Genomic DNA, 43,356 nt, shown 5'->3' with positions numbered 1-43,356 from the left:
TGGGTGGTCCAGGCGATGACGGTGCCGCGTCGGGGCAGCAGGGCTTGTTCGGTGTTGCCGCCGGAGCATTTGGGGCAGCGGGCCTGGGCGGGGAATGTGGTGGCCGTGCAGTCGGTGCAGCGGCTGCCGATCAGCTGGGGTTCGGCATCGGGCCAGGTCGAGATCTCGGGCGCCAGAGCCTTCTGAGTTGACACGTCGCTGACGATAACTGGAAATGCAATTCTCGTCTAGTGAGAACCGACTCTCGGTAGGCTCCTCGATGCAGTTGAGACGGCATGGACAGATGGAGGCGGCGTGAGCGAGGTTCTACCGGGAGAGGTCCGCCAGATCGGGTACGTGGTCACCGACCTGGACGATGCAATAGCGGGCTGGCTGAAGATGGGTGTCGGTCCGTGGTTCGTGATCCGCGACCTGCCGCAGCGGGTGACCTACCGGGGCGCGCCGTGCGAGGTGAAACTGTCCCTCGCGCTGTCCAACAGCGGTGACCTGCAGGTCGAGTTGATCCAACAACTCGATGACACGCCCAGCATCTTCACCGAGTTCCTCGGCGGCTCCGGCGCGGGAGGCTTTCACCAACTTGCCTACTGGGCAGACGATTTCGATGCGGCGATGGACAAGCTCGGCGAGGAGGGCTGGCCCCAGGTGTGGTCGGGCGGGGAAGGGGAGGGGGTGCGCTTCGCGTACTTCGAGCCGCCGACAGGTGCCTCGATCGTCGAGGTCATGGAGCTGACCGACGCCTCGGCCGGCATGGCCGCCTTCGTACGCGCGCAGGCCGCCGACTGGGACGGCAGCGATCCGGTTCGGGAGTTGGGCGGCTGACGTCGGCCGAGCGGCCAGTTGTGACACATTTTCTCGCAACGGCCGTGTCGGAACCGGCCATTCGACAGGCGGTCGCCAACGGCGCGCTTATTTGCCTTTGTTCATCACCTTGTCCGCGGCGGCCCAGTGCTCGTCCGAGCACCACAACCGGGCGAAGGCCGCGACCGCCTCGGTGGTCGACACCCCGTTGATCACCCGCTTGACCTCAGCGGCCTGATGTCGGGCCAGAAGCTGCGCCGTCGACCGCCAGGTCTCGGCGAACTCGGCCCGGGGGACGACCTGGTCGATCAGGCCGACTTGCTCGGCCTCGCGTGCGCCGAGGATGCGACCGGTTCCGGCCAGCAGCAGCGCCCGGCTGCGACCGACCAGGGTGGCGAGTCGTTCGGCCCCGCCCCAGGCGGGCATGATCGCCAGGGCCACCTGGTTGAAGCCGATCTTGATGTCATCGGCGGCGATTCGGATGTCTGCCGCGACGGCGACCTCGGCCCCACCGCCCAGGGCATGGCCGTTGAGCGCCGCGATTACCGGCCCGTCGAAACCGGCGATGCGGTCGCAGATCGTGCGCATCCGCCAGGCCATCTCGGAAGCCTCGAGTTCGGTGCGCAGTGCTGCCAGTTCCTTGAGGTCGCCCCCGGAGACGAAGGCGCGGTCGCCGCCGCCGGTGATCACCAGAGCGGACGCGCCGGCTGCCCCGTCGAGCGCCTTGTTCAGCGCATCCATGGTGTCCAGCGAGATGGCGTTGCGTGCCTGCGGTCGGTCGATTGTGATGACCGCCAGTTCGCCGTCGATTTCGAGGTCGACCATCAAACGTTCTCCAGTTCCGGGATTGGCATTCTCGTTTGATGAGAATAGCATCACCGTTGTGCGCGACATCCCCGTTGAGCTGACCAAACGGTACGTCGAAGAAGGCTGGTGGCGGCCGGAAACCCTGGGGCAGATGCTGGCCGACGGTTTGGCCGCCAGCCCTGACGCCGGGTTCTACGTGCACTCCGCGACTCGTCCGTACCGGGGCACCTTCGGCGAGGTCGAGCGCACCGCCCGGCGCCTGGCCGCCGGGCTTCGCGATCGCGGAGTCGGACCCGGTGACGTCGTGGCCCTGCAACTACCGAACTGGATGGAGGCCGCGGTCGCATTCTGGGCCTCGGCATTCCTCGGTGCGGTGACCGTGCCGATCGTGCACTTCTACGGACGCAAGGAACTCGGCCACATCATGGCCACGGCGAAACCGAAGGTGTTCATCACCACCGAGCAGTTCGGCCGGATGAAGTTCGAGCCCGATCTGTGTGCCGATGTCCCGATCGTCGGCCTGGTCGGCCTGTCCGACGAGCGCTCGCGCGAGCAGCATGTTCACGCGTACACCCACTTGCTGGCCGACGAGCCGATGAACGGCACCCTGACCGCGGATCCCGCGGCCCCGGCCCTGATCGCCTTCACCTCCGGAACCACCCGCGAGCCCAAAGGCGTTATCCACAGCCATCAGACGCTGGGCTTCGAAACCCGCCAGTTGCTGGAGAACTATCCACCGGACCGGGGTCGTCAGCTCACCGCCACGCCCGTCGGGCATTTCATCGGCATGCTCGGCGCGTTCCTGATCCCGGTGCTGGAGGGTGCCCCGATCGATCTGTGCGACGTCTGGGATCCGGGCAAGGTGCTGGAGTTGATCGAGCGGGACGGATTGTCGATCGGCGGCGGGCCACCGTATTTCGTCACCAGCCTGATGGACCATCCGCAGTTCAACGAACGCCATCTGGCCCGGTTCACCACTGTCGGCCTGGGCGGCTCGACGGTGCCCGCGGCCGTCACCCGGCGACTGGCCGATCTGGGCCTGTTCGTCTTCCGTTCCTATGGCAGCACCGAACATCCGTCGATAACCGGATCCGGCGCAGGGGCGCCGGAGGCCAAGCGCCTCTACACCGATGGCAATGTGCGTCCCGGTGTGGAGATCCGGCTCGGGTCGGACGGCGAAATCTTCAGCCGTGGACCGGATCTGTGCCTCGGCTATACCGACGATGCCCTCACTGCAAAGCATTTCGACGCCGACGGCTGGTATCGCACGGGTGACATCGGAGTGCTCGACGAGGACGGGTACCTGACCATCACCGACCGCACCACCGACCTCATCATCCGGGGCGGCGAGAACATCAGCGCGCTCGAGGTGGAGGAGGTGCTGCTGGGCCTGCCCGATGTGATCGAGGCGATCGTGGTGGCCGCACCGGACGCGCGGCTGGGCGAGAGGGTGGCCGCGGTCCTTCGGGTGCGCGACGGCGGCAGGATGCCCACCCTCGATCAGGTGCGGGCGCATTTCGAGTCCTGTGGGATGGCCCGGCAGAAATGGCCGGAAGAGCTACATCAGGCCGAGGATTTTCCCCGCACGGCCAGCGGCAAGGTTCAGAAGTTCGTCATCCGTCAGGAGATTGCTGCAATCGCCCGGTGAGCAGCCCTCGGGCCGAGCTGGGCATTGCGGCAGTTATCAAGTGAGAATATGATTCTCTCGAATTGCAAAGGAGTTTTCCATGGGACAACTGTCGCATAGGGTCGACATTCCGTTTCCGCTGTTCGACGCGGACAACCACCTCTACGAGCCGCCGGAGGCGATGACCAAGTACCTCCCCAAGGAGTACAAGGACATCGTCCAGTACGTCGAGGTCAACGGCCGCACCAAGATCGCTATTGACGGCCACATCAGCAACTACATCCCGAACCCCACGTTCTCGCATGTCGCCAAGCCGGGTGCCTGGGAGGAGTACTTCAAGTTCGGCAACCCGGACGGCAAGAGCAAGCGCGAGCTGTTCGGTGAGCCGATGCGGTCCATCCCGGCGTTCTTCGAGCCGGAGCCGCGTCTGGAGCTGATGAACGAACTCGGCGTCGACCGCAGCCTGATGTTCCCGACGCTGGCCAGCCTCATCGAGGAGCGCTTGCGCGACAATCCGGTCGCCATCCACGTCATCGTCCACTCGCTCAACCAGTGGCTGGACGAGGTCTGGGGCTTCAACTACCAGAACCGCATCTTCACCACCCCGGTCATCACCCTGCCGATCGTCGAGAAGGCGATCGAAGAGCTGGAGTGGGCGGTCAAGCGAGGCGCCCGCGCCATCCTGATCCGCCCGGCCCCGGTGCCCGGCTTCCGTGGCCCGCGTTCGTTCGCGCTGCCCGAGTTCGACCCCTTCTGGGAGCGCTGCGTCGAGTACGACGTGTTCGTCGGCATGCACTCCTCGGACAGCGGCTACTCGCGCTACACCTCGGAATGGGACGGCACGGTGCAGGAGATGCTGCCGTTCCAGACCAATGCCATGTCGATCCTCAACGAGTGGCGCCCGATCCAGGATGCGGTGGCCTCCTGGGTGATCCACGGTGCCCTGTTCCGCTTCCCGAAGCTCAAGGTGGGCATCGTCGAGGCCGGGTCGAAATGGATGTTCCCGCTGCTGGATTCGATGGCCGAGGTCTACAAGAAGGCCCCGGAGGCCTTCTTGGGCAACCCCATCGAGGAGATCAAGAACCGCATCTACGTCAGCCCGTTCTACGAAGAGGGCATCGACGACCTGATCAACCTGATCGGCGTGGACCAGGTGCTCTACGGCTCCGACTGGCCGCACCCGGAGGGCCTGGCCGAGCCGACCCACTACGTGACCGCGCTCGAGCACCTGGCCGTCGAGGATCAGGCCAAGATCATGGGCGGCAACTTGGGCCGCCTGGTCACGCTCTAAGGGGCCGACACATCAATCAGTGGCAGACCATCCCCGCGATGGTCTTGAGTGCAGCGGACCGTTTCGGCAACACGGACGCGGTCGTCGACTATGGCGACAATCCGGCCGGGGCCGACGGTCCGCTGCGTCTGTCCTTCACCGAACTGGTCGAGCGCATCCGGAAAGCCTCGGGTGCGTTCGTCGAGTTCGGCATCGCCAAGGGGGACCGGGTCGCGGTCTGGGCCCCCAACTCCGCCGAGTGGATCATCGCCGCGTTCGGGATCATGGTCGCCGGCGGCGTGCTGGTTCCGGTCAACACCCGGTTCAAAGCCGAAGAGGCCGCCGACGTGGTGGCGCGCAGCGGTGCCAAGGCGGTATTGGTCCAAAAGGGTTTCCTCGGACAGGATTTCACTTTCTCAGAGACTGATCTCGATGTTCCGACCATCGATCTGAAGTCCGACTTCCTGAGTAGTGGAAGCCCGTACACGCGCGATGTGGAGCCCACCGACATCGCCGATGTCATCTTCACCTCGGGCACCACCGGTAGGCCCAAGGGCGCGATGATGAACCATCGCCAGACGCTGCGGGCCTACGAGGAGTGGGCCACCCTGGCGGATCTGCGCGAGGGCGATCGCTATCTGATGATCAACCCGTACTTCCACACCTTCGGGTTGAAGGCCGGGTTGGTGGCGTCCTTCCTGCGCGGTGCGACGATGCTGCCGGTGGCGGTGTTCGACATCGACAACGTAGTGGAAATGATTGAGCGCGAACGCATCACGATGCTGCCGGGCCCGCCCACGCTCTACCACTCGCTGCTGGCCGTAGCGGACCGTGACCGGCTGGCGACGCTGCGGGCAGGGGTGACCGGTGCCGCTGACATCCCGGTGGAACTGGTGCGTCGTATCCGCGAAGAGCTGCCGTTCCAGACGTTGATGACCGGCTACGGCCTCACCGAGGCGGGCAACGTCACGCTGTCACGTCCGGGTGATTCGGCCGAGGATGTGGCCACCACCGCCGGGCTGCCCTGCGAGGGGATCGACGTGCGCATCGCTGACGACACCGAGGTGCTGGTGCGCGGCTACAACGTGATGCAGGGCTACCTGGACGATCCGGCGGCCACTGCCGAGGCGATCGATCCCGACGGCTGGCTGCACACCGGAGATCTCGGCGAGTTCACCGAGTCCGGACGGCTGCGGATCGTCGGCCGTAAGAAAGACATGTTCATCGTCGGAGGCTTCAACGCCTACCCGGCCGAGATCGAGGGATTTCTGCTCGAGCATCCGGCGATTGCCCAGGTTGCCGTCATCGGCGTCGCCGACGAGCGTATGGGGCAGGTCGGCAAGGCGTTCGTGGTGCTGCGGGACGAGCCCGGCGCGGCGATCGCTGCGGAGGAATTGATCGCCTGGAGCCGCGAGCGCATGGCTGGCTACAAGGTGCCCCGGTATGTCGAGTTTCTCGACGAACTACCACTCAATGCCACCGGCAAGGTGATGAAGAATGAGCTTGAGGCGCGGGTAACGGCGAGTCCGGGCTAAGTGAGCACACAGTGCGTAAACATCATTTCCGCAGGTAAATGCGCATTTATGCGCCTGCTGTCGATGATGTACTCTCGGGTCACTACCGCAAACTGATAACGTAATTCTCGTTAAGCAGGCTGCTGAACGGACAGGAGGTCGGCATGCCGTCCCGCAAGCCTTCGTCGCCGGTAATCGATACTAGCGAAGATGACGCGTCACCGAGCGACGCACTGAAACTGGCTGAACAGGCCGAAGCGGAGGCCGCAGAGGCCGAGGCCGTTGCGGCCGCCGCGCGGGCCAGGGCCCGCGCCATTCGGCTGCGTAACCAGGCCGACGCCGACAAGGACGCCGCGGACGCGACCGTGGCCGACGGTCCGGTTGACGAAGTGCCGACAACCGAGCCTTCCGACGTCCCCGATGCCGACGAGTCCGATACCCCTGAGATCACCGACACCGCCGGCGTCGACGCAGAGGCAGGGGCCGTTGAGGCCGAACCGCTTGAAAAGGCAGAGCCAGAGGCCGCCGAGGGCACGTCGGCCCGCCGACTCCCGCGCGTGCGGGTTTCGGGTCTGTTCTGGAAGGTGCTCGCGACCTGCCTGACGCTCATCGTCATCGCTGGACTGCTCGGATTCAGCGGCTGGATGATCTGGCACAACCGCCAGGCCGAGCATCGCCAGCAGTTGGCGGCCGAGTACACCGCTGCCGCCCGCCAGACCGTCGTCACCCTCATGTCGCTGGACTTCAACCACGCTCAAGATGCCGTCAAGAACATCCTCGACAACTCGACGGGCGAGTTCCGGGAGGACTTCGAGGCGCAGTCGAAGGACTTCGTCAAGCTGGCCCAGGACGCAAAGGTGGTGACCGAGGCGAACGTGACGGGCGCCGCGGTGGACACCATGAGCGACAACAACGCCGTTGTGCTGGTCGCAGTGAACACCAAGGTGACCAACACCACCGGGGCCAACAAGCAACCGCGGCCGTGGCGAGTGGCCGTCAACATGGTCCGCGAAGGTGACCAGATCAAGCTGTCGAAAGTCGAGTTCGTGCCGTGACCCTGGACCAGGACATCAAAGAGACCGAGAAAGCCGACACCGAGACGGCAGTCGAGATCGAAGAGGGCGCCGAGGAGCAGGCCGAGACCGATGCGGCCGACGACAGCGACACGGCTGCTTCTGAGCCACCGGGAGGTTGGCGGCAGCGGCTGAAGATGCTGTGGTTCCCGCTGGCACTTGTGGTGGCGCTGATCGCGTCGGCCGCCCTGGCCGGATGGCTGTACTTCGCGCAGTTCCGCGTTGACCAGCAGACCGGTCCGGCAGCGTCGGCGACTGTGCTCAAGGCGGCCAGCGAAGGCACGACGGCGCTCCTGACCTACGCGCCGGACAGTCTCGACCGCGATTTCACGGCCGCAAAGTCACATCTGACCGGAGATTTTCTCTCGTACTACACCCAGTTCACGCAGGAGATCGTCGCCCCCGCCGCCAAGCAGAAGTCGGTCAAGACCACTGCGGCGGTCGTGCGTTCGGCCGTCTCGGAGATCCACCCCGATTCAGCGGTGGTGCTGGTGTTCGTGAACCAGGCCACGACGAGCGCCGAGAACCCCAACGGGAGTTTCACGGCCAGCGCCGTCAAAGTCGGGATGAGCAAGATCAACGGCAACTGGTTGATCTCGTCGTTCGACCCGGTGTAACGGCGCTAACAGCGAGGGGGCGTCAGTCCTGAGCGTGACGCTCGTACGCCCATCGCTCCAGCCACGTCTGTAGTTCGTGCACCGCCAGCGCGGTGATCACTGCGCTGAAGACAGCGAGGCCCAGCAATAGCGCACTCATGGCCGGCACCCCGCGTTGCCGTTGTGTTGGCGGCTCACGTGCAACCCGGGACGGTGCGGTGAGCCTGGGACCACGTAGTGCGTTACCTGCCTCGGTGCGGCGCCGTCGGGCGTGTCCAGGACAGACCGCTTGATGGCCTGGTAACGATCGCGCTCAGCGGCACACCAGGAGTCGGGCCAACCTTCGAGCAGGTCGCGGCTTCGGACCAGCCGGTGCAGGGCGGGATGGGTGACCGAAGGTGCCGGTCGTCCGTCGATCACCGCCATTGCCTCGTGCAATGCGAGCGCTTCGTGCCAGTCAACCTTCACCTCGGGGGCCAGGCTGACGTACTGGTGCCGCACCACGAGCAGGGCGTCTGCGCCCAACGGTCGCAATCGCCACAGCGCGGATCGCAACGAGGACACCGCCTTGTGTGGCGGGCTGCCCGGCCACAGCAGGTCGCATACCCAGCTGCGGTGCAGCTCGCGGCGCTTCACAGCGGCCAACGCCACCAACCGGCGACAGGACGGCGGCAAGACCACCGGCTCCATGTCGCGGTAGACGGCGAACTCGCCGAGGACGTTCAGCGTGAATTGCTTGGACACAACATCATCCTCGAGCGTGGCCGCGGCTCTGACATCAGTAGTGCACTACTCGTATTTCGAGTTTTTTCGGCGAGTTTCTGCGACCACGCCGCCGCGAATCCTCGCTCCGGCGTCCAGATGCGATGGAATTGCGGTGACACGTGGCGAAGAAGGGGCATACCAGGGTGAACGAAGTCAGGCCTAGTCCGGTTCAAACCCACCGGCTGAGCCGGATGGCCGGACGCGATCCGCACGAGCAGCACCGGGTGGCGACTCCGCTGGAATTGCTGTTCGACCTGACATTTGTAATCGCCTTCGGGGTGGCCGCCGCACAATTCGCGCATCTGATGGCCGAGGGGCACGTGTCGGCCGGGTTGGCGGGTTTTGGGTTCGCCGCGTTCGCGATCTGGTGGGCGTGGATGAACTTCACCTGGTTCGCCTCCGCCTACGACACCGACGACTGGATCTACCGGGTGATGACGATGCTCCAGATGGTCGGCGTCATCATCCTGGCGCTGGGCATACCGCCGGTGTTCACCTCCATCGAACACGGCGGGCACGTCGACAACGTGGTGATGGTGGCGGGCTATGTGGTGATGCGAATCGCGATGGTGGGGCAGTGGTTACGGGCCGCTGCGCAGGATCCGCCACGCCGGTCCGCGTGCCTGACCTATGCGTGTGCGGTCGTCGTCGCGCAGATCGGGTGGGTGGTGCAGATCTTCGTACAGACCTCGCTGACGGTCTTCTTCGTCACCGCCCTGGTGCTGATGGTCGTCGAGATCAGCGGACCGATCCTGGCCGAGCGGTGGATGGGTGGCACCCCGTGGCACGCCCATCACGTCGCCGAGCGCTACGGGCTGCTCGCGATCATCGCGTTGGGTGAAGGAGTGGTCGGTACGGTGGCGTCCCTGACCGCGGCGGTGGGGGAGCACGGCTGGTCCACCGACGCCATCCTGCTCGTCGCTTCCGGAATCGGGCTGACCTTCGGGATGTGGTGGGTGTACTTCCTGGTTCCGGCCGGCGCATTGCTGCACGCCCAGCGCTCACTCTCGTTCTGGTACGGATATCTGCACCTGGCGGTGTACGCGGCGATCGTGGCCACCGGCGCCGGCTTGCACGTGGCGGCGTACTACGTCGACGGTCAATCGAAGCTGAGTTCGGTCGGTACCGTGCTGGCAGTGGCGATTCCGGTTGGCGTCTACCTGGCGGCGATGTTCGTCATCTACTCACTTCTTGTGGGGGATTTCGACCTGCTGCACGCGCTGTTGCTGGCGCTGGCCGCAGGGGTGCTCGTGGCCGCGGTGGCGCTGGCCGCAAACGGGACGTCGATGGCGGCGTGTCTGTTGGTCGTTACCGCGGCACCGCTGGTGGTGGTCGTCGGGTTCGAGGCGGTCGGGCACCGGCACGCCGCCGAGATCGTCGGTCGGCGCCTGGACGCTCACCGGCCAGGGTGAGTCTCGAAGCTTTCCAACAACATTCGTTCCTGCTCGGCCGCCAGCAGGCGGCGCGTCTTGTGGCGGGTGATCAGGATTCCGATCGTGGCCAGAATCCAGACCGCGTACTGCACTGACCAGGCCAGCCGGAACGATGCGAAAGAGTAGCTGTCGGCGCCGGACAGGATCAGGCCCATCGCCTGCATCACCAGCAGTGCCGCCAGGAAGCCACCCATGTTCACCATGCCCTGGGCGGTCCCGAGCGTGTGGCTCGGATTGAAGGTGCGGGCGAAGTCGAATCCGACCATCGAACCGGGACCGCCCACCGAGATGACGACGATGAGCACCACCAACAACCACACCGGCGCCGGGCCGGGCAAGGCCAGCACCACGGTCCACACCAGGGCGTTACTGGCGATGATCCAGAGCACCAGACGTGATCTGCGGTGCGGATGCCGGCCCGTGAATACGCCGATCATGATCCCGGCCGAGATCGCGGCCACCACTGAGACAGTCAGCAGCGAGCCTGCTGCGGTCTCCGAAAGTCCCTGCGCCACCGTCAGGTAGGGCACTCCCCACATCAGCGCGAATACCGTGACCGAGAACTGGGTGCCCATATGGGTGAAGAATCCGAGCCTGGTGCCGGGTCGCAGCCAGACGGTCTTGATACGGGACAGGCTGGCGTGCAGGGAGATCGGCTCGGACGTGAGCGCCGTGCCGTGCGGAGTGTTGCGGATCAGGGCCAGCGCCAACACGATCACCACGATTCCGAACGCTGCGACCGACAGGTATGCCGGTGTCCAGCCCGACCCGGTGAGGATCGCGAGGAACGGGACCGCAGACAGGACCTGACCGAGCTGACCGCAGATCCCGGTCAGCTGTGCCACCAACGGAACGCGCGCCGGCTCGAACCAGTACGGCACCAAGCGAAGTACCGAGATGAAGGTCAATGCGTCGCCCAGGCCGACGATGGCCCGCGCACCGATCGCCGCGGGTAGCGACTCGCTGAGTGCGAGCACGAGTTGGCCGGCGGTCATCAGCGCGGCCCCACAGACGATGAGCACACGGGAGCCGAACCGGTCCAGCAGCAGTCCGGCTGGTACCTGGGCCGCGGCATAGACGATCACCTGCAGCACGACGAACGTGGACAGCACGCCAGGGCTCGCGGCAAATCTGTCGGCGGCCTGCAGGCCGGAGACGCCGAGGGTCGTGCGGTCGAGCACGGCGATGATGTACGCGAGTAGTCCGGTGGCCCAAACGATCCAGGGACGCACGCGGGCACCTTTCGTCAAATGTGTTTCTCGGGGCAGGCATACATGCTCTCGCACTCATGGGTGGCCAAGCGACCGGAGTTGATTGTCGCGGCTGTGAATTTCGTCTCGAGGCCCGCTCTGCCGCGATTCATAGAGTTGGCTGAAAATGCACTCTCACGTGTAACTGGGAACAGGTGGTGCGGCATATGTGCAGATAACCGGGCTGCTTATGTACATGGAGGGCGGCGGGGTCGCTCAGCCGTGAATTCGCTCGCAGTATTAATCGGGGAGTAGGGTGTCGGCATGAATCGCTGTTCAATCCGACGCGGAGGACGTCGGCTTGGTTGAGTATCGTCTGGAAGACCTGGCGCGTATTTCCGGCGTCAGCGCTCGCAATATCCGCGCTTATCGTGAGCGCGGACTGCTGGATTCGCCGCGGCGCGTCGGGCGCTCGGCGTACTACGGCGAGCGGCACCTGGCTCAGTTGACGGCGATCAGCCAGCTACTGGCCAAAGGTTTCAACTCGGCGCACATCGCCGAGTTCTTCGCGGGCTTGCGTGGCGGCAAGGATCTGCCCGGTGCTCTGGGAATCCAGGCCTCGGACTGGTGCCGGCCGAAAACACTGACACTGAACGTGGATCCGGCCGACGAGGATGTCCGCACGCTCGTGGAGTTCGGATTGCTGGACATCGTGGAGGGCCTGGAGGGCCCAGAGCGCGTCGAGGCCCCCGCGGAGGTGGTCGACCCGGCATTGGCCGCGCTGGTCACCGGCGCCGAGGACCAGCGGCGCTCCATCCGGATCATTGCCCACCTCGCCAAGTCGACCGATGCCGCGATCGATCAGGTGGCCGAGTCGGCTGTCGCGGCGCTCGCCGCATGCCGGGGCGTCTCGTCCGATACCGACTTGCGGGAGCTGGCCCAGGCCGTGGTCTCGGTTGGATTGGAGCGGGCCCTGCGGACCCGTTTGGCAACCGCTGAATAAGGCCTGTTCAGACCCGATCGGGGCAGGTGTGAACCTTGATGTACCTGTGGTCGGTGGCGTCGAAGTGAATATTGAGGAACTTGTCGTAATCTGAGGCACGTGTCGATATCCCGACGCGACCTGCTCAAATACGCGGCGGCTGCACCCGCGCTGATCGGGCTGGGTACCGGCCTGGCGTCCGTCGGCGCCGGAGTGACCGCCCCTCCGGCCGGCGCTGCGCCGCTGGGTGTCCTGCTCGATTACGCCGCCGGCGTCATCCCTGCTGCCGATATCCGCACGTCAGGAGCCATCGGGGCAATTCGCTACGTCTCCGACCGCAGGCCCGGCGGTGCGTGGATGCTCGGTAAGCCGATTCAGTTGCCCGAAACCCGGGATCTGTACCAGAACGGCCTCAAGATCGTGTCCTGCTATCAGTACGGCAAGGAGCACACCGCCGACTGGCTGGGCGGGCAGAACGCCGGGATTCAGCACGCCAAGCGCGGCTGGCAGTTGCACTCCTCTGCGGGCGGATCGGTGGGGGCGCCGATCTACGCGTCGATCGACGATGATCCGAGCTATGAGCAGTACAAGCATCAGGTAGCGCCGTATCTACGCGGCTGGGAGGCCGTGCTGGGGCACCAGCGGGTCGGCGTGTACGCCAACTCCAAGACGATCGAATGGGCTCTGCAGGACGGGCTGGGCTCGTACTTCTGGCAGCACAACTGGGGCTCGCCGGGCCGGGTCGCCCACCCTGCCGCACACCTGCATCAGGTCGAGATCGACAAGCGCAACGTCGGCGGGATCGGCGTGGACATCAACCACATCCTCAAGCCGCGATTTGGTCAGTGGGACTGAAATAGTTACCGACGAGTAAGATATTTCAGCAAACTTTTTGCTCGGATGCGCGAGATTCGCTGGACAGAATCGGCCCGATTGTCTGCTGGATCGCGGCTGCTCGGGAGCCTCGGATGCAACGGAAAATTTAGGTAACGATTCGATAACAATACTGCCTTGATCTGCACAGTTATGGCTACTCGACCGTAACCACCTGCCAGCAGGACGTTTGTCCCGAATGGCTTTGGCCGCCAGTCTGTGCTGCGTTACGTTACCGGCGGTTACCCATGCGTAGAACTCGCCAGTAACCAATCTGGGCGGAAAACGCCTACCCCCTCTTATGACACTCTTAGTACGGCGGGAATGTGAGTGACACCGTCCGGAGAGCTCCGGCGGCCGGCATTCCAGCCTGATTCGACGCTGAATCGCCGTTGGCCTGTCGCCCGGGCAGCCCACACCGCCCCAGACATGCAGACAGACACCGAGCACCGCACCGCGACAGCCACACGCGACACCATTCACCGCAGAACCACAGCAGCACCGAGGAGATAGCGCCAGTGACGATCTACGAACACGACCGGGTGTCCGCCGGTCGCAACGACGACTCAGGATCCGACGGTCGGCAGGCTGACTCCACGCACGCCCTCGTCGACCGGCTGAGCGCCGGAGAGCCCTACGCCGTCGCCTTTGGCGGCCAGGGCAGCGCCTGGCTGGAGACTCTTGAGGAATTGGTGTCCTCGGCCGGTATCGAGGCCGAACTGGCGACCCTGGCCGGCGAGGCCGAGTTGCTGCTCGAGCCGGTGGCCGCCGAACTCGTCGTGGTGCGGCCTATCGGGTTCGAGCCGCTGCAGTGGGTTCGCGCGCTGGCCGCCGAGGAGCCGGTGCCGTCCGACAAGCAGCTGACCTCTGCTGCCGTGTCGGTGCCCGGTGTCCTGCTCACCCAGATCGCCGCGGTGCGCGCACTGGCCCGTCAGGGCATGGACCTGGCCGCCACCCCGCCGGTGGCCGTCGCCGGGCATTCCCAGGGCGTGCTGGCCGTCGAGGCCCTGGCCGCCAAGGGCGCCAGGGATGTGCAGCTGCTGGCGCTGGCGCAGCTGATCGGCGCGGCAGGCACCCTGGTGGCCCGTCGCCGCGGGATCACCGTGCTGGGTGACCGTCCGCCGATGGTGTCGGTCACCAATGCCGAGCCCGAGCGCATCTATGAACTGCTCGAAGAGTTCAGCCAGGACGTCCGCACCGTGCTGCCCCCGGTGCTGTCCATCCGCAACGGTCGGCGCTCCGTTGTGATCACCGGCACACCTGAGCAGCTGTCGCGGTTCGAGCTCTACTGCAACCAGATCGCTGAGAAGGAAGAGGCCGAGCGCAAGAGCAAAGTCCGCGGCGGCGCGGTCTTCGCTCCGGTCTTTGACCCGGTGCAGGTCGAAGTCGGTTTCCACACCCCGCGTCTGGCCGACGGCGTCGAGATCGTCGCCCGTTGGGCCGAGGCCGTCGGAATCGACGTCAAGCTCGCCCGCGAGATGGCCGAAGCCATCCTCGTCAGCCAGGTGGACTGGGTCGACGAGATCACCGAACTGCACGAGGCCGGCGCCCGCTGGATTCTGGACCTCGGCCCCGGCGACATCCTGACCCGCCTGACCGCCCCGGTGGTCCGCGGGCTCGGCATCGGGATCGTGCCCGCCGCGACCCGCGGTGGCCAGCGCAATCTGTTCACCATCGGTGCGGTGCCCGAGGTGGCCCGGCCGTGGTCGAGCTACGCCCCGACCGTGGTGAGCCTGCCCGACGGATCGGTCAAGCTTTCGACCAAATTCACCCGGCTCACCGGACGCTCGCCGATCCTGCTGGCCGGTATGACGCCCACCACAGTGGACGCCAAGATCGTCGCGGCCGCAGCAAACGCCGGCCACTGGGCCGAGCTCGCCGGCGGCGGGCAGGTCACCGAGCCGATCTTCAACGATCGCATCGCCGAATTGGGCGAGCTGCTGGAGCCCGGCCGGGCCATCCAGTTCAACACCTTGTTCCTCGATCCGTACCTGTGGAAGCTGCAGGTCGGCGGCAAGCGGCTGGTGCAGCGCGCCCGCCAGTCCGGTGCGCCGATCGACGGTGTCGTGGTCAGTGCCGGCATCCCGGACCTGGAAGAGGCCGTCGACCTGATCGGCGAACTCAATGACCTCGGCATCAGCCACGTGGTGTTCAAGCCGGGCACCGTCGAGCAGATCCGCTCGGTCATCCGGATCGCGGCCGAGGTGCCCACCAAGCCGGTGATCGTGCACATCGAGGGCGGCCGCGCCGGTGGCCACCACTCGTGGGAGGACCTCGACGACCTGCTGCTGGCCACCTACTCCGAGCTGCGCAGCCGGTCCAACATCACCATCTGCGTCGGCGGTGGCATCGGCACCCCCGAGCGGTCCGCGGAATACCTGTCCGGCCGCTGGTCGGCCACCCACGGCTACCCGCTGATGCCGATCGACGGCATTCTGGTCGGCACCGCCGCCATGGCCGCCCTTGAGGCCACCACCAGCCCGCAGGTCAAGCAGCTGCTGGTGGACACCAAGGGCACCGAGGCATGGGTCGGCGCGGGCAAGGCCTCGGGCGGCATGGCCTCCGGCCGCAGCCAGCTCGGCGCCGACATCCACGAGATCGACAACACCGCGTCGCGCTGCGGCCGGCTGCTCGACGAGGTGGCCGGTGACGCCGACGCCGTGGCCGCGCGCCGCGACGAGATCATCGCCGCGATGGCCGACACCGCCAAGCCGTACTTCGGTGATGTCGCCGACATGACCTACCTGCAGTGGCTGCGCCGCTACATCGAGCTGTCAATCGGCGAGGGCAACAGCACCGCCGACACCAAGCGTGACGACTCGCCGTGGCTGGACATCACCTGGCGCGACCGCTTCGAGCAGATGCTCAAGCGCGCCGAAGCACGTTTGCACGCACAGGATTTCGGTTCGATCGAGACGCTGTTCGATGCCGACGGCGACGGCCGGGCGCTGCTGGAGGACCCGAAGGCCGCGCTGGCCGCGCTGGTCTCGGCCTACCCGGACGCCGCTTCGGTGCGGCTTCACCCGGCCGATGTGCCGTTCTTCGTCGAGCTGTGCAAGACGTTGGGCAAGCCGGTCAACTTCGTCCCGGTGATCGACAAGGACGTGCGCCGGTGGTGGCGCAGCGACTCGCTGTGGCAGGCCCACGATGCGCGCTACGACGCCGATCAGGTGTGCGTCATCCCCGGCACCGCCGCGGTGGCCGGCATCACCCGGGTCGACGAGCCCGTCGGTGAATTGCTGGACCGCTTCGAGCAGGCCGCCGTCGACGAGGCGCTGGCCGCCGGCGCCCAGCCGCAGGCCGTGCTGTCGCGCCGTCAGGGCCGCGGCGATGTGACCGGTCCGCTGGCCGTGCTGCTCGACGCCCCCGATGTGTTGTGGGCCGGTCGCACCTCGGTCAACCCGGTGCACCGGATCGCCCCGGCCGCCGAGTGGCAGGTCCGCGAGAACCGTTCCGCCACAAACGCTTCCACCGGAGCCCGCCTTGAGGTCGCCGATGATCAGCACGTGGTGCTGTCGGTACCGCTGTCGGGAACCTGGATCGACATCCGGTTCACCCTGACCGAGGCCATCCGCAGCGGTGGCGCACCCGTCGTCGAGGTCGCCGACGCCGCGACCGCGATGCGTTCCGTGCTCGCCATCGCCGCGGGCGTCGACGGACCGGACGCGCTGCCTCCCGTCGTCGACGGGACCGCCAAGGTCACCGTCGCCTGGAACCCCGAGCAGGTCGCCGATCACACCGGCGTCACCGCCACCTTCGGTGCGCCGCTGGCGCCGACGCTCACCGTCGTCCCGGATGCCCTGGTCGGCCGTTGCTGGCCCGCGGTGTTCGCCGCGATCGGGTCGGCTGTCACCGACTCCGGATTCCCGGTCGTCGAAGGTCTGCTGAGCCTGGTGCACCTGGACCACGCCGCGCACCTGCTGGCTGCGCTGCCTGCCGAGCCCGCCGAATTGGCCGTCACCGCAACGGCTTCGGCCGCCTACGACACCGAGGTCGGCCGAGTTGTGCCGGTTTCGGTGACCGTGCGCAGCTCCGACGGCACCGAGCTGGCCAAGCTGGAGGAGCGGTTCGCCATCCGCGGCCGTACCGGCGAGGCCGAGCTGACCGACCCGGTCCGGGCCGGCGGTGCGATCTCGGACAACGCCACCGACACCCCGCGTCGTCGCCGGCGCGACGTCACGGTCGGTGCACCCGTGGACATGCGGCCGTTCGCCGTGGTGTCCGGTGACCACAACCCCATCCACACCGACCGGGCAGCCGCGCTGCTCGCTGGTCTGGAATCGCCGATCGTGCACGGCATGTGGCTGTCGGCCGCGGCGCAGCACGTCGTCACCGCCACCGACGGCAAGCCGATCCCGCCGGCCAACCTGGTCGGCTGGACCGCCCGCTTCCTGGGCATGGTCAAGCCGGGCGACGAGGTCGACTTCCGCGTCGACCGGGTCGGAATCGACGTCGGCGCAGAGGTTGTCGAGGTGCAGGCCCGCATCGGCTCGGAGCTGGTGATGGCCGCGACCGCGCGGCTCGCGGCGCCCAAGACCGTCTATGCGTTCCCCGGCCAGGGCATTCAGTCCAAGGGCATGGGCATGGAGGTCCGGGCCCGGTCCAAGGCCGCCCGCAAGGTGTGGGACAAGGCCGACAAGTTCACCCGTGACACGCTGGGCTTCTCGGTGCTGCACGTGGTCCGCGACAACCCGACGTCGCTGATCGCCTCCGGTGTGCACTACGAGCACCCCGAAGGTGTGCTGTACCTGACCCAGTTCACCCAGGTCGCGATGGCCACGACGGCTGCGGCCCAGGTCGCCGAGATGCGCGAGCAGGGCGCGTTCGTCGAGGGCGCGATCGCCTGCGGTCACTCAGTCGGCGAGTACACCGCGCTGGCCTGCGTGTCCGGCGTCATCGAGCTCGAAGGTCTGCTGGAGGCGGTGTTCCACCGTGGCTCCAAGATGCACGACATCGTGCCGCGGGATGAGCGGGGCCGGTCCAACTACCGGCTGGCTGCGATCCGGCCGTCGCAGATCGACCTCGCCGACGAGGACGTCGAGAGCTTCGTCGCCGAGATCGCCGAGCGCACAGGTGAATTCCTGCAGATCGTGAACTTCAACCTCCGCGGTTCGCAGTACGCGATCGCCGGAACCGTGCGGGGCCTGGAAGCGCTGGAGGAAGAGGTCGAGCGGCGCCGTGAGATCAGCGGCGGCAAGCGGTCCTTCATCCTGGTGCCCGGCATCGACGTGCCGTTCCACTCCAGCGTGCTGCGGGTGGGCGTGGACGACTTCCGGCGCAGCCTGGAACGCGTCCTGCCGCGCGACCGCGATCCGGAATTGGTGGTCGGGCGCTACGTCCCGAACCTGGTGCCCCGCCCGTTCACGCTGGACCGCGATTTCATCCAGGAGATCCGCGACCTGGTGCCGGCCGAGCCGCTCGACGAGATCCTCGCGGACTACGACACCTGGCGTAACGAGAAGCCCAGCGAGTTGATGCGCAAGGTCGTCATCGAGCTGCTCGCCTGGCAGTTCGCCAGCCCGGTGCGCTGGATCGAAACCCAGGACCTGCTGTTCATCGAAGAAGCTGCGGGAGGCCTCGGCGTCGAGCGGTTCGTCGAGATCGGCGTGAAGAACGCGCCGACGGTCGCCGGACTGGCCACCAACACGCTGAAGCTGCCCGAGTACGCCCACAGCACCGTCGAGGTGCTCAACGCCGAGCGCGATGCCGCGGTGCTGTTCGCCAGCGACACCGACCCGGAACCGGAGCCTGAGGTCGAAGAAGCGGCCCCGGCGGCGGCTTCTGAGGCCGCTCCTGCTGCTGAGGCCGCCCCGGCCCCGGCAGCCGCCCCGGCTGCTCCTTCCGGTGGCCCACGGCCCGACGACATCACGTTCGACGCGGCCGACGCCACCGTGGGTCTGATCGCGCTGAGCGCCAAGATGCGCATCGACCAGATCGAGGGGCTGGACTCGATCGAGTCCATCACCGACGGTGCGTCCTCGCGCCGCAATCAGCTGCTGGTGGACCTGGGCTCCGAGCTGAACCTGGGTGCCATCGACGGTGCCGCCGAGGCGGACCTGGGCGCGCTCAAGGGACAGGTCAGCAAGCTGGCCCGCACCTACAAGCCGTTCGGCCCAGTGCTCTCGGACGCCATCAACGATCAGCTGCGCACCGTGTTCGGCCCGTCGGGCAAGCGCCCGGCCTACATCGCCGAGCGCGTCACCAAGACCTGGGAGCTGGGTCCGGGCTGGGCCAAGCACGTCACCGTCGAGGTGGCGCTGGGCACCCGTGAGGGCAGCAGCGTTCGCGGCGGCGATCTGGGTGCTCTGCACCCGGGCGCGCTGGCGACTGCCGCCGACGTCGACAAGGTCATCGACGCCGCGGTCGTCGCGGTGGGCGCACGCCAGGGCGTGCCGGTGAGCCTGCCCTCGGCCGGCGGTGCCGGTGACGGCGGTGTGGTGGATTCGGCCGCGCTGAACGAGTTCGCCGAGAAGGTCACGGGTCCCGACGGCGTGCTGGCCTCGGCCGCGCGCCTGGTGCTGGGCCAGCTCGGCCTGGACGCTCCGGTCGGTGCCCCCGAGGTTGCGACCGACGCCGAGCTGATCGACCTGGTCACCACCGAACTCGGTTCGGACTGGCCGCGATTGGTGGCTCCGGCGTTCGACGCCAAGAAGGCTGTCGTGTTCGACGACCGCTGGGCCAGCGCCCGTGAGGACCTGGTCAAGCTGTGGCTGGCTGACGAGGGCGAGATCGACGCCGAGTGGCCGCGCCTGTCGGAGCGCTTCGAGGGTGCCGGACATGTCGTTGCCACGCAGGCGAATTGGTGGCAGGGCAAGGCGCTGGCCGCCGGCCGTACCATCCACGCCTCGCTGTTCGGTCGCATCGCGGCCGGCGCGGAGAACCCGGGCAAGGGCCGCTACAGCGATGAGGTCGCCGTGGTGACCGGTGCGTCGAAGGGCTCGATCGCCTCGTCGGTCGCCGGGCAGCTGCTCGACGGCGGCGCCACGGTCATCGCCACCACCTCGCGTCTGGACGACGACCGGTTGGCGTTCTACAAGGAGCTCTACCGCGAGAACGCCCGCTTCGGTGCCACCCTGTGGGTGGTCCCGGCCAACATGGCGTCCTACGCCGACATCGACAAGCTGGTCGAGTGGGTCGGTAGCGAGCAGATCGAAAGCCTTGGGCCGCAATCGATCCACCTCAAGGATGCGCAGACCCCGACGCTGCTGTTCCCGTTCGCCGCACCGCGCGTCGCCGGGGATCTGTCGGAGGCGGGTTCACGCTCCGAGATGGAGATGAAGGTGCTGTTGTGGGCCGTGCAGCGGCTCATCGGCGGGCTGTCGACGATCGGTGCCGAGCGCGACATCGCCTCACGGCTGCACGTGGTGCTGCCGGGCTCGCCCAACCGCGGCATGTTCGGCGGCGACGGCGCTTACGGCGAATCCAAGTCCGCGCTCGACGCGTTGGTGAACCGCTGGAGCGCCGAAGCTTCGTGGGCCGACCGGGTCAGCCTGGCGCACGCGCTGATCGGCTGGACCAAGGGCACCGGGCTGATGGGGCACAACGATGCCATCGTCAGCGCGGTCGAGGAGGCCGGCGTCACCACCTACACCACCGCCGAGATGGCAGCCATGCTGCTGAACCTGTGCACGGTGGACGCGAAGGTGGCCGCGGCCAACGCCCCGGTCAAGGCGGATCTGACCGGCGGACTGGGCGACATCAAGATCGACATGGCCGAGCTGGCTGCCAAGGCCCGCGAAGACATGTCCAGTGCCGCAGGCGAATCCGAGGACGACGAGGACGAAGGCGCGATCGCCGCGCTGCCGTCCCCGCCGCGTGGACACAACCCGGCCCCCGCGCCGGAGTGGGCCGATCTCGACGTCGACCCGGCCGACCTGGTGGTCATCGTCGGCGGTGCCGAACTCGGGCCGTACGGCTCGTCGCGCACCCGCTTCGAGATGGAGGTCTCCGGCGAGCTGTCGGCGGCCGGCGTGCTGGAACTGGCCTGGACGACCGGTCTGGTCAAGTGGGAAGACGATCCCAAGGCCGGCTGGTACGACACCCAGACCGGTGAGCTGGTTCCCGAATCGGAGATCGTGGAGCGCTACCACGACGCCGTGGTGGAGCGCTGCGGCATCCGCGAATTCGTCGACGACGGTGCGATCGATCCCGATCACGCCTCGCCGCTGCTGGTCAGTGTGTTCCTGGACAAGGACTTCAGCTTCGTGGTGTCCAGCGAGGCCGACGCCCGGGCGTTCGTGTCCTTCGACCCCGAGCACACTGTGGCCTTGCCGGTGCCGGATTCCGGTGACTGGCAGGTGATCCGCAAGGCGGGCACCGAGATTCGGGTTCCGCGCAAGACCAAGCTGTCGCGCACGGTCGGTGCCCAGATCCCCACCGGGTTCGACCCGACGGTGTGGGGCATCACCCCGGACATGGCCAGCTCGATCGACCGGGTGGCGCTGTGGAACATCGTGGCGACAGTGGACGCGTTCCTGTCCTCGGGTTTCACCCCGACCGAGCTGATGCGTTGGGTGCACCCGAGCCTGGTGGCCTCCACCCAGGGCACCGGCATGGGCGGCATGACCTCGATGCAGACCATGTACCACGGCAACCTGCTGGGTAAGTCCAAGCCGAACGACATCCTGCAGGAGGTGCTGCCGAACGTCGTTGCGGCACACGTCATGCAGTCCTACGTCGGCGGCTACGGCGCGATGGTCCACCCGGTCGGCGCGTGCGCCACCGCGGCGGTCTCGGTCGAGGAGGGGGTCGACAAGATCCGTCTCGGCAAGGCCGACCTGGTGGTGGCCGGCGGCTTCGACGATCTGACCCTGGAAGCCATCATCGGCTTCGGTGACATGGCGGCCACCGCCGACACCGAGATGATGCGGGCCAAGGGCATCAGCGACTCGAAGTTCTCCCGCGCCAACGACCGTCGTCGTCTCGGCTTCCTGGAAGCCCAGGGCGGTGGCACCATCCTGCTGGCCCGCGGTGATCTCGCCGTCAAGATGGGCCTGCCGGTGCTGGCCGTCGTCGGTTACGCGCAGAGCTTCGCCGACGGTGTGCACACCTCGATCCCGGCTCCGGGCCTGGGTGCCCTGGGCGCCGGGCGTGGCGGCAAGGATTCGCAGCTGGCCCGCTCGCTGGCCAAGCTGGGCGTCGGCGCCGACGACATCGCGGTGATCTCCAAGCACGACACCTCGACGCTGGCCAACGATCCCAACGAGACCGAGCTGCACGAGCGGCTGGCCGACTCGATGGGTCGCTCACAGGGTGCGCCGCTGTTCATCGTCAGCCAGAAGACGCTGACCGGGCACGCCAAGGGCGGCGCGGCGGTGTTCCAGATGATGGGTCTGTGCCAGATCCTGCGCGACGGCGTCATCCCGCCGAACCGCAGCCTGGACTGCGTCGACGACGAGCTGGCCACCTCCGGCCACTTCGTCTGGGTGCGCGAAACCCTCGACCTGCGCGGCAAGTTCCCGCTCAAGGCCGGTCTGGTCACCAGCCTCGGGTTCGGTCACGTGTCGGGCCTGGTTGCCCTGGTGCACCCGGAGGCGTTCATCGCAGCGTTGGATCCGGCCGAGCGCGACGACTACCGCAAGCGGGCCGAGCAGCGCACGCTCGCCGGTCAGCGTCGGTTGGCCGGGGCGATCGCCGGTGGGCGTCCGATGTACGAGAAGCCCGCCGATCGCCGGTTCGACCACGACGTGCCGGAGAAGCGTCAGGAAGCAGCGATGTTGCTGAATGCCGACGCTCGACTCGGTGACGACGATCTCTATGTGCGGTGAGTGCGTGCACGGAGAGGTGAGCTAGGTTCGCTTCCATGGCGATTGTGGGAGTAGGCATCGATCTGGTTTCCATACCTGAGTTCGCCGAGCAGGTAGACCGGCCGGGAACCGTATTCGCCGAGACGTTCACGCCAGGTGAGCGCCGGGACGCCGCGGACAAGAGTTCGTCGGCGGCCCGGCACCTGGCGGCCCGGTGGGCGGCCAAGGAAGCTGTGATCAAGGCCTGGTCGAGTTCACGGTTCTCCAAGCGGCCGGCCCTGCCGGAGGGGATCCACCGCGATATCGAGGTGGTCACCGACATGTGGGGCCGGCCCAAGGTGCGGCTGTCCGGTGAGATCGCCAAGCACCTTGAGACGGTGACCATTCACGTCTCGCTCACCCATGAGGCCGATACCGCCGCCGCGGTGGCCATCATCGAGGAGCTCTGACCCTTCCTCCGCGAACAGACGCCTAGGTACCCGGATCGCCCCGATTTCGGGTACCGGAGCGTCTGCTCGCGCGGGGGTGGTGACGGTCTAGTGTCGTCAGCATGGCTGATGTCGTGCAGCGGGTGCAGCAGGTGTTGCCGTCGGTTCGGTCCGACCTGGAGGACCTGGTCCGCATCCAATCGGTGTGGGCCGACCCGGCCCGGCGTGACGAAGTGCACCGCAGTGCCGAGGCGGTCGCAAAGCTGTTGTCGGAAGCGGGCTTTCCCGACGTTCGCATCGTCAGCGAAGGCGGTGCACCTGCGGTCATCGCGCACTACCCGGCACCGGCGGGAGCGCCCACGGTCTTGCTGTACGCCCATCATGACGTGCAGCCCGAAGGGGATCCGGCCCAGTGGGACTCCGCACCGTTCGAGCCCACCGAACGTAACGGCCGGCTCTACGGTCGCGGCACCGCCGACGACAAAGCTGGTATCGCAACACATCTGGCCGCGGTAAGGGCCTTCGACGGAAAGCCTCCGGTAGGCGTCACGGTGTTCGTCGAAGGCGAGGAGGAGTCCGGTTCGCCGTCACTGGGGGCATTGCTGGCTGCGCACAAAGACGCTTTGGCCGCCGACGTCATCATCATCGCCGACTCCGACAACTGGAGCACCGAGATCCCGGCGTTGACCGTGACGCTGCGTGGTCTGGCCGACTGCGTGGTCGAGGTGGCCACCCTGGATCACGGCCTGCATTCGGGCCTGTGGGGCGGCGTCGTGCCCGACGCGTTGAGCGTGCTGGTGCGACTGCTGGCTAGCCTGCACGACGACGACGGCAATGTCGCGGTCGCCGGCTTGCACCAAGCGACCGCGGCCGACGTGGACCGCGGTGCGCACTGGGTCCGCCAGGAGTCCGGCCTGTTGGACGGGGTGTCCGAAATCGGTTCCGGCTCAGTGGTGCAACGCATGTGGGCGAAGCCCGCCATCACCGTCATCGGCATCGACACCACATCCATCGACAAGTCGTCGAACACCCTGATTCCACGCGCCCGCGCCAAGATCAGCATGCGGGTCGCGCCCGGCGGCGACGCCCACTCACATCTGGAGGCGTTGACCCGTCACCTCGAAGCCCATGTCCCGTGGGGCGCTCAGGTCACCGTCACGCCCGGCGACGTCGGCCAGCCGTACGCGATCGAGGCCTCGGGGTCGGTGTATGACGCGGCCCGTTCGGCGTTCCGCACCGCCTGGGGAACCGATCCGGTGGACATGGGCATGGGCGGATCGATCCCGTTCATCGCCGAATTCGCCGAAGCATTCCCGGCCGCGACGATTCTGGTGACCGGCGTCGAGGACCCCGGCACCCAGGCGCACAGCGTGAACGAAAGCCTGCACCTGGGCGTGCTGGAGAAAGCGGCGACGGCCGAGGCGCTGTTGCTCGAAGCCCTGGGCCGTTAAGCCGTCGGTGATTCAGACGCCGTAGGGCACGTGCCGGCACCAATGGAAAGTGCTCGGCAGGAGCGACAGCACTGCGGTCAGCGCGGCGAGGATGAAGCGGGCCAGGAAATCGCCGGCAGTGCCGGGGACAAGGACCAGCACTGCCAGCGTTTGTAACGCCATCACCGACGAAACCCCGGCCAGGATGTACAGGCCGGGGATCTTACGGCGGAGCAGTTGAACCGCCCCGATCAACAGCAGAATGCCGTAGATCAGGTAAGTCGCGAAGATCAGCGTCAGTAGTCCGGTACCGCCCGACCCGGATGCCACGGCGGGGATGCCGAGAACGACTCCGACCAGCATCGAGAGTCCGCCGAGCACACCGAGCGCCGCGGCGGTTTTCGCGGTGAATGCACTCGGCGGCGGGCCGGCCTCAGTGTCCATGTCGTCCATCCTGGCGGCCTCGCGGATCAGATGGACAGATCGCGGCGCAACTTGGCGACATGACCGGTGGCGCGCACGTTGTACTGCGCGACGGCAATCTTGCCCTTTTCGTCGACGACGAACGTCGAGCGGATGACGCCCTGAACGGTCTTGCCGTACATGGTCTTTTCGCCGAATGCACCCCAGGCCGTCAGCACCTCACGACCCGGATCGGACAGCAACGGGAAGGTCAGCTCCTCCTTGTCGCGGAACTTGGCGAGCTTCTCCGGCTTGTCGGGGGAGATGCCGACGACGTCGAGTCCGGCGCCGCTGAGTTCGGCGAGGCTGTCGCGGAAATCGCACGCCTGCTTGGTGCAGCCGGGCGTCGAGGCGGCGGGGTAGAAGTACACGATGACCTTGCGGCCCTTGTAGTCGGAGAGCTTGACGACGTTGCCGTCGGCGTCGGGCAGGCTGAAAGCCGGGGCGGTGTCTCCCACCTCGAGGCGCGGGGTTGGCGGCATGCGTGTATCCCTTCTTGTCGACCGGTTCCGTTGTCATGGCGCCGGCTGATCTAGGGTAGTGCGGCAGGGCAGCACGACGTGGAGCGGCTTGGAGGAGCAAACAGTGGCGAACCGGGACCCGGAGAGCATCAAGCGGGACATCGATCAGGCTCGCGATCAACTGGCGGTGACGGTCGACTCCCTGGCCGAGCGGGCCAACCCCCAGCGTCTGGCCGACGATTTCAAGTCGGCGGTGATCGGCTTCATCAAGAAGCCAGCCGTGACTGCGTCTTTGGCCGGTGCGGGCGTGCTGGTGGTGTTCGTGGTCGTTAGACGGATCAAGCGGCGCTGAGCTGATTTGCAGGGCGCGCTGTGCGCCCTGACGTGATACACGGGCCGCTGGGCGACGTTTTGATACGCCGCCTCAGCGGCTCTGTGGTTTGATACGCCGCTCAGCGGCTCAGGCCTATTTGTGCCGCTCAGCGGCGGCGGAACAGGAGCCAGTCCGCCAACGAGAAACTCGGGGGATTGGCGACGCGTCCGAGCCGATTGCAGCTATACACCATGACGGGCTGATTCGCAGCAACAAATGCCGAGGTTGATGCAGCTGTGGGGTCGACGCCACCATCGGTAGCCATCAGCTAACACCTCTTATCTTGGCGCAACCGCCACGGGGTACCGAACCACAATGAATCAGCTAACTTGAGATTAACACGGCTTCTTGCGTCTGACCAGCGAAAGCGCTGGTATTGAATACTAGACAGTAACTTACGGCGACGTCAACATCTGACTTGCCCGGCGGCCGGTCATGTTGCGACGCAGTTATCAGCACATTGTCGGCAGGCGTCAGCGGAGTGGTTTTCCGCGTCGCCAGGGTCGCTCACCGCAAAGTAATTCGGAGGTTTGGGCGGCAGTCGTAGGGTCGGCCGCCGACGCATCCGCTGATGTCGGCGGATTCGCCGAAAGTTTGCTGTGGCTGTGGCGTCGTGTGACGTCGTGTGGCGCGGCATTGGCTCCTCTGCCGTGATTTGGTGGAGAAAACGATTGGCAAACGTGGGCTCGTCTGGTAGCCCGAGGGGTTCCGCGCAACTCGGCGCTGATCTGCCGCGGTAGCTGAAATCCGCTGCATCGCAGGGCGGGAACGGCTCTTTCTCGTGGAACCGGTTGCCAGTGCATAGGTGTCCAGCTAAGGTCGACTTCGGGTCAGGATAGGGGAGTCGGGCCTAGGTCTTCATCTCGGCCGCAACGCGGACCGAACGTTTGACAAGGGGGTATTGCGTTGCAGCTAACTTATTTTCCGTTTGCCAGGATTGCTGCATGTGCCTTCGCCGGTACAGCTGATCCCGACGGACTCATCGTCGGGATTCGCTGACAACACCCGATGGCTCATGTCGAACCTCTCGGTGGGGATGTGGGCCGTGGTCACACCGACTGGAGGTACCCATATGGCGCATGTGAGCGATGAAACCCTCGGCGATCTACGCCGGGAACTCGACCGCTTCAAAACCGAGCAGCACCGGGATAGCGGCTATGCCGCCGCGCATCTGGCAGGTGCGGTGGAGATGTTGTTGGAAGAGGCTGAACCCAGCATCGGCGACAGGCTCGCCGATCGGTATCGAGCCAGACAATAGATGTACCGCCGCAGTAACTCTCAACCCCTGAAACGCAAAAACCCTGCCGAGGCAGGGTTTTTGGTTGGTGCGCCGTCAGGGTTTCGAACCCCGGACCCGCTGATTAAGAGTCAGCTGCTCTACCAACTGAGCTAACGGCGCGCGTGAGAGAGACTAACAGGAGTTTCGCTCAACAGTGAAATCCGCTGGTGGCGGGCCTGGGGCGTGGTTCCGGTGAGCCAGGGTTCCGCGGGACCCTTAGACTATTGCCAAGAATTTGCCGTCGACCGTGCGAGGGGTAGGACGAACATGGCGCAGGCCCAGACGGTGACCCGTCCGTATCGGGGTGTGTTCCGGCGAGCGGTGGTTGCCATGGTGCCGGCGATGATGCTGGGCCTGACGGCATGCGGGGGCGAAGATCCGCAGGGGCCGCAGCCGGTGATCACCGACAAGGGCACTCCTTACGGCGATCTGCTGGTGCCCAGGGTCAATGCCTCGGTGACCGACGGCGCGGTCGGGGTGACTGTCGATGCGCCGGTCACGGTGAGCGCCGAGAACGGTGTGCTCGGCGGTGTCACCATGACCAACGAAGACGGTGTCAGCGTCGCAGGGAAGTTCAGTGCCGACGGGCTGACGTGGTCGACCACCGACCGGCTGGACTACAACGAGCAGTACACCCTCAATGCGCAGTCGCTGGGGCTGGGTGGTGTCGCCAACCGCCGGCTGCGATTCGAGACGCACTCGCCGGCGAACCTGACGATGCCCTACGTCCTGCCCAACGACGGGGAAGTGGTCGGGGTGGGACAGCCCATCGCCGTCCGCTTCGACGAGAACATCACCGACCGGGTGGCGGCTCAACGGGCCATCACGGTCAAGACCACTCCACGGGTCGAAGGCGCCTTCTATTGGCTCAACAACCGCGAAGTGCGTTGGCGTCCGGCCAAATACTGGAAGCCCGGCACCTCGGTGGACGTGTCCGTCAACACCTATGGAGTCGCGTTGGGCGACGGGTTGTTCGGCCAGGGCAACGTCACCACCCACTTCACGGTGGGCGACGAGGTGATCGCGTCCGCCGATGACAACACCAAGACGCTGACCATCCGGCGCAATGGCGAGGTCATCAAGGCCATGCCGATTTCGATGGGCAAGAACAGCTCTCCGACCAACAACGGCGTCTACATCATCGGTGATCGCTTCGACCACATGGTCATGGATTCGTCGACCTACGGGGTACCGGTCAACTCGCCCAACGGTTATCGCACCGAGGTCGACTTCGCGACTCAGATGTCCTACAGCGGTATCTACGTCCACGGGGCCCCGTGGTCGGTGGGCAGCCAGGGCTACAGCAATGTCAGCCACGGCTGCCTCAATGTCAGCACCGCCAATGCCCGCTGGTTCTACGAGAACACCAAACGCGGCGACATCGTCGAGGTGACCAACACCGTGGGTTCGGTGTTGCCGGGCACCGAGGGCCTGGGGGACTGGAACATTCCCTGGGACCAGTGGCGCACCGGCAACGCCAGCACCTGATTCTCGGCACCGCCGATTACCTGCGCGGTAATCGACAACGCGTCTCCAATCGGTGAATCTGACTGAGTCCCAGTTGATTACCGTGAAAGAGGCGATATGGCCGAGATCGACGACACCGTCACCGCATACCTGCGCACCTGGAATGCCACCGATACCGTCGAGCGGCGGGCGCTGCTGGAACAGCATTGGGCGCAGAGCGTCACCTACACCGATCCGCTGGCTGAGGTGAGCGGGCACGACGGTATCTCCGGCGCCATCGAGTCCGTCCAGGCCCAGTTCCCGGGCTATGTGTTCACACTCGTCAGCGGACCGGACGCCCACCACCAGCAGGCGCGTTTTCAGTGGGGTCTCGGTCCGCGCGATGCCGAGCCGTTGGTGGTCGGCTTCGACGTGCTGTCCACCGACCCCGAAGGACGGATACAGACCGTGCTCGGGTTCCTGGACCGGGTGCCCGCCTGACTACTTCACAGCGCGGTCCAGTGCCGCAAGCGATTCGGTGAGGAAGTCGCTGTCGAACGGCGGCATCCCGCCGATCTGGTCGCGGAAGCTCTGCGGGGTGTCGGTCCAGTCGTAGGTGATGGTGACGTCGGTCCGGTCGCCGTTGGGGGCCAGGTCGTAGCGCCAGCTCCAGCCGCCCGGTGCATGGTGGCCGGCCTCGTCGAGCTGGCCGGGCAGCCAGGCGATGGTCCGGTCCTTGTCGAACGCGGTCACCAGGTTGTGCATGACGTAATGGCCCCCGGCGGCCGGCAGGAACATGTTGATCGCGAACATCTGGCCGGTCCCGGTGATTGGCTTGGGGTCGATCGCGTCGCGCACCCAGTCGCCGGGTTCGGTGTCGCAATGCCGGGCCGGGTCGGACAGCACGGCGAACACCTGGGCCGGGGACGCGGAGATGGTCCGGGTGACGACGTAGCGTTCCTGGTCGGTTGATGCGGTCATCGAGCGTCCTTTCCATACAGGCGGGCAACATCCGGGCTGTCCAGCCAGCCCGAGTATGTGGGTTGCGATGGCCACCCTTCTGGGGAATCGAGCCATTCCTCCTGCCGGCCGTACGGCAGCAGGTCGATCAGCGCGAAGGAGTGGCTGAGCTGTTCGGTGCCGCGGCCGTTGGTGTGCCAGGTGCGGTACACGGTGTCGCCGTCACGCAGGAACACGTTGACCGCGAATCCGCCGCCCGGAGCGGCGTCGACGTCGGTACCGAACGAGCTCTCCGACGACGAGTACCAGTCCATCCGGTTACCGACCTTGTCGCGGTAGGCCAGTGCTTCGTCGATCGGTCCGTTGGTGACGATGACGAATCGGGCGTCGTAGTTGTTCAGGAAGTCGAGTCGGGTGAACTGCGACGTGAACCCCGTGCAGCCGCCGCACTGCCATTCGGCGCCGTCGGTCCACATGTGGTGGTAGGTGATCAACTGGGTGCGACCGTCGAATATGTCGGCCAGCCGCACCGGGCCGTCCGCGCCCATGAGCGTGTAGTCCGGTAGCGCCACCATCGGCAGCCGTCGTCGTGCCGCGGCGATCGCGTCCAGTTCCCGGGTGGCGGCCTTCTCGCGACGACGTAGGTCGTCGAGCGCGGTGCGCCAGGCGTGCTGGTCGACTATCGGAGGTTTTCCTGTCGTCATGAAGGGCTCCTGATTGCTGTTCGGAGAATCTCGTTCTCTTAAGTGGACCCACCGCGCGTCCGGAACTCATCGCACCCGGTAATGTCCGACGAGCGAAGGGTGGCCTAACACCTCGAGATGAACCATGGAGGTTGATCCAGAATGAGCGGTCAACGAGCCGATGCAGCCGGGCTGCGTCTCCTCGTCGTCGGTGCCTCGTCGGGCATCGGCCACGCTGTTGCGGTCAGTGCCACCGAACGCGGTGCCAAGGTCGCGGTGGCGGCACGGCGCATCGACCTGCTGAATTCCCTGGCGGAGGCGACCGGCGGGCACGCCTTCGAACTCGACGTCGAGGACTCCGCGGCGATCAGCCGAGTGGTCAACGACGCGGCGGACGCCCTGGGCGGCCTGGACGCCGTGGTGTTCACCAGCACGGTGATCCCGTTCGCCTACATCGAGGACACCGACGTAGCCACCTGGTTGCACGCATTCAGCGTCAACACCGTCGGCGCCAACAATGTGCTGCGTGCTGCGGCACCCCGACTGGCCGAGAACGGTGTGGTCCTGGTGGCGTCCAGCTACGACGTAGGCCGCCCGCGGGCCGGCGTGGCGGCGTACAGCGCCAGCAAGGCCGCCCTCGACGAGATCCTGCACTCCTGGCGCATCGAGCATCCCGAGCTGTCGCTGATCCGGGTCGGCGTCGGCCCCACCGATGACACCGAGATCCTTCGCGGCGCCGACCGCGACCTGCTGGACCAGTTGGTCACGACGTGGGTGGCCCAAGGTGCTCTGCCCGCCCGGATGTCGGCCCTGCGCGACGTCGCCAACACCCTGGTGTCGCTGGTGACCACCGCGTACGAGAATCCGACCGTGGTGCCCGAGGTCGTGCAGTTGGCGCCGCGGATCAAGAAGAAGGCCGGCGCGGTCGACGCGACGAAGTAGCGGTCGGCCGGGGTGTCCCGGCTCGATCAATTCCCGGCCGTTGTAGTGGATGCGCCGGTATCCGGCCAGGCGCATTTTGACTGCCTGACTGTTGGCCGTGGACCGTAGGTGACCGCTGTCGTCGGCCTATGCCTTTTTGAGCGTGGCTGACGTGTGGGGATTCCTCACCGTACGACTCAACGTCCGCATCTGAGCGCGGTTCTTGATTGCAACCATCACCAGATGACCTGGGCGGCAATAACTTTCACGGGTCCTTCTCGGCGCGGTGCTGTGGCGATCTTGTAGAACCTGAAGCTGCCTCCGGCCGGCGTTTCTATGAGTTTCAACAGATTCATTGATAATGACAATCATATTCAATAACTTGGACGCTTCGAGTAGACGGTCTACAAGGAGGGTTTCTCATGGCCGCGGTATGGATGGCCTCGCCGCCGGAGGTGCATTCCGCGTTGTTGAGCAGCGGCCCCGGCCCGGGAGCGCTGTTGGCCGCCGCCGGCGCGTGGTCATCGTTGAGCGTCGAATATGCCGCGATCGCAGAAGAACTCGCCACGGTGCTCGGCGGGGTACAGGCTGGTGCGTGGCAAGGTCCGAGCGCGGAACGGTATGTGGCAGCTCATCTTCCGTATCTGGCGTGGCTGTACCAGGCCGGCGCCGACAGCGCTGCGGTCGCTGCCCGGCATGAAGCCGCAGCCGCGGCCTATGCCAGTGCATTGGCGGGGATGCCCACTCTGGTCGAGTTGGCCGCCAACCATGCAAGGAACGCAGTCCTGTTGTCCACCAACTTCTTTGGTGTCAACACCATTCCCATCGCCTTGAACGAGGCTGACTACGTGCGGATGTGGATCCTCGCTGCCGCCACGATGACCGTCTATCAAGGCGTCTCTGAGGCCGCGGTGGCATCCACCCCGTCTACCCCGGCGGCGCCACGGATCCTGCACGGCGAGCATGACCACGACGACGACCACGACCATGACCATGACGATGACCACGGCCACGGAGACCTGAGCCCGCTCGACCCGCGATGGTGGCTGGAGGTCGGCCAGGAGCAGATCGAGAACATTCACTTGCTGATCGACAATCTGCTGAATGACCCCGCTGCGCTGTTGACCAACCTGCCCATGGTGTTGGCCGACATGGCTTTCCACGCGGCGCAGCTGTTGCAGGTGGTTGTCCAGCTGTCCCCGGCGCTGATTCAGCCGGCTCTGAGCATCGTGACCGCGAACCTGGGGTGGGCCATCGCAGGCTTGGCCGCAATCCAGCCGCCCGTAACCGGTGTCGCCGAGATTCCGCACGGCGCAGAACCGGGGTCCTGGCCGGCGGCCGGGGGAACATCGTCGGTTCCGAGCAGCCCGCCGGCTCCGACTACGCCCTCCGCTCCGGCGGCCCCCTCGGCCGGGGCGTCGGCAACCACAACCGCCACCTCCGCGCCGGCGCCATCCGCCGCCCCGGGCGGTGGGCCGGGGTTCTTCCCGCCGTACCTGATCGGCGCGGTCGGTGTCGGCGTCCCCGCCGCGGCACGAGCCAACGCCTCGGCCATCGCCAAGAAGAAAGCCTCCGAACCCGATATCGCTGCGGCCGCTGCCGGGGAATCAGCCCGAGAGGCGCGGGCCCGTCGGCGTCGACGAGCCGGGATGCGGGACCGAGGCCATGGCAACGAGTACATGGACCTCCAGGCCGATCCGCAGGAGACCGCCTCCCCGGGGGCGGCGCAGACGGTGTCGGATCGCGGTGCGGGGCCCATGGGCTTTTCCGGTGTGCTCGACAAGGCAGACACGACGACGACGGGGTTGACGACGTTGGGCGATGGGGGGTTCGGGGACGGTCCGAGCGCGCCGATGCTGCCGTCGACCTGGGATCCAGACGCGAAGGATTGAGTGCGCGCCGTAGGCGGTGAGACGAGTCATGCTTGTCGTCTGGTCCCGCTGATAGCTGCAACACTCGGTGCGTGCAATGGGACTGGCTTTTTCTGACGGCGATGTCATGCGCACTTGTGGGCTGGCTGTTGCGCCTCACAAGGTCCGATGCCCCGCGTCTGCAACTCGCGGCCAACATTCTGCTGATCGGTGGATTGACTGTCGTCGCAGCCGTCGTGGCGCTGTACGTGGCGTTCTTCGCCCTGCTGCTCTACTGCCCGGCGGCCTGGATCTTCGATGACGGCTGGCCGTTGACCGCGACGGTCTGGTTGCAGGCGACATTGATGATCGTGGCGGTCGTGGCCGCATTGCGGCGCAAGCTGGTCAGCCGGCTACCGGTGCTGGTGTTCGTCGTGACGACGCTGGGATTTGGTGCCTGGCTGTTTCTGCATCCGTGGGAGTGGGTTCCACGTCCGAGCTGAGTGGCGCGGGCAATGAACGCCGGCAATGAAACAGAAACGCCGCCTGCTTGCGCAGACGGCGTTCCCGATATCGGGGTGGCTGACGGGACTCGAACCCGCGACAGCCAGGATCACAACCTGGTGCTCTACCAACTGAACTACAGCCACCATCGCCGGTCAGCCTTTCGGCATATGCGGCTCGTAGATACTAACTGCTCGGGTGCTGTAGCGCCGAATCGGTTTCTGGCGCGTCGTCCTTCGGCGGGCCGAGCTCGGCCGCGATCGCAGCAATATCGCTGGTAGACGGCCCGGGCTGGGCGACGAACGCGGTCGAGCGGTAGTACTTGAGTTCGCGGATCGACTCGTGGATATCGGCCAGGGCGCGGTGGGCGAGGCCTTTTTCGGGCTGGCCGAAGTAGATCCGGGGGTACCAGCGGCGGCACAGTTCCTTGATCGAGCTGACGTCGATCATGCGGTAGTGCAGGTAATCGTCGAGTTTGGCCATGTCGCGGGCGATGAAGCCGCGGTCGGTGGCGATGGAGTTGCCGGCCAGGGGAGCGGCCTTGGCCGTCTTGACGTGGCCGCGGATGTAATCGAGCACCATCTCTTCGGCGGTGGCCACATCGACGGTCGACCGCCGAACTTCTTCGATCAGCCCGGACCGAGTGTGCATCTGTTTGACCACGTCGACCATGGAAGACAGCGCCTCGTCGTCGGTGTGAATGACCACGTCCAGGCCGTCACCGAGGATGTTCAGGTCTGCATCGGTGACCAGAACCGCGATCTCGATCAGCCGATCGGACTTGAGGTCCAGGCCGGTCATCTCACAATCGATCCATACCAGTTCGTCTCGCACGAAGATCCACAGTATTCCCATACCGGGCGAGGGGTTGCCACACCCACCACGCGCGCCGCCCGGCAAGTAGTGTCAGACCCCGATTGGCTCGTTCGCGAAAACTGGGAGGACCGCGGCATGACCACCGAATCGACAGCTACCCCCGCGCAGCAGATCGCTGCGGGTTACGCAGTCGAAGGCCAGGCATTGGAATTGGGAACGGTAGTAGTCGACGGCGCCGTCGACCCGGCCGCGCAGGTCCGCATCCCGTTGGCCACGGTCAACCGGCACGGGTTGATCGCGGGTGCCACCGGTACCGGTAAGACCAAGACGTTGCAGGTGATCGCCGAGCAGCTCTCGGCGGCCGGCGTTCCGGTGCTGATGGCCGACGTCAAGGGCGACTTGTCCGGCCTGGCCCGCCCCGGAACCGCCAACGACAAGACCGATCAGCGCGCCAAGGACACCGGTGACAGCTGGACGCCGACGGCGTTCCCGGTGGAGTTCCTGTCGCTGGGCACCGAGGGCATCGGGGTTCCGGTCCGGGCCACCATCACCAGCTTCGGCCCGATCTTGCTGTCAAAGGTATTGGGGCTCAACGCTACTCAGGAGTCCACCCTGGGGTTGATCTTCCACTGGGCCGACCAGAAGGGTCTGCCGCTGCTGGATATCAAGGATCTGCGTTCGGTAATCCAGTACCTCACCAGCGACGAGGGTAAACCCGAGCTCAAAGCGCTCGGCGCGGTGTCGCCGACCACCGCGGGGGTCATCCTGCGCGCGCTGGTCAACCTCGAGGCCGAGGGTGCCGACACCTTCTTCGGGGAGCCGGAGCTGGAACCCAAGGATCTGCTGCGGACCGATGCCCAGGGCCGCGGCATCATCACGTTGCTGGAATTGGGCGCCCAGGCGGCGCGGCCGGTGATGTTCTCCACCTTCCTGATGTGGGTGCTGGCCGACCTGTTCACCACGTTGCCCGAGATCGGCGATGTCGACAAACCCAAGTTGGTGTTCTTCTTCGACGAGGCGCATCTGCTGTTCAACGACGCCTCCAAGGCTTTCCTCGATCAGGTGGAGCAGACGGTCAAGCTGATCCGCTCCAAGGGCGTCGGCGTGTTTTTCTGCACCCAGCTGCCCACCGACATCCCCAACAACGTGCTGTCCCAGCTGGGCGCCCGGGTGCAGCATGCGTTGCGCGCCTTCACACCTGATGACCAGAAGGCCCTGTCGAAGACGGTGCGCACCTACCCCAAGACCGATGTCTACGACCTGGAGAACGCACTGACGTCGTTGGGTATCGGCGAGGCGGTCGTCACCGTGCTCTCGGAGAAGGGTGCGCCGACGCCGGTGGCCTGGACTCGGATGCGGGCGCCGCGGTCGTTGATGGACACGATTGGCACAGACGCGATCACAGCGGCCGCCAAGGCCAGCCCGCTGCAGGCCACCTATGGCCAGACCGTGGACCGTGATTCGGCGTACGAGCGGCTGGCCGCCAAACTGGCCCCGCCGCCGTCGGCCGAGGATCCGGGCGGCTTCGCCGGGGTCGAGGCCTCAGGTGAGATCGAGGCGATGCCCGCCCCCGCACAGCCCCAAGAGCCGGGGATGCTCGAGCAGGTGATCAAGAGTTCGGCGTTCAAGAGCGCCATGCGTTCGGCGGGCACCGTCATCGGCCGCGAGATCACCCGCAGCATCTTCGGGACCGGCCGCCGCCGCTGAGCGGCGAATCAGGCGCAGCTGAGCGCAGCACCGCTTTCCACGTCAGGGTCGTCGTCCGTGAGGATCAACAGCCCTGGCGTAGAAAACGGCGCCGAGAAGCCGAGAAGCGCGAGAAGGCGAGAAGTTGAGAAGCCGAGAAGCGCAAGAAAACTAGCCGCCGCCGAGCTTCTTGTAGACAGCGCCGACGATCGGCGTGACGATGCCGCGCGGCGCGTAGCCGCTGGCCATCGACATGGCCTTGGACGTGACGCCGGGAACCACGCGCATCTTGTTCTTGTCGAGGCCGTCCAATGAGAGCTTGGCGGTGTATTCGGTTGAGATCCACAGGAAGTCGGGGATCAGTCGTTCGACCAGGGACTGCTCGGACGCGTCGGGCAGCTCGGTGCGGACCGGGCCCGGCGCCAGCACGGTGACGTGCACGCCCGCGCCCTTGAGCTCGCCGCGCAGCGACTCGCTGAACGTGTTGGCGAACGCCTTGGACGCCGCGTAGGTGGCGTTGTTGGGGATCGGTGAGTTGCCTGCCGCCGATCCGGAGGTCAGGATGCCGCCGGAGCCGCGCTTGACCATGCCGGGCAGCACCGCCAGGACCAGATCGTGCACGCCGAGCACGTTCAGCTGCACCTGCGCCTTCTCGCCGGCCGGATCGAGGTCGACGACCGGGCCGAAGGTCGCGGTGCCCGCATTGGCGCACAGGATCGAGATTTCGCGCTGGGCCAGTTCGTCGCACAGGACGCCTCGGGCCGTGGGGTCGACGAGGTCGACGGCACGTACCTCAACGATCACGCCGTAGCGCTCGGTGAGACGTTGCGCCAGTGACGTCAGCACGTCCTCCCGTCGCGCGGTGATGATGAGGTTGTGGCCGCGGGCGGCGAGTTCGGTGGCCAACGCTTCGCCGATGTTCTGCGAGGCGCCGGTGACCACGGCACGGGCATCCGGACTGGGTGCGGGTACTGGCATGCGGCCAATCCTAAGAGGAGCGGGAGGCCATAAGGTGGCGGGCATGACGAACCCAGGGCGAGCGAGGGTGCTCGCGTGGGCATTGTGGGACTGCGGCGCGACGGGCCTCAACGCCATCGTCGTCACCTTCGTGTTCTCGGTGTACCTGACCGGCAGCGTCGGCGCGGATCTCCCCGGGGACACCACGCCGGCCAGCTGGCTGGGCCGGGCCATGACGGTCGCCGGTCTCATGGTGGCCCTGCTGGCCCCCGTGACGGGTATCTGGGTCGACGCGCCGCAGCGGCGGCGCGGGGTGCTGGCCGTGATGACCGGTGCGGCCGTGATGTTGACGGCGGCGATGAGCCTGATCCGTGACGATCACCGCTACCTGATGCCCGGCCTCATCCTGCTGGCCTGCACCGCAGCCTGCAACGAGCTGGCCACCGTGCCCTACAACGCCATGCTGCGACAGCTGTCCACTCCCGAGACGTCCGGCCGGACCTCCGGGCTGGGCCTGGCGTTGGGCTATGCCGGCAGCGTCGTGCTGTTGCTGCTGGCCTACGTCGGGTTCATCGCCGGTGACGGGGACACCCGTGGCCTGCTGGGCATTCCGGCCGCAGACGGGCAGAACGTGCGGGCGGTGATGCTGCTCACCGCGGTCTGGTTCGTGTTGTTCGCGCTGCCGATCTTCATCGTGGTGCCGCGGGTGACCGACGCAGTCCCGGTCGAACGCATCGGCTTCTTCGGTGCCTACCGCAAGTTGTGGGCCGAGATCCGCAGTGAATGGCAGCGCGACCGCAATGTCGTCTACTACCTGGTGGCGAGCGCGGTGTTCCGCGACGGGTTGGCCGGGGTCTTCGCGTTCGGAGCGGTGCTGGGTGTCAACGTCTACGGCATCTCGCAGGCGGACGTGTTGTTGTTCGGGATCAGTGCCTGCGTGATCGCGGCAGTCGGGGCTGTCAGCGGTGGCCTGCTCGATGATCGGGTGGGCTCCAAGCCCGTCATCGTCGGATCTCTGGTCTGCCTCATCGTGGTGGCGCTGTCCCTGCTCATGCTGTCAGGACCGGTGGCCTTCTGGGTGTGTGGCCTGCTGCTGTGCCTGTTCATCGGGCCGACGCTGTCCTCGGCGCGCACCTTGATGCTGCGGATCACCGCGGACGGCAAGGAAGGCGTGGCGTTCGGGCTCTACACGACCGTCGGACGCGCGGCCTCGTTCCTGGCCCCGTGGCTGTTCTTCACCTTCATCGACTTCTTCGGCGCCGACCGCGCCGGGATGGGCGGTCTGGTCCTGGTGTTGGTCGTGGGACTGGCGGGCATGCTCGCCGTGCGGGTGCCCGCACGGCAGCCCGGTCCCGCCGTACCGACACCGTGAGCCCACGGAGACTTACCGACTCCGTCGGCTCACGGTTCAGGGAGTGCCGACGCAGATCGTGATTCCCGAGCCGGTGCGGTGCTGGGTCTGCACACCGTTGACGGTCACGGAGCAGGCGACGTCAGGGCCGAAGTTCACGACGCTCACACTGGCGGTTTCGGTCGCGGGTGCGGCGAGCTCGACCTGCTTGCTCCACGGCAGCGGGACGTTGAACTCGGTCTGGAGCATGTTGCCGGTGTCCAGGTAGGTGATGTTGATGGCCCGGCCCTCGCCGGTGACCTCGTAGGTGACGCTCTCGGTGGGCCCACCAGGGGTGGTCGCCGTGGGCGGCGCGGTGGTGGGCGCCGGGATCGTGCGCGGAGCGCGCGAGGTCGTGGTGGGCGCCGTCGGCGACACGCTGAAGCTTGGTTGCGGGGTGATCGGCTGCGGTGCGACCACGGTCTCCTGGCTTGACCCGTTGGCGATCACCAGCGCGATGACGAGGCCCAGGACCACCAGGATCGCGACCGCCGCCAGGATCCACAGCCAGAGCCGGGGTTCGTGGTTGTCGGGCTCCGGCGGGGCAGGGGTGCCCGGCGGTGGGGAACCGGCCCCGTATTGGCCGGTTGCGCCTGCGTCGTATCCGTAGGGAGGGTAGGACGGCAGCTGTTGGGTGGGATTCGGCGCCGAGGATCCAGCCGGTGGCGCCGGATTGGGTACAGCCGGGTACGAGCCCTGATACGGCGGCTGGTTCGAGTACGCCGGATCGGGATAGTCCACGGGGTAGCCGCTACCGAACGATTGGGTCGGCTCGGATCCGTCGCGGCGTGGTGAATCGGTCATGCCCACCTCATGGCTGCGAGGGTACCTGTGCGGATGCTCAGTCCGCTGCGGCCGAGGTCGCGGCGAGCGAGTTGCGGGGACATGCTGGAGTGGACCGCAGAACTGACGGGAGGACGCGAGGTGGCCGCAGATCGGCACGTGCGGGTGAACTACGGCGCGTCGTTGTCACCGGATGCGACGGCTTTTGCCCACTTGGTCGACGACGGCGGCTACCCGCGCGCGGTGCAGCGGTTCCTGCGCGGCTGGCGGGCCAGCTCCTCACGCGACGTCGAGCTGCCCGTGGTCGGGCCCGTGACGAAGGTCATCCATTCCGCCGACGGCCACTGGCTGGCCTGCCAGGTGGCCCCCGAAGGCGGGACCCGCAGCCAGATCTGGGTGGTGACCACCGATCCCGACGACCGTGACGCGCGCAGGATCGACTACTGGCCGGCCGACGCCGAAGGCACCGCGGAACTCATCAGCTGGGACGGCACCCAGGTCGCGGCGATCCTCACCGGGGAGGACGGCGTCGGCAGTTCGTGCCTGATCGATCCGGCCACCGGGGACACCCTCGTGCTCGACCGGCGCTCGGGCGGTCGGCTCGTGGACGCGTGGGCGGGCGCCTCGCTGGTGCGGGTCGGCCCGCGCGGATACCAGGAGCTCATCATGTTGTGGGGGCTCACCGAAATTGCGCTGCTGCCATCGGATCCCGGCTCGGTCACCGATTTCGGTGTGATCCTCGACGATCACACCCCGCGCCGGCTCCGCAGTGGTATCGACGGCGAGACCACGCTGTACCACCCGGCCGGCACGTACGGGCCCAACAGCACCGAGGGATTCGTGCGGGCACTGATCCGCAGTGACAACGGCGCCGCGCATGCGCGTCTGCTGGAGGTCACCGTCACCGCCGAGGGGGTGACGTATCACGTCGTCGCGGAGCGGGCCGGCTATGAGCTCGACGAGTTCGTGGTCAGTGACGATCTGTCCACGGTCGCGTTGTTGTGGAACATCGACGGCCGCAGCGAGCTGCAGATCCTGGAGTATGCCGACGAGACGCTGTCGGCACCGATTCCGCTGCCCGGTCCGGTTGCCGGTGAGCTGAGTATCAGCGCGGGCGGCTCGATGGTGGCGGTGACGGTGCAGGGGCCGTCGCTGCCGCGCACGGTCGAACTCGTCGATCCACGTTCACTGGAATGGGAGCGGATCGACCGGGAGCCGAGCAGCGGACCGTTGACCTCGGCGCCGACGCTGGAGCGGATAACCGCGCGCGACGGGTTGGAGCTCACCGGGTGGTTGTACCGGCCGCACGGCGAGGTGGTGGGCGCGGCGATGTTTCTGCACGGCGGCCCGGAGGGGCAGGCGCGGCCCGAATACAACGAGATCTTCCCGGCGCTGCTCGATGCCGGTATCGCGGTGCTGACGCCGAATGTGCGCGGCTCGGGCGGATTCGGCCGGGCATTCGTGCACGCCGACGACAAGGAGTTGCGGTTCGCTGCGATCGACGACGTCGCCGATTGCGCCCGGTATCTGCTCGACCTGGGGATCGCGCCGGCCGACCGGCTGGCCTGTACCGGATGGTCGTACGGCGGCTATCTGACCCAGGCGGCATTGGCTTTTCATCCAGAGTTGTTCGCCGCGGGCATCAGCATCTGCGGGATGAGCGACCTGAACACCTTCTATCGCACCACCGAGCCGTGGATCGCGGCGGCGTCCTATCCCGAATACGGCCATCCGGTTGCGGATCATGATCTGCTGGAACGGCTTTCGCCGCTGCCGAAGGCAGATCAGGTGATCGCGCCACTGTTGCTGGTGCACGGCGGCAACGACACCAACGTGCCGCCTGACGAGTCGCGTCAGATGTATGACGCGCTCACCGTGCTGGGGCGTACCGCCGAACTCCTCATCTTCGAGGACGACGGGCACGAGATCGCCAAGCGGGAGAACCGTGCCGTGCTGGTCGATGCCGCGACCCGTTGGTTGGCCAAGGCGTTCGGCGTCTAGCCGCTTGCGGTGAGCGCCGCCAGTGTCATCCGGCGCAGTACCGCGCGTGAATGTGTCTTGGGTGCAGCGGGTCTCACGCTGTACGGGGTGGAGTTCAGCAGGCCGAACGCGGCATGGGCCATCACCCGGGCATCGTCCTCGGTCAGGTCCGGGTCGAGCCGCGTCAGGACCGTCACCCAGATCTCCACATACTGACGCTGGGCGCGGCGCACCTGTCGTCTGGCCGTATCGGGAAGGTGGGCCAGGTCGCGGTCCTGGATGCGGATCAGGTCGGATTCACCGAAGACGAAGTCGAGGTGGAAGTCCACCAGGGCGTCCAGCGACTCTGCGGGGTCGTCGGTCCGCGCGGTGACTTCCTGTGCCCCGGCAAGCAGGCGGGTACTGATCCCGACGAGCAGTTCGACCAGCAGGGCTTCCTTGTTGGGGAAATGCCGGTAGATGGCAGGTCCGCTGATTCCGACCGCCGAGCCGATGTCCTCCAGGCGCACCGCGAGATAGCCGCGTTCGGCCACCAGCCGCTCGGCGGCAGCGATCAGCTGGCTACGGCGATCGGATTTGGCCTTACTGCGACGAGTGACGGCGCTGTCGGGCATGGCGCCTCCGGGAGGGTAGACAACTCAGTTAATGAAAACTAACCTATCACGAGTTAGTTGTCATTAACCGAAATGGGAGCTGCCTTGTCATCGCACCGCGACGAGCATCTGGCGCTGGTCGACCAGCTGCGCGCCAAGCTCGCCACCGCCGCCCTCGGCGGCCCCGAGCGGGCCCGTCAACGTCACGTCGACCGGGGCAAATTGCTGCCCCGCGACCGCGTCGACGGCCTGCTGGACCCGGGCAGCCCGTTCCTGGAGATCGCCGCGCTGGCGGCCGACGGGATGTACGACGACGAATGTCCGGGCGCCGGAATGATCGCCGGCATCGGCCGGGTCTCCGGCCGGGAATGCCTGATCGTCGCCAACGACGCCACCGTCAAGGGCGGCACGTACTACCCGGTCACGGTCAAGAAGCACCTGCGCGCGCAGGAGATCGCCCTACAGAACAAGCTGCCGTGCATCTACCTGGTCGACTCGGGCGGTGCGTTCCTGCCACGCCAGGACGAGGTGTTCCCAGACCGCGAGCACTTCGGTCGCATCTTCTACAACCAGGCCACCATGAGCGCACAGGGCATCGCGCAGATCGCCGCCGTGCTCGGCTCGTGCACCGCGGGCGGGGCGTATGTGCCTGCGATGAGCGACGAGGCCGTCATCGTGCGCAATCAGGGCACGATCTTCCTCGGCGGTCCGCCGCTGGTGAAGGCGGCCACCGGTGAGATCGTCACCGCCGAGGACCTCGGCGGCGGGGACCTGCACTCCAAGACCTCGGGCGTCACCGACCACCTGGCCCACGACGACCGTGACGCTCTGCGGATCGTGCGCAACATCGTCGCCACCCTGGGGCCGGCCGAAGCGCCGCCGTGGGCGGTGGCGCCCACCGTGGACGCCGTCGCCGACCAGACCGAGCTCTACGACGTGGTTCCGGTCGACGCCCGCGTGCCCTACGACGTGCACGAGGTGATCACGCGCATCGTCGACGGCGGCGAGTTCAACGAATTCAAGGCCGAGTACGGCACCACCCTGGTCACCGGGTTCGCCCGCATCCACGGCCACCCGGTCGGCATCGTCGCCAACAACGGTGTGCTGTTCGGCGAATCCGCGCTCAAGGGAGCGCATTTCATCGAGCTGTGCGACAAGCGCAAGACGCCGTTGTTGTTCCTGCAGAACATCTCCGGGTTCATGGTCGGCCGCGACTACGAGGCGTCGGGCATCGCCAAGCACGGTGCCAAGATGGTCACCGCGGTGGCCTGTGCCCGGGTGCCGAAGCTGACCGTGGTGATCGGCGGCTCCTACGGCGCGGGCAACTACTCGATGTGCGGGCGCGCCTATTCGCCCCGGTTCCTGTGGATGTGGCCCAACGCGCGCATCTCGGTGATGGGCGGCGAGCAGGCCGCTTCGGTTCTGGCCACCGTGCGCGGCGAGATGAGCGCCGAGGAGGAAGAACAGTTCAAGGCGCCGATCCGGGCCCAGTACGAGCACCAGGGCAATCCGTACTACTCGACCGCCCGGCTCTGGGATGACGGGGTGATCGACCCGGCGGACACCAGAACCGTGCTCGGACTTGCCCTTTCGGTTGTCGGCCAGGCTCCGCTGGAGCCGGTCTCCTACGGCGTATTCCGGATGTGATGATGACCTCAAGTTCATTGTTTGACACAGTCC

36 protein-coding genes and 2 tRNA genes (1 of these 38 running past the window's edge) are annotated in these 43,356 nt (G+C 66.6%); 24 read left to right on the top strand and 14 right to left on the bottom strand.

What is annotated here, in order from left to right; translation table 11 throughout:
* Positions 1-206 (bottom strand): Zn-ribbon domain-containing OB-fold protein (locus ACWEFV_RS29670; RefSeq protein WP_450072809.1); only part of this gene is annotated, 206 nt, incomplete at its 3' end.
* A gap of 88 nt (positions 207-294) precedes the next feature.
* Between ACWEFV_RS29670 and ACWEFV_RS29665 the strand changes: the two genes are divergently transcribed.
* Entirely contained in the window at positions 295-819 is a 525-nt protein-coding gene (locus tag ACWEFV_RS29665) for a VOC family protein (protein WP_450072800.1), read from the top strand.
* Between the two features lie 87 nt (positions 820-906).
* On the opposite strand, the gene ACWEFV_RS29660 is transcribed toward ACWEFV_RS29665, so the two are convergent.
* Positions 907-1,623 carry an enoyl-CoA hydratase/isomerase family protein gene (locus ACWEFV_RS29660; RefSeq protein WP_135456613.1) on the bottom strand — a complete coding sequence of 239 codons (717 nt, stop codon included), beginning with the start codon at positions 1,621-1,623 and terminating at the stop codon, positions 907-909.
* Positions 1,624-1,681: 58 nt separating this feature from the next.
* Between ACWEFV_RS29660 and ACWEFV_RS29655 the strand changes: the two genes are divergently transcribed.
* The 5 genes from ACWEFV_RS29655 to ACWEFV_RS29635 all read left to right on the top strand — a co-directional run bounded on the left by ACWEFV_RS29655 (position 1,682) and on the right by ACWEFV_RS29635 (position 7,706).
* Complete coding sequence (locus ACWEFV_RS29655; RefSeq protein WP_450072799.1) at positions 1,682-3,253, top strand: AMP-binding protein; 1,572 nt, start codon at positions 1,682-1,684, stop codon at positions 3,251-3,253.
* Positions 3,254-3,332: 79 nt separating this feature from the next.
* A complete protein-coding gene (locus tag ACWEFV_RS29650) occupies positions 3,333-4,523 on the top strand; it encodes an amidohydrolase family protein (RefSeq protein ID WP_135456609.1) in 1,191 nt (396 codons plus the stop codon).
* Positions 4,524-4,534: 11 nt separating this feature from the next.
* Positions 4,535-6,037: a FadD3 family acyl-CoA ligase gene (locus ACWEFV_RS29645; protein WP_450072808.1), complete on the top strand. Its 1,503-nt coding sequence runs from the start codon at positions 4,535-4,537 to the stop codon at positions 6,035-6,037.
* Positions 6,038-6,180: 143 nt separating this feature from the next.
* Positions 6,181-7,071: a tetratricopeptide repeat protein gene (locus ACWEFV_RS29640; RefSeq protein ID WP_450072798.1), complete on the top strand. Its 891-nt coding sequence runs from the start codon at positions 6,181-6,183 to the stop codon at positions 7,069-7,071.
* Complete coding sequence (locus ACWEFV_RS29635) at positions 7,068-7,706, top strand: twin-arginine translocation pathway signal (protein ID WP_450072797.1); 639 nt, start codon at positions 7,068-7,070, stop codon at positions 7,704-7,706. The genes ACWEFV_RS29640 and ACWEFV_RS29635 overlap by 4 nt, the downstream gene beginning before the upstream one ends.
* 135 nt (positions 7,707-7,841) lie before the next feature.
* On the opposite strand, the gene ACWEFV_RS29630 is transcribed toward ACWEFV_RS29635, so the two are convergent.
* Positions 7,842-8,429, bottom strand: coding sequence for an AfsR/SARP family transcriptional regulator (locus tag ACWEFV_RS29630; RefSeq protein WP_135456602.1), 588 nt, complete (start codon positions 8,427-8,429; stop codon positions 7,842-7,844).
* A 212-nt stretch (positions 8,430-8,641) separates the two neighbouring features.
* Between ACWEFV_RS29630 and ACWEFV_RS29625 the strand changes: the two genes are divergently transcribed.
* Complete coding sequence (locus ACWEFV_RS29625) at positions 8,642-9,862, top strand: low temperature requirement protein A (protein ID WP_450072796.1); 1,221 nt, start codon at positions 8,642-8,644, stop codon at positions 9,860-9,862.
* Here the strand turns inward: ACWEFV_RS29625 and ACWEFV_RS29620 are convergent.
* Positions 9,847-11,115 carry an MFS transporter gene (locus tag ACWEFV_RS29620; protein WP_135456598.1) on the bottom strand — a complete coding sequence of 423 codons (1,269 nt, stop codon included), beginning with the start codon at positions 11,113-11,115 and terminating at the stop codon, positions 9,847-9,849. The two genes, ACWEFV_RS29625 and ACWEFV_RS29620, sit on opposite strands and share 16 nt — an antisense overlap.
* 319 nt (positions 11,116-11,434) lie before the next feature.
* Here ACWEFV_RS29620 and ACWEFV_RS29615 point away from each other — a divergent pair, with 319 nt between their 5' ends.
* The 5 genes from ACWEFV_RS29615 to ACWEFV_RS29595 all read left to right on the top strand — a co-directional run bounded on the left by ACWEFV_RS29615 (position 11,435) and on the right by ACWEFV_RS29595 (position 24,553).
* Positions 11,435-12,076: a MerR family transcriptional regulator gene (locus ACWEFV_RS29615; RefSeq protein WP_450072795.1), complete on the top strand. Its 642-nt coding sequence runs from the start codon at positions 11,435-11,437 to the stop codon at positions 12,074-12,076.
* Positions 12,077-12,175: 99 nt separating this feature from the next.
* Entirely contained in the window at positions 12,176-12,910 is a 735-nt protein-coding gene (locus tag ACWEFV_RS29610) for a DUF1906 domain-containing protein (RefSeq protein WP_450072794.1), read from the top strand.
* Between the two features lie 536 nt (positions 12,911-13,446).
* Complete coding sequence (locus ACWEFV_RS29605; protein WP_450072793.1) at positions 13,447-22,695, top strand: fatty acid synthase subunit beta domain-containing protein; 9,249 nt, start codon at positions 13,447-13,449, stop codon at positions 22,693-22,695.
* Positions 22,696-22,730: 35 nt separating this feature from the next.
* The gene (acpS, locus tag ACWEFV_RS29600; RefSeq protein ID WP_029110067.1) at positions 22,731-23,123 is read left to right on the top strand and encodes a holo-ACP synthase AcpS; all 393 of its coding nucleotides are present in this window, start codon (positions 22,731-22,733) and stop codon (positions 23,121-23,123) included.
* A 101-nt stretch (positions 23,124-23,224) separates the two neighbouring features.
* Positions 23,225-24,553 (top strand): M20/M25/M40 family metallo-hydrolase, encoded by a 1,329-nt coding sequence (locus ACWEFV_RS29595; RefSeq protein ID WP_450072792.1) that lies wholly within the window; start codon positions 23,225-23,227, stop codon positions 24,551-24,553.
* A 12-nt stretch (positions 24,554-24,565) separates the two neighbouring features.
* Here ACWEFV_RS29595 and ACWEFV_RS29590 read toward each other — a convergent pair whose 3' ends face one another.
* A complete protein-coding gene (locus tag ACWEFV_RS29590; protein ID WP_450072791.1) occupies positions 24,566-24,976 on the bottom strand; it encodes a hypothetical protein in 411 nt (136 codons plus the stop codon).
* 26 nt (positions 24,977-25,002) lie between these two features.
* Positions 25,003-25,476, bottom strand: coding sequence for a thioredoxin-dependent thiol peroxidase (gene bcp / locus ACWEFV_RS29585; protein WP_135456588.1), 474 nt, complete (start codon positions 25,474-25,476; stop codon positions 25,003-25,005).
* Between the two features lie 103 nt (positions 25,477-25,579).
* On the opposite strand from bcp, the gene ACWEFV_RS29580 reads away from it, so the two are divergent.
* Both ACWEFV_RS29580 and ACWEFV_RS29575 read left to right on the top strand, forming a co-directional pair.
* Complete coding sequence (locus ACWEFV_RS29580; RefSeq protein WP_044524135.1) at positions 25,580-25,807, top strand: DUF3618 domain-containing protein; 228 nt, start codon at positions 25,580-25,582, stop codon at positions 25,805-25,807.
* 1,093 nt (positions 25,808-26,900) lie between these two features.
* A complete protein-coding gene (locus tag ACWEFV_RS29575) occupies positions 26,901-27,086 on the top strand; it encodes a hypothetical protein (RefSeq protein ID WP_167857918.1) in 186 nt (61 codons plus the stop codon).
* A 65-nt stretch (positions 27,087-27,151) separates the two neighbouring features.
* Here ACWEFV_RS29575 and ACWEFV_RS29570 read toward each other — a convergent pair.
* Positions 27,152-27,227, bottom strand: a tRNA-Lys gene (locus ACWEFV_RS29570).
* Positions 27,228-27,374: 147 nt separating this feature from the next.
* On the opposite strand from ACWEFV_RS29570, the gene ACWEFV_RS29565 reads away from it, so the two are divergent.
* Positions 27,375-28,595 (top strand): L,D-transpeptidase, encoded by a 1,221-nt coding sequence (locus ACWEFV_RS29565; RefSeq protein WP_167857917.1) that lies wholly within the window; start codon positions 27,375-27,377, stop codon positions 28,593-28,595.
* Positions 28,596-28,691: 96 nt separating this feature from the next.
* Positions 28,692-29,054, top strand: a complete 363-nt coding sequence (locus ACWEFV_RS29560) for a nuclear transport factor 2 family protein (protein WP_450072790.1) — start codon at positions 28,692-28,694, stop codon at positions 29,052-29,054.
* On the opposite strand, the gene ACWEFV_RS29555 is transcribed toward ACWEFV_RS29560, so the two are convergent.
* A complete protein-coding gene (locus ACWEFV_RS29555; protein ID WP_450072789.1) occupies positions 29,055-29,534 on the bottom strand; it encodes an ATPase in 480 nt (159 codons plus the stop codon).
* A complete protein-coding gene (locus tag ACWEFV_RS29550) occupies positions 29,531-30,217 on the bottom strand; it encodes a DUF899 domain-containing protein (RefSeq protein WP_450072788.1) in 687 nt (228 codons plus the stop codon). Before ACWEFV_RS29550 ends, ACWEFV_RS29555 begins: the two co-directional genes overlap by 4 nt.
* Positions 30,218-30,358: 141 nt before the next feature.
* On the opposite strand from ACWEFV_RS29550, the gene ACWEFV_RS29545 reads away from it, so the two are divergent.
* The 3 genes from ACWEFV_RS29545 to ACWEFV_RS29535 all read left to right on the top strand — a co-directional run bounded on the left by ACWEFV_RS29545 (position 30,359) and on the right by ACWEFV_RS29535 (position 33,470).
* Entirely contained in the window at positions 30,359-31,138 is a 780-nt protein-coding gene (locus tag ACWEFV_RS29545) for an SDR family oxidoreductase (protein ID WP_450072787.1), read from the top strand.
* A gap of 401 nt (positions 31,139-31,539) precedes the next feature.
* Positions 31,540-33,009, top strand: coding sequence for a PPE domain-containing protein (locus tag ACWEFV_RS29540; RefSeq protein ID WP_450072786.1), 1,470 nt, complete (start codon positions 31,540-31,542; stop codon positions 33,007-33,009).
* A 101-nt stretch (positions 33,010-33,110) separates the two neighbouring features.
* The gene (locus ACWEFV_RS29535; protein ID WP_135456576.1) at positions 33,111-33,470 is read left to right on the top strand and encodes a hypothetical protein; all 360 of its coding nucleotides are present in this window, start codon (positions 33,111-33,113) and stop codon (positions 33,468-33,470) included.
* Between the two features lie 74 nt (positions 33,471-33,544).
* Here the strand turns inward: ACWEFV_RS29535 and ACWEFV_RS29530 are convergent.
* Together ACWEFV_RS29530 and orn are read right to left on the bottom strand one after the other, a co-directional pair.
* Positions 33,545-33,617 (bottom strand) — tRNA-His (locus ACWEFV_RS29530).
* 40 nt (positions 33,618-33,657) lie between these two features.
* Entirely contained in the window at positions 33,658-34,305 is a 648-nt protein-coding gene (orn, locus tag ACWEFV_RS29525; RefSeq protein ID WP_167857916.1) for an oligoribonuclease, read from the bottom strand.
* A gap of 117 nt (positions 34,306-34,422) precedes the next feature.
* Between orn and ACWEFV_RS29520 the strand changes: the two genes are divergently transcribed.
* Entirely contained in the window at positions 34,423-35,994 is a 1,572-nt protein-coding gene (locus ACWEFV_RS29520) for a helicase HerA-like domain-containing protein (RefSeq protein ID WP_450072785.1), read from the top strand.
* A 150-nt stretch (positions 35,995-36,144) separates the two neighbouring features.
* On the opposite strand, the gene cmrA is transcribed toward ACWEFV_RS29520, so the two are convergent.
* Positions 36,145-36,951: a mycolate reductase gene (gene cmrA / locus ACWEFV_RS29515; RefSeq protein ID WP_135456570.1), complete on the bottom strand. Its 807-nt coding sequence runs from the start codon at positions 36,949-36,951 to the stop codon at positions 36,145-36,147.
* A 43-nt stretch (positions 36,952-36,994) separates the two neighbouring features.
* On the opposite strand from cmrA, the gene ACWEFV_RS29510 reads away from it, so the two are divergent.
* On the top strand, positions 36,995-38,302 hold the full coding sequence (locus tag ACWEFV_RS29510) for an MFS transporter (RefSeq protein ID WP_450072784.1): 1,308 nt from the start codon (positions 36,995-36,997) through the stop codon (positions 38,300-38,302).
* Between the two features lie 36 nt (positions 38,303-38,338).
* On the opposite strand, the gene ACWEFV_RS29505 is transcribed toward ACWEFV_RS29510, so the two are convergent.
* Positions 38,339-39,124 (bottom strand): MmpS family transport accessory protein, encoded by a 786-nt coding sequence (locus ACWEFV_RS29505; protein WP_450072783.1) that lies wholly within the window; start codon positions 39,122-39,124, stop codon positions 38,339-38,341.
* A gap of 81 nt (positions 39,125-39,205) precedes the next feature.
* Here ACWEFV_RS29505 and ACWEFV_RS29500 point away from each other — a divergent pair, with 81 nt between their 5' ends.
* Positions 39,206-41,104, top strand: a complete 1,899-nt coding sequence (locus tag ACWEFV_RS29500) for an alpha/beta hydrolase family protein (RefSeq protein ID WP_450072782.1) — start codon at positions 39,206-39,208, stop codon at positions 41,102-41,104.
* Here ACWEFV_RS29500 and ACWEFV_RS29495 read toward each other — a convergent pair.
* Complete coding sequence (locus tag ACWEFV_RS29495) at positions 41,101-41,697, bottom strand: SACE_7040 family transcriptional regulator (RefSeq protein WP_135456564.1); 597 nt, start codon at positions 41,695-41,697, stop codon at positions 41,101-41,103. The two genes, ACWEFV_RS29500 and ACWEFV_RS29495, sit on opposite strands and share 4 nt — an antisense overlap.
* Positions 41,698-41,769: 72 nt before the next feature.
* Here ACWEFV_RS29495 and ACWEFV_RS29490 point away from each other — a divergent pair, with 72 nt between their 5' ends.
* Both ACWEFV_RS29490 and ACWEFV_RS29485 read left to right on the top strand, forming a co-directional pair.
* A complete protein-coding gene (locus ACWEFV_RS29490; RefSeq protein ID WP_135456562.1) occupies positions 41,770-43,323 on the top strand; it encodes a carboxyl transferase domain-containing protein in 1,554 nt (517 codons plus the stop codon).
* A 17-nt stretch (positions 43,324-43,340) separates the two neighbouring features.
* Positions 43,341-43,356, top strand: the 5' end (the start) of a protein-coding gene (locus ACWEFV_RS29485) for an acetyl-CoA carboxylase biotin carboxylase subunit (protein ID WP_450072807.1). Its footprint extends 1,982 nt past the window's final position; the window shows 16 of its 1,998 coding nt (coding positions 1-16); it begins with the start codon at positions 43,341-43,343; its stop codon lies beyond the right edge, outside the window.

The organism is Mycobacterium sp. NPDC004974 (genome assembly GCF_053600815.1).
The sequence above is the reverse complement of the archived record's forward strand: the minus strand, read 5'-3'. Positions and strand labels throughout refer to the sequence as shown.

Bases quoted from the DNA above. Each gene is read 5' to 3' on its own strand.
- acpS (WP_029110067.1), top strand. From the start codon at position 22,731: ATGGCGATTGTGGGAGTAGGCATCGATCTGGTTTCCATACCTGAGTTC.
- ACWEFV_RS29500 (WP_450072782.1), top strand. From the start codon at position 39,206: ATGCTGGAGTGGACCGCAGAACTGACGGGAGGACGCGAGGTGGCCGCA.
- ACWEFV_RS29565 (WP_167857917.1), top strand. From the start codon at position 27,375: ATGGCGCAGGCCCAGACGGTGACCCGTCCGTATCGGGGTGTGTTCCGG.
- ACWEFV_RS29660 (WP_135456613.1), bottom strand. From the start codon at position 1,623: ATGGTCGACCTCGAAATCGACGGCGAACTGGCGGTCATCACAATCGAC.
- ACWEFV_RS29560 (WP_450072790.1), top strand. From the start codon at position 28,692: ATGGCCGAGATCGACGACACCGTCACCGCATACCTGCGCACCTGGAAT.
- ACWEFV_RS29510 (WP_450072784.1), top strand. From the start codon at position 36,995: ATGACGAACCCAGGGCGAGCGAGGGTGCTCGCGTGGGCATTGTGGGAC.
- ACWEFV_RS29625 (WP_450072796.1), top strand. From the start codon at position 8,642: ATGGCCGGACGCGATCCGCACGAGCAGCACCGGGTGGCGACTCCGCTG.
- ACWEFV_RS29520 (WP_450072785.1), top strand. From the start codon at position 34,423: ATGACCACCGAATCGACAGCTACCCCCGCGCAGCAGATCGCTGCGGGT.
- ACWEFV_RS29545 (WP_450072787.1), top strand. From the start codon at position 30,359: ATGAGCGGTCAACGAGCCGATGCAGCCGGGCTGCGTCTCCTCGTCGTC.
- ACWEFV_RS29650 (WP_135456609.1), top strand. From the start codon at position 3,333: ATGGGACAACTGTCGCATAGGGTCGACATTCCGTTTCCGCTGTTCGAC.
- ACWEFV_RS29505 (WP_450072783.1), bottom strand. From the start codon at position 39,124: ATGACCGATTCACCACGCCGCGACGGATCCGAGCCGACCCAATCGTTC.
- ACWEFV_RS29540 (WP_450072786.1), top strand. From the start codon at position 31,540: ATGGCCGCGGTATGGATGGCCTCGCCGCCGGAGGTGCATTCCGCGTTG.
- ACWEFV_RS29495 (WP_135456564.1), bottom strand. From the start codon at position 41,697: ATGCCCGACAGCGCCGTCACTCGTCGCAGTAAGGCCAAATCCGATCGC.
- ACWEFV_RS29535 (WP_135456576.1), top strand. From the start codon at position 33,111: ATGTCATGCGCACTTGTGGGCTGGCTGTTGCGCCTCACAAGGTCCGAT.
- ACWEFV_RS29595 (WP_450072792.1), top strand. From the start codon at position 23,225: ATGGCTGATGTCGTGCAGCGGGTGCAGCAGGTGTTGCCGTCGGTTCGG.
- ACWEFV_RS29555 (WP_450072789.1), bottom strand. From the start codon at position 29,534: ATGACCGCATCAACCGACCAGGAACGCTACGTCGTCACCCGGACCATC.
- ACWEFV_RS29575 (WP_167857918.1), top strand. From the start codon at position 26,901: ATGGCGCATGTGAGCGATGAAACCCTCGGCGATCTACGCCGGGAACTC.
- cmrA (WP_135456570.1), bottom strand. From the start codon at position 36,951: ATGCCAGTACCCGCACCCAGTCCGGATGCCCGTGCCGTGGTCACCGGC.
- bcp (WP_135456588.1), bottom strand. From the start codon at position 25,476: ATGCCGCCAACCCCGCGCCTCGAGGTGGGAGACACCGCCCCGGCTTTC.
- ACWEFV_RS29640 (WP_450072798.1), top strand. From the start codon at position 6,181: ATGCCGTCCCGCAAGCCTTCGTCGCCGGTAATCGATACTAGCGAAGAT.
- ACWEFV_RS29590 (WP_450072791.1), bottom strand. From the start codon at position 24,976: ATGGACACTGAGGCCGGCCCGCCGCCGAGTGCATTCACCGCGAAAACC.
- ACWEFV_RS29550 (WP_450072788.1), bottom strand. From the start codon at position 30,217: ATGACGACAGGAAAACCTCCGATAGTCGACCAGCACGCCTGGCGCACC.
- ACWEFV_RS29490 (WP_135456562.1), top strand. From the start codon at position 41,770: ATGGGAGCTGCCTTGTCATCGCACCGCGACGAGCATCTGGCGCTGGTC.